Origin of the sequence: Bizionia argentinensis JUB59 (assembly GCF_000224335.1) — a bacterium.
Classification (GTDB): domain Bacteria; phylum Bacteroidota; class Bacteroidia; order Flavobacteriales; family Flavobacteriaceae; genus Algorimicrobium; species Algorimicrobium argentinense.
In genome coordinates, this window is the sequence record NZ_AFXZ01000003.1 from 1 (window position 1) to 57,671 (window position 57,671).

A 57,671-nucleotide genomic window follows, 5' to 3' on the forward strand; every position below is an offset into this window, starting at 1 on the left:
TACAATAACATACACAGACGGTTCCACATTTACGACAGCAGATTTCACAGGGCCACAAGGAATTCAAGGACCAGCAGGCCCTCAAGGTCCAAACGGCGTTGTTACACCAAAAGACTTAACAGCGGGAGATACATCTATTACGGTAACCGATGGTACTGGCGCTACATTAGTTGACAGTAGTATTGAAGTTACAGATGGAGGAATTACAACTATAAAATTAGCTGACGATGCCGTAACAGGAATTAAGGTAAATGCCAATGTAGCTGGAGTGGGTCTGGTTAAAAATACAACGACAAATGCATTAGATGTTCAAGCTAATAATGGTTTGAATGTGGATACTTCAGCGGACGCCGTTCAATTAGGCGGTAATTTAATAAAACCAACTACCATTACAACTAGTGTAACAAATACCTTGGCTGTTGCAGGATTACAGTCGGGATCTGATAATGATAGGTTGGTAGTTGTGCAGTCAGATGGTACATTGAGACAAATGAAAGCTGCAATGCCTAAATTTTTCTATATGCCTTCAGTAATTGTTTATACCGCAGCTGATCAGGTGCCTTCAGGTGATACATTTGGAACTATTAATTTATATGCAAAATACCAACAGCAATTTGGTTCGCCAGTAGCAGTAAATCCAGGAGCTACAACAAGTCTTCCTGTTTTGCCAAGCAATGAATTAGATTATCACATAACTTTTTATGATGAAGCTGTTTTCGAAAACGTGACCGTTAGCAATACGGGTATTTTAACTTATTCCGTTAAAACAAACGCAGATGTGTCATTAGGATCATTTATGAATATTGTATTTTCAGTAAAACCTTAATTAGCTATGTATTATAAAACACAGTATAAAATATGGAGTATCGTGCTATTTATGCTAGTTGGCATAACAGGCGTACAAGCTCAATGTTATCCAGGTGAAGTAGTAACCGCCGCTTACGCAACAGGAGGAGTAAGTCCGTATATAAACGATGTGCTTTGGCTAACTTGGGGTGCTACTAATGCAAATCAAGGCACATATCCTTATGGAAGACATAATCAGCAATTAAATGTAGGAGATAAATCCCATGCTTCTATCGATTTGGGGGATGGTAAATATCTCTGTATTGAAGCTGAAATAACAAGTATTAGTGGTCCTATAAATTCTTATGCTCCTGGGGATTATACAGGAGATTATTTAGACGATTTATATAATATAGGCGGCACAGGAGGTAGCAATCAACTAGTTTCTGGTATCAGAAATAGGGCTAATGGCGCCCTTTCCAGAATAACGTTAGAGTGTCGTGCTACTTTAATGGGGACTCCTATTAGAATTCCAGGAGTGGTATTTGCAGATGCCGAATCATTGGCCCCAGCTGAATATATATACGCTACTGCCGATGGCGAATGGACTTTAGTTGAAGTAAAGAAGAATAATGGGCAAGGTGCGTATAACGTTAGAAAAGAAATTGTTTTTGAAAGTGGCATACCTAGCTCAAAACAAACCATGAAACTTTTACGTGGTAATGATAATAACACCATGGCGGTATCCTTTTTAAAATTTAATGAGTCTGCTTATGATCAAACTGCTACCAATCCAGATTTTTCAGTTTCTATAGATGTAGAATTTAAAGGAAATGGATTAACCGCAATAGCTTTAGGTTTATTAGCGCCAGAGGTTGATGGCGGAGACGCACCAATTTCTTATGGAAATCCCTTGCATTTAATTCAGAAATTAGATTTTACGCCTGATAATATCACTGCTGTAAATCAAGGAAGTACTAGTTCTACGAATATTAATGCAGGTGCTTATACACCAGGTGCTTTAGTTGAAAACACTAATTTAAGTCATTTAGGAAGCACAGCTCCCGATACCGAATCTGTTATTGTACATTCAAAAGATGCAAAAGGAGATGATAATTTTGGACCAGCTGGACCTGACGAAGAAGATGCTTGGCCAACCGAATACAAACGTTTTTCTTATAAGGCAAATTATATTCCTGGAAATACTATTTCTGCTACTATTCCTTATAGAAGTGATAGTGATGGCTATATCGCTGGATGGATAGATTTTAATTTAAATGGTGTTTTTGATCCGGATGAAAAACAAGTAGTTTTTGCTCCAACAACAGGAAATACCATGGGTAGTATTGTCCTGGAATGGGTAGTTCCAGGAACGAGAAAGCCATATAGTACGTTTGTTAGATTGAGGCTTTCTCAACTAGAAAATATAACTCCAGGCGAATTTGTAAATACAGGCGAAGTAGAAGATCATAAAATATATGTTTTAGGACCCGTAGTAACCAACCCGATGATTCATTCAAAAGGAAAGCCTACGAATTAGTTCTAATGAAATTCAATCTCTTACACCCATTTATGACAAACCTTATAACTTGTTAAATATTTAAAAACAAATGCAAAACATCTCATTATTTATTAGTCTTGTTTTACTCTTTGCTTTCAGTTTTATGAAAGCTCAAACAACTAATGAAGGCATGCTTTTCGTTGGTGAAGACACGCAATTTTCAACCGTAGAACGTTTTGATAATCTTACTACAGGATCGTTTTATAATGATGGAGACACCTATATATACAGTCATTTTAATAACGATGGTACTTTAGATTTTTATCAAAACACCGGATTAACGCGCTTTATAGGAACATCGTTCCAAGCCATTAGCGGTTCAGGGATAAGCTACCTCTATGATGTTTATTTCAATAACTCCAGTAATGTCGTTCCTTTTCAATTATCAGGAAATTTAAATGTTAGTGGGGAATCCGATTTTTATGAAGGCATTGTAGATAACGATAATTTCGGTGGAAAGATGACTTTCAATACCAATGCTTTTCATATTAATACTTCCGATTACAGCCATGTGGACGGCGCCGTAAATAAATTAGGTAATCAAGAATTCACATATCCTATTGGCGATGGGGGTTATTATCGTTTTGCTAGTATTTCAGTATTAGGGAATTCAGCACCAGGAAATTCAGCACCAGGAAATTCGGCAGCTTTGTTTGAAGGAAAATTCTATTTTGAAAATTCAAACAACTTGTATTCACATGAATTGAAAGCTGGTGTTATTGAAGAAATCGACAATCAAGAGTATTGGACCATTGAAAAAGTGAGTGCCAATACTGACGATGGATTAATTACACTTTCGTGGCGCGATGTTACTACGCCAGCCATTTTTATTCAAGCAGCAGAACAAGATGCTTTAACAATCGTTCGCTGGGATGTAGCTACAAATATTTGGGTAGACGAAGGCGGTGCTATTGATCTAGATAGTCAAACCGTTACAACGTCCGTTAGTGGTTATGGTGTATTTACATTTGGACGTGTAAAATCCGATCTTATTTTACCTTGTGGCGTAGTTGTTTATAACTCCGTAACACCAAATAACGATGGGAAAAACGACTTTTTCTTCATTGATACTTCTGCTGGCGACTGTGCTAGAAACTTAAAAGTAAAAATATTTAACCGTTGGGGTGTTAAGGTTTTTGAAACCAATAATTATGGCGTCAATGGGCATATTTTTGATGGCTACTCAACTGGTCGCTTAACAACCAAGGACTCTGAATTATTGCCTTCTGGTACCTATTATTATATTTTAGAATATGACTATGGTAATGAAGCCGATAATAACAGGCATAAACAAGCTGGGTTTTTATACTTAAGTGCTAACTAATATGAAACGAATTCTAATGACTTTTATAAAATCAAACATATTTGTACTTGTTCTTTTGGTGAGCCTGTTTTTTATGGCACCATCCATGCAAGCACAGCAGGACTCGCAATACACCCAATATATGTATAATACTACTACGGTAAATCCAGCTTATGCAGGTTCTCGTGGCTCTTTAAATATATTTGGGGTTTATAGAAACCAATGGGTAGGTTTAGATGGCGCTCCAGAAACATTAAATTTCTCGGCAAATTCACCTATTGGCGTTCAAGGTATCGGTGTAGGGCTTGGCTTTACTAGTGATAAAATTGGACCGTCTTCAGAAAGTATTCTAGCAGCAGATTTTTCATATACAATTAGTCTGACAAGCGATGTTAAGCTAGCCTTTGGAATGAAAGGTGGGGTATCCTTATGGAGTTTGGATCCTAATAAATTAAATATTTACGATCCTAATGATAACAGCTTAAGGCAAGAAAACAAGAGCTCACCAATAATAGGAGCCGGTTTATATGTGCATTCAGAAAAGTGGTATATAGGGGTTTCCACACCAAATGTTATAGAAACTGATCATTATGATGATGTACAAGTTTCTACAGCCACAGAAAAAGCACACGTATATTTAATTGGAGGTTACGTGTTTACTGTTAATCCAAACTTAAAATTAAAACCGGCCGTATTAGCTAAAGCTGTAACAGGATCGCCTCTCGCAATTGATGTTTCGGCAAATGCGTTGTTGTATGATACCGTAACTTTTGGTTTGGCGTATCGTTTAGATGCCACTGTAAGTGCTATGGCTGGTTTTCAAATATCAGATAATATAATGGTTGGCTATTCTTACGATTATGATACTACTGAATTAGGGAATTATAATAACGGATCTCACGAAATATTTTTACGTTTTGAATTAGGTACAAGGCTTAAAGGAAAAGTAAACCCGAGATTCTTCTAATAAAAATTAAATTTTTTTAAATGAAAAATAGATTAGTCATATATAGTTTCTTTTTTCTGTGTTTGTCAAATACAACTTTGATGTACGGGCAAGAAAACAAAGTAGCAAAAGCAACGGGGAATTACGAACAATTAGATTATGTCAATGCACAGAAAGTATATTTAGAAGTGGCAGAAAAGGGACATGAATCTGAAGAGCTTTTTACAAAACTAGCCAACAGTTATTATTTTAATGCGCAATATGACGAAGCTGTAAAGTGGTATGAAAAGTTGTTTAGTTTTACAACAGAGCCAGAACAGAGTAATATGTATTTGCGTTATTCTCAATCTTTAAAAGCAACTGGTCAAGAAGCTAAAGCTGCAGAATATTATGATGCCTTTTTGCAGAAAAATGGTTTTGAAACGAATCAGATAAACGCACAGGGATATCATGATTTAACCCTACAGAACTCTGGTAGGTATGAGTTGAAACCACTTGAAAGAGTGTACGATGAAAATAAAGTGTCTTTTGGATATTTCAAGTTAGGGGACACGCTATATTATGCGTCGACGAATAACACGAAAACGTTTTTAAATATTAGAAGTGCTTGGGATGGATTAAGCTTTTTATCACTTTATACCGTTCAAGTCGATTCATTAAACCAAGCTATTAGTAAACCTAAAAAACTTAAGGGATCATTTAAAAGTAAGTTTCACGAGTCGTCGCCTGTTTTTACAACCGATAATAATACCGTGTATTTTACTAGAAGTAACAATACCATTGTAGACAAAAAAGAAGATCAGCGATTAAAAATTTATAAAACTGAAAGAATAAATGGTAAATGGGAAGTGGCTAAAGAGTTATCTATAAATAGCGATTATTTCTCAAATGCACACCCAACTTTAAATCCAGACGAGACTAAACTTTATTTTTCGTCAGATAGACCAGGCGGTTATGGCGAATCGGATTTATACGTCTCTGAAATTGATGCGGAAGGTAATATAAGCGAGCCTATTAATTTAGGACCTGAAATTAATACAGCTGGAAAAGAAACTTTTCCGTTCGTATCTGCTAACAACGAATTATATTTTTCATCAGATGGTCATTTTGGACTCGGTGGATTAGATGTATTTTATGTAAAAATTAAGGAGGGTGGCTACGGCAACATATTAAATATTGGGGAACCAATAAATTCCTATGCAGACGATTTTTCCTTCGGAATAGATTCGGAATCAAATCGCGGATTTATAAGTTCTAATCGTACCGATACGGAAGGCGCTTTTATATATGATAACATATATTCATTTTTAGAAACTAAGCCTGTAATTGATGTGTATTTTGCGCAAATACAAGGTTATGTCACAGATATCCAAACAGAATTGCCAATAGAAGGTGCGCTTATAGTTTTAAGAGATTCTGAAGGAACGGTATACAAAAAACTAACAACCGATAACAAAGGCTTTTATAATGTTGAAACAAATAAGTTTAAACCTTATGTTATAAACGCGAGTAAAAAGCTCTATGGTACAGATGAAAACTTGTCGAAACCTAATTTTGAAAATCAGGAAATAAACTTTCAATTACAACAGAATGAATTTGTGTTAGTCGCAGGAACGGACTTGGCAAAAGTGCTTAATATTCCTATTATTTATTTCGATTTTGACAAATCTAATATTCGTAAAGATGCCCAAGTAGAATTAGAGAAGTTATTAGCTGTGCTTAATCAATATCCGAATTTAAAAATAGAAATTCGTTCGCATACAGATCGCCGTGGAAATGATGCATATAACAAAGCCCTTTCTCAACGTCGTGCTACTTCTACTTTAAACTATTTAGTTGAAAATGGTGTAGAAAGCTCTAGACTGAAAGCACTAGGCTTCGGGGAGTCGAAACTTGTAAATAACTGTAGTAATGGCGTTCCATGCTCGGAAGCAGACCATCAAAAGAATAGGCGATCAGAATTTATAGTAATCGACTAATAAGTTGGCTAGCCCTTTACATATTTACATCCTTTAAAAGCAAAAGCCAGAGAGAAATCTCTGGCTTTTATTTGTTTAATAGTCTAGCCGTTAATTTGATAGATGACATTTTTAGTCAATAAAATTGATAAATAGTTTTAAAGCGAAATGTCTTCAGAGCTTATAACTATTATGCGCCACGGTCGTCATTCTCATTAGCCCATTTTTTGTAATCTTTATATTGCGAATCAGTTAAAATGTCCTTTAAAATTTCATCCTCTTTTTTTATGCGTTCGTTGGCTGATAATTTATCATATGGATTCTCAACATCCGATCTCCAATCTTTTAACGCTTTTTCATAACGTTGAATTTGTTCTTCGGTCATTTTAAATGTTGTATATAAATCTTCTTGCCTCTCAGGATTATCCAAATTCCAGTTAACAACTAAACTGTCTTTTGTAGAACTTAATCTATAGTTGTCTTCTTTAAAATTTCCGCTTTCCTTATAGTTAGTGGTTTTCGTCAACTCCTCATTCATCGGATTAGGTGCCAGTTCTTCAGTTTTTGTAGCAGATTCATTTTTACATGAAATGACAAACGAAAAAATACCAATGGCTAAAATTTTGCTTATAGTTTTCATAGTCATATAGTTTTAAAACTTTAAACTAAACTAATGATCTTAATTGATTAATCTTTGCTCTAATGACATAATTGTTGACGCTATATTTTCATAAAATGACATTTAAGACTCGTGTAAGCCTCTGATTTTGAGATGTGAAGAGGGGTGTTTTGCGAATGGAGTCTTGGAGTAGCTTCAGAATTGGTATGTTTTCATAAACGCTATAAAAGGTTGTATATTTTAATAAAAAATGGTCGGTCAGTACCTGGTAGTAATTTTTACACGATACATTTGTAATATGTAAGAAGTAATGGGTCCTAAACAATACGTTTTGCCGCAACCCAAGCAGCTTCGTGGTTGTAGAGTTTTCAATTTGCCCCGAAAACTCATACTGAAAAAGGGGCTGGCACTCGCCCCGACCATTCCGCCTTTCGGCTTAATTTTTTAACTCTGTGAGCCAATTTATTTCTTGAATCTTACTGTCAATTTCTCTAAAAGCTCTTCCTGTTTGATCCATTTCTATTTGTAGCTTCTTTATACTAATAGTTGTTTTAAGATTTGACTCGCCACTATTATTAATTTGTGCGGCTTGCCTAATATATCTTAATCTTTCAGAAAGCATTTTCAAAGAATCGCGTTTAGCAAGCGCCTCCATTAGTGAGCCTTCACCTTCAACGTGAGTTTCATTATTAGTTTTGTTTATTCGAATTATTATCGATTCCAAAGCTTGTATGGCGTTTCGCAATTGAGCCATTAATTTTTCTGGATCTTCTTGAGGAAGCTTATCATCAGATACAATTAGCACCGGACGAATTCTATTTTGAAGATGTTCTATTTTCTTCATTAGATCTGCTCGCAACAAAAGGCCTTCTGCAAGCTTTGTTTTTTTATTATTTGTTTGCTCTGACATTTTATGTTTTTTAATTTGAATAGCACATAAGAGGAATCTTTAGAGGGATGCAGTTTTGTTTCAATTTTAATGGAGTATTGGCTATTCTACCGTTAAAATCAGATCATTTTGCATTACCATTGTACCTTCTTGTAAGGATACAGATTTTACTTTTCCTGCTTTAAAAGCCGTAACAGTGGTTTCCATTTTCATGGCTTCAATAATAAATAATGGATCGTTTTCTTTTATTTGTTGGCCTTTTTTCACCAACACTTTAGAAAGGGACCCTTGCAACGGCGCTCCTATATGGTTAGCATTTTCAGGATCCATTTTTATATGTTCTTCTTTCTTAATATTTAAAGATTTATCTAAAACTTCAACAAAACGGTTTTCACCATTCACACTAAAAAAGACTATCCGAACGCCATCTTCATTAGGGATTCCCACTGAAAGCAGTCTAACAATAATAGTTTTGCCAGGTTCTAGCTCTATTGATGTCTCTTCGCGTTGCTTCATGCCATAGAAGAAGTTTTTGGTAGGAACTAAAGCTAAATTACCATACATTTTATAGCTTTCATGCGCCTGTTCAAATACTTTTGGATATAAGGTATAGGATAGGAAATCTTCAATTTCAAGTGCTCTAGTAAAGCCTTTTTGAAATCTCTTTTTAAAATCTTCGTATTCTACATCAAAATCAATTGGTTCTAAATGTGCATTCGGTCTGTCGGTATATGGTTTCTGGTTTTTAAGAATAATTTCCTGTAATTCTTTAGGGAAACCACCTGTTGGTTGTCCTAAATCACCTCTAAAGAAACTAATAACTGATTCAGGAAACGATACTTCGTCACCGCGTTCCATAACATCTTTAGGTGTTAAGTTATTGGTTACCATAAAGATAGCCATGTCGCCAACCACTTTACTACTCGGTGTTACTTTAATTAGGTTTCCAAACATTTTATTCACCTCGGTATACATTTTTTTAACCTCATCAAAACGATCGCCTAGTCCTAAAGCTATAGCTTGAGGTCGTAAATTAGAATATTGCCCACCTGGTATTTCATGTTGATAAACTTCGGCTGTTCCAGCTTTTAATCCGGATTCAAAAGGGTAATACATTTCGCGTGTATCTTCCCAGAAATTTGAAAACTGATTCAGCGTATCTATATCAAAAGCATGAGCGCGTTTTTCATACTTCATCATTTCCACAATAGAATTGAAGTTTGGTTGAGATGTTAAACCAGACAAACCGCCCAGTGCCACATCCACAACATCCACACCGGCTTCAATAGCTTTTAAGTAGGTGGCCGATTGTAATGAGGAGGTGTCATGAGTATGTAAATGAATGGGTAAATTAACCGTGTCTTTCAATGCTGCAACCAGCTCGGTAGCCGCATAAGGTTTTAATAATCCAGCCATATCTTTTATGGCAATCATATGAGCTCCCGCATTTTCAAGGTCTTTTGCTAGTCGTGTGTAGTATTTTAAATCGTATTTTGTTTCTTTAATATCCAAAATATCACCCGTATAACTAATGGCTGCTTGCGCGATTCCACCTGTTCTATCTCTAACATAATTAATGCTCGGCTCCATGGCTTTTACCCAGTTAAGCGAATCGAAGATTCGGAAAACGTCAACGCCATTTTCCCATGATTTCTCTACAAACTTTTCAATGAGGTTGTCTGGATACGCTTTATAGCCAACACCATTACTACCGCGAAGTAGCATTTGAAAAAGTATGTTTGGAACGGCTTTTCGCAGTTCGCGTAAACGTGTCCAAGGACTTTCGTGTAAAAAACGTAAGCATACATCAAAAGTAGCACCGCCCCAAACTTCCATACTAAACGTGTTTGGATGGTTTTTGGCATAACTCTCTGCGACTTTCATCATATCGAAAGTTCGCATGCGCGTGGCCAATAACGATTGGTGCGCATCCCGCATGGTCGTATCTGTATAGTGGATTTTAGAATCGTTTTTAAGCCATTCACAGAATTTCTCTGGACCTAGTTCCGTCAGTAAGTTTTTGGTCCCTTTCGGATACGGATCGTTTATATTAAAAATCGGAACTTTCGGATTTCTAAAAACCTTGTTTTCATCTTTATACTTGACATCAGTATTACCGTTAACAATTACTTCACCTAAAAACTGCGTCACTTTAGAGGTTCTATCTTGTGGTAATTTAATATTGAAAAGCTCTGGTGTATTCTGAATAAAATTAACGGTTACTTTACCAGCTTTAAATGTGTCATGCTGAATAACATTACGCAAAAAGTGAATATTGGTGTTGACGCCCCGAATACGAAACTCTTTTAAAGCACGAACCATTTTCCGGATAGCACCATCTAAAGTTCTGCCATGTGCAGAGACTTTAACCAACATGGAATCGAAAAAAGGACTCACATTATAGCCTTGGTAAATACTTCCAGCATCCAAACGGATTCCCATTCCTGCTGCACTTCTGTATGTGGTAATGGTACCGTAATCTGGTGTGAAATTATTGGATGGATCTTCAGTTGTTAATCGACATTGTAAAGCAAAACCATAAGTTTTAATCGTGTCCTGCTCGTAAATTTTAATTTGCTGGTCAGATAATTTATAACCACCGGCAATAAATATTTGGGTTTTCACCAAATCAATGCCTGTTATCATTTCTGTAACCGTATGTTCTACTTGAATTCTTGGGTTGACTTCAATAAAATAAACGTTATCATCTTTATCTACTAAAAACTCAACGGTTCCAATATTATTATAGCTAACTTCTTTAGCAATACTAATGGCATATTTATAAAGTGACTGCTTAACATCTTCCGAAATATTGAAAGAAGGCGCTATTTCAACAACCTTTTGATGACGACGTTGAACCGAACAATCACGTTCAAATAAATGACGAATATTACCATGATTGTCAGCAACAATTTGGACTTCTATATGTTTTGGGTCTTCTACGTATTTCTCCAGAAACATGGTGTCATCGCCAAAAGCATTAAGTGCTTCATTTCTAGCTGAATCGAAATTCTGCTCTAAATCTTCAGCTTTACGAATAATTCTCATGCCGCGGCCACCACCACCAGAAGCTGCTTTTAACATTAAAGGATAACCAATGCTTTTTGCTTCGGAAATGGCTATTGCTAAAGATGTTAGTTTCTCTTTATTGCTTTCAATAATAGGAACGTTACATTTTACAGCTATTTTTTTAGCGGTAATTTTATCGCCTAAAGCATCCATAACTTTAGGGTCTGGACCAATAAAAATTATATCGTTTTCAGCACATTTTCTAGCAAATTCCGAATTTTCAGATAAAAAACCATAACCAGGATGAATGGCATCAACGTTTTTAGACTTGGCTAGTGCAATAATGTCGTCGCTGTTTAAATAGGGTTTTAACGGCTGATTATCTTCACCTATTTGATACGATTCATCGGCTTTATTTCGGTGCTGTGAATATCGATCTTCATAAGTATAAATAGCAACGGTATCCAAATTCAATTCGGTACAAGCGCGTAATATTCGTATAGCAATTTCTCCTCGATTGGCGATTAAAACCTTTTTGATTTTCATTTTTATCCGTTTTATTTGATGATGTATGGGTTTTCGTTTTTGTAATTTCTGACTATAAAATCGATAGCATATTCCAATAACTCACCCATGTTTTTGGCTTTCTTAAAGTTCACATCGCCAACAAGATCGAATAATCCGTTTTTGAGTTGATTTATTTTTTTAGGTGTGGAAATTTGGTCATTTTTCATGCAATGCAACAAATGTTTTAAACGTTTGTGCTCGCTAGTCGCACGTTTTGCAAGTAAGGAACGTTCTTCTTTTTCATATTGAACAATAGATCCGGGTGCTAAAACTTCAAGACATAACTTGACTAAAGCAATGTTCTCTTTTAAAAACTGTGGTTTATAAACTTTTGGGTTTCCTTCATAACTTTGTTGATCAAAATCGACTGCGCGTATTCGGTATTGAACACGATCAAAGTCTTGAGTAATTTCAATAACATAATTATAGGAACGCATATCGGCTAGAAGTCGACCAAAACACCGTTCGTTAAACTTCACAAATTCTTTGGCGAGTGCGCGTTTGTCTTGAATGGGTAAATCATCCAAATGTTCTTCAATAAAAGTATCGCCTGCAATACCAGATATATGTTCTTCAATCAACGTGTCTTTATGAATCAGAAAGTTAATGTGGTTTGGCGATAATAGATGTTCCAACTCCAGTCCATAAATTCGAGAAGCATCGGCCTTTTTGATATATAAAAAAATATAATTATCATTTAATATATTCCTAACCTTAACCCGAAATGGCTTGGTGTTCCCAAAGGTGCAAAAGTCAATACTGTCAATATTTAAATAGGGCAATACGCTGCTGTCTCCATCGGAATGTAAAATGGTATACATTTGTTTAAGACTGTCTTCTATTTCAACACGCTCATGTTCGGCAAAATACGTGCGTATCCAAAGGGTATCTTTATCATTTTGATCCAGAATTTCTATGGCGCCTTGAAAGCGTAGTAAATCATCATAAAAAATGGGAATCTTAATATTCCTTCCATGCGCAGTCAGATAATTTGAAAGCAATGGTGTGATAGGGTAAGCAGGTTTTTTTTTAGATATGAGTTTTTTGTCCACGGTACATTATAGCTATATCTTCGAAGGTAAATTTATTATTAATTAAAAACAATAATCTTAACTCAAAATAAGTTAGCAGTGGTTTGTAAAGTAAACTTTCACTTATTCTATTTCAACACCATCGGTTGTAAACGAAAAAGATTTATTGCCCAATCCACCAATCATAACCGCTTGAAAAATAGGATTTAGTTTATCGGTGCCATACCATTCTATAACGAAATTTGCTCCAGATCCGCCAGTTTCATCTTGTTCATCCACGACATATTCTAAAGTTTCAAATGTGTTTAAAAAAATAGGTGATTCAATATATTTCCGAAGAAATTTCCCTTCAGTATTGTAGTAATCAATACGATTTATAAATAAAGTATCAGTTTCACTAGTGTTATGAATACTTAACGTAGAGGTTAATGCTGTCTTTTCATTCCGTGTGCGTTGGTAAATGTTGGAATATACTGGAACGTAGACTTTTTTAGTTTTATAGACACTATCCGATTTTATAGATTTATTTTCTATTTGATGCTCGGAAGAAATTATATCTCTTTTTTCTTTAAGATTGGCATTGTTACATCCAAATAGTACAAGGGAAAAGATAGTAAGAATAGGGATAGTATGTTTCATGTTAATGACTATTTTTACAATATGGGTGAGGTCTACAGTTACGTAAATATAATACAATCTTAAAAAACACTCGTGTCAATAGTTTGTTTTTTTAAAGTTGAATTTACAGTTTTCAAACTCTTTTTTAAAGTTTTAAAGCTTATAATTTAGGTTGTGACGTTATAGTTCTTTTTGTTGATTCCAGTTATCTTCAATGATTTCTGTAATTATAGCTTTAATTAAATAATTTATAGATTGAAACGTTTATTAAACTTTGCTCAAAACATTTTTTCCAGTAATGGCTATGGAAGATAATGCGGCAGAAAATAAAGCGCCAGCAACTCCGGCTGTGGCAATATCTTGCCCTGTTAAATAAAAGTTTTTTATGGGTGTTCTTGGTTTTAAAAATGATTGTCTAAAACGAGCTGGACTATGGTCTAATCCGTAAATTTCACCTTTATGATAATTAACAAAATGTTGCGTTGTTAAGGGTGTAGATAATTCGTAGCAAGTTATTTTTCCTTCTACTTGCGGTAATTGTTTATATAGTATTTGGAGTAAGCGTTTAGAAATATCTTCTTTAATAGCTTCATAATCATCACCTCTTTTTTTCCATGAGGTATCGGTCCATTTTTCAAAAGTTTCATAGGGAACTAATGTTATAATATCTATGGAACTTTTACCAGGATATCGATTGGACCAGTCTGGGTCTTTAGCTGAAGGAAATGATATGTATGCAACTGGGAATGGTTGCGATAAATCTTCTAAATAATTTTTCACACACGTATCATGATCGCCTTCTGCTGGATAAATCCAATAATTGGTTTTGGGAATTTTAAGTTCTTCTGGCGAGCCTTCTAAACCGATATATAAGCTAACATGGGCTACGGAGGGATTTACTTTTTGTAAATTTTTAAGTAACTTATGTTTTTCAACAATAGCTGGAGGTAATAATTTATTATAAGTTGTGAAAACGCCAGCGCTGCTTACAATGTTTTTGGCTTTAAAAATTCGGCCATCCTTCATTTTTACGCCAATAGCTTGATTATTTTTTATGACAACTTCTTCAACTTCTGCGCTAATTAAAATTGTACCGCCAGCCGCGGCTATAACGGGATCGATGGTTTTAACAACTTGAGAAGAGCCACCAATAGGAAAACTTCCACCTTCAAAATAATGACTCGCCACAGATGCATGCATGGAAAAACTACTTTGTTTTGGCGGTAAGCCGTAATCGCCATATTGCCCGGTTAAGACTTTTATTAAGTCTTCATTATCGGTTATCGAGCGAAGAACTTCATAAGTGGTTCTGTCCGAAAATTTATGAAATGGGCGTTTTAAAAACCATCCGAATAGTGTATTCAAAAAAGGAGGAATGGCTTTAGTTAAGTAGAAATTCCTGCTGGTTTTAGCGGCCTTAAAAACCGTTTCAACATAGGTGTTAATGGCGTTTGCTTCTTCAGGGAAATAGCCAATCATTTTTTCTTTGAAGTTTTTAACTCCTTTTACAAAGTCATAATGTTTATCGCCAATAATAATACGGTCGTAAACATCTCCCATATCTGCCCACTTGAGTTCATCATTGCTTACATAAGCAAATAGCTTTTTTAATATACTTTTATCGGCTTGTACATTTCCTATATAATGAATTCCAACATCCCATTCAAAACCCTTACGTTTAAAAATATGGGTAAAACCACCAGCTGTGTAATGACGTTCTAAAACTAAAACTTTTTGGCCTTCTTTAGCCAAAATAGCAGCTGTGGCCAATCCGCTCATGCCAGATCCTATAATAATGGCGTCGTAAGTTTCTTGTAATTTTAGTTTTTGCTTATAGGATTGAATCATAGAATATATTTTCAAGCAAAATACCATAATTATGGAAACTTTTGTGATTTGGATGTGGTATTAATCTTATTAATTAAGAAGGCTTATTTTATGACCCCATTTTTATGGTAGATTCTGATTAGAGAGAAATTAGATAAAGGTTGTGGGATGTGATTAATTGTTTTTTTGAATGAAAGAGAAATGTTTTTCAATTAATTTATTATGTTCTTGTGTTAAATGCCCAGCCAAGCGTTAAAATCACTTGTTTTATTTTGACTTGTTTTTACTGTTTTACGTTGCGAATTTAAATAAACAGAAATGGTGTTTTTATTATACCTTTCAATCTTATCAATAAATTTTCGTTGTATATTTTCACTACGATTAATTCTAAAGAATTTTTTTGGGTCTAAAAATGCTTCTATTTCTTTTAAGGTGGCGTAAGGCATTATATGTCTTTTGTTCAATTGGTCAAAAGCAAATATAATTCCACCGTCTGCTTGAAAACAAACAATATCTTCTACTTTTAAAAAGTAGGTTTCTTTATTGGATTTTATGGCGAATTGTTCTTTATACCCTATATTATTTTCTTTATTACTTTTTAATAAATGACTAATAGTGCCAATTAACTCATTGTAATTTTGATTCGAATTTGCTTTTAACCTTATAAATTTATCCCAAGCATTGGAAAAGCGCTCAAAGGAATAGGGTTTTAAAAGATATTCTATTCCGTTGGCTTCAAAAGCGCTCATTAAAAACGCATTGTATGCCGTGGCAAAAATAATAGGACAATTTAAAGAAACCTCGTTATATAGTTCAAATATATTACCATCTCTTAACTCTATATCAGAAAAGATAATATCAAAATCCTGCGTTTGTGATAAAAGTAACTTCGCATCAGAAACAGTTTCTAATTCAGCCACGATTTTATAGGAATGACCTGTTTTATCTAAAAACCTCTTAAGTTTTTTTCTTGCAGGCGCTTCATCTTCAATTATAAGTATTTTATACATGGTGATTTTCTTTTATAAATGGCAGCGTGACTTTAAAATAGGTCTCATTTTCTTCAATTGTAATATCTTTATTACCTAATAAGACTAACTGTGTGGACAGGTTTTTAAGTGCTATGCCGCCAGTTGTTTTCTTATGTTTTTTTACAATTTTATTATTAGTTACTTGAATATTATCGTTGATAGAAATGATAATGTGAACCGGGTTTTCAATTAAACCTAAATTGTGCTCGATGGCATTTTCTACTAAAATCTGCAGGCAAAAGGGTGGAACAAATAGATTAGGTTTTATAGTGTCTTGGTTTATTTCTAAAGAATAATAACCTAAATACTTTTCTTCCATGAGTTTAAAGTAACTTTTTACAAACTGAATTTCGTCATTCAAAGGCACTATTTTTTTCTCTGAAGTATCCAGGGAATACCTATATAGCTCTGAAAAATGATGTAGAAAATTACTTGCCTTGTCTTTGTCTTCTTCAATAAGTTCATCCAGCGTATTCAAATTATTAAACAAAAAATGTGGATTTAGCTGCGCTTTGAGTTGTTTAATTTTACTGGATGCCAACGCTTTGTCATATTTATTAATTTCAATTCTGTAATTATTATTATCGTTTGAATATAAGTAAGCTAAATAAAGACTGGCAAATAATATGAATTCAACACTTCTGCCAATATTAGCAACTATTAAAGTTTGGTGATTAAAATTTTTGGAAACGGTATCGAATAGCGTTGCTATTATAATTCCAAATATATTTGATGCACAAATGTATAATATGAATGCGACGCCAAAATATATCAAGTAACCTTTAAGGTTTTTAAACTCTTGTGTAGCTTTCTTGCTCATATAGTTTATGACAACTTTTATGAGAATAAAAATAATGAAAGCCGCTAAAAACTGTGCAATTGGACCATCTGGTAAAAAAACTACATCCAATTTTTGGCCTGCACTAATTCTGTTATTAACGACAAGCACATAGCTGATAAGAAAAATAAACAATATAAAATATGTGTCTATCTGTAAGAAATTTAAAATTTTTTTCATGCGAAGACAAATTAAGAAACTTCCTTAAAACATTGCAACGTTGTTTTAAGGAAGTTTCATATTAAGGTAAAATTATTCTGGCCAGGAGTTGGTTACATGTCCTTCTTCGTTATACACTTCCAATTTAACGTTATTGTTTTTGTCAACATAAAACATGGCTTTTGGCTTGCCGTTATCTCCAAATAGAAATAATCCGTTATTTTCACTTCCTGTTTGTCCTAGCATAACTCTTGGTGTGCCGCCTATTAATCCTTGATCACTATATTCTTGATATTTTTGTCGCCATAATTTCCTGTCTTTAATGCTGTCTAGTTCGTTCATTATATTATGGACGCCTTGCTGGGTTTCATTGGCGGCGCGATCGTTAAAAGTTAAAGCGCTACTTACTCTTCTTTGGTCGCCTTTTCCTGTGTCAGTAGTTAAGAGTTGCATGACTTGATCACCGTCATATTGATCGTAGGTTAGCGAAAGTCCCGAGCTATGTCCGTTTTCATTTTTGGCGCCGTCATAAATAAATCCGCCACATTCCATACCATCTTCATTAAAAAATAGCATTCCCGAACGCTTTTTTCTATCTTTTGTAACGCTTCTATTATTAACTGTAGTTGTTCCATTAGGAAATTGTTCTACATTGGTAATTATCATTTTTACGGTGCCATTTGGTTCTATAATATTAATACGTTCAACATCAATAGTTCCGAACCTTTGATTTTTATCTGTTTTAAAAGCTAATGTTGATAGTAATATCATACCGCCTGCGGTACAGGCTGCAAATGCTCTTAAAAATACTAATTCCCGATTACGTTTTTTCATTGTTCCCATTTTTAATAGTTTAAATTATTTGAAACAATAGTAGTAGTATCTATAAAATCCAACAAGCGGGAAATAGTGAGTGTCGGAAAAAATCAAATGAAATAAGGAAAAAGAGTATTGGAAGTAGATGCCTTTATAATAAAAAAGAAGTTTTGGGTTATATATAAGTTCTTAAAATTGATTGAATATCCAAGCTATCTTTTTGAGGAATTAAAAAATTGTCTAAATCTTCATCTGAATTTATTTGTTCTGCGCTATCTATAAAACCATAACCTAAATACATGCCGTTTTTAATGAGTACAAAGGCTTCTTCATTAGCATCACGGCCATTTCTCTTTATAATCTGGCAGTCTTCAACTTTAGTTGTCGCTTCAATAGCATTGTTGACTCTCGCATTATAATCAGCTACTGCCTCATTGTTTATACAAATACCTTTACAGTTTTTTATACTATAGTGGCCGCATTGTGCGACACCTTCTTGTAAATGACAATATTTAGGACATAACTCAAATTTTAAACAGAGTTCTTCTAAAAATAATCTCGATTCTCTAATATTATGAAAAACCTTAATAGGATTTGGACACGATTTAAGGGGGTTGTATGCTAAATGTATAATGCCATTTCTGTCTTCGTAGCTAAATATGCCATAGCTTTTAGGGTTGCGTTTTGCCTGTTTATTAAACTTGGGAAAATGCTGTTTAATAGCGGCATTTTCCATTAAAAGGGCAATCAATTCGCTACCAGCCAACTCGAAATCGATATCTCGAGTTTCGCGACACATATCCAATGATTTTTGAGCTTTGCTATAAAAATGACTCAAAACACGCTTTTTTAAATCTATAGCTTTTCCTATATAAATTATTTCACCCAACTTGTTTTTAAAATAATAGACTCCCGCAGTATTTGGAATAGCATTAAATGCAGCCGTTGGTAAATGAGCTGGTAGCGTGGCTTCTTTTGATGTTTTGTTTAGAAAACTACTAAAAACTTCACCTGTTTCATCTTTTTTTAACAACATTTCAAATAAAATCACCGTTGCTTGAACATCGCCTCTTGCTCTATGTCTATCAGTGATTTCTATGTCTAAACTTTTACAAAGTTTGCCAAGACTGTATGACGGAAAACCTGGAAGTAATTTTCTGGATAGTCTTACTGTGCATAATTTTTTTCTGTTGAAATCTAAATCCAATAATTTGAACTCATTGCGAATTACATTATAATCGAAATTTACATTATGAGCCACAAAAGTACTGTCTTCAGTTATGTTAAGAATATCTTGTGCAATATCCTCAAAAGTTGGTGCGTTAGCAACCATGAGGTTGTCAATGCCGGTTAAAGTCGTTATATAAATGGGAATAGCGGTTTGCGGATTCACCAAGGACGTAAACTCATCTATTACTTGGTTTCCGTCGTATTTAAAAATGGCTATTTCGGTAATTCTATTCGTTTGTCCGGTCGTTTCGACATCTATAATGGTATATATCATTTTAAATGTTTTTCTAATAATTTCAGTTCTACGCCCAGATTATTAAACATGGTCATAATACTGCTGATTTTTAATTCTTCTTGATCGTATTCTTGGGTGTTTATGCTGCATGTAAATTCCCAAAGTTCCAACACTTCATCAATCGGTATGCTATAAGGTTGGTAAAGTGGATTATCGGAAACCAAAAGTAAGTTATTGGATTCTTTAATCTGATTAAAAACGCGTTTGTAAACCATGCCGTCATTCAATGTTAACAACACATAAGTTCTGTTGTTTGAAATATCATTTCGGTCTTCAACAAATTTCCCAACAATATAAGAACCTTCTTTTAGTGGTAACATGGAATCACCTTTAATAGGAAATGCTCGATGTTTTCCAGACGGTAAAAACGGCAGTTTAATTTTCTGCAATTGCTCAATATATTCAGGATCGTCATAACCTGATAAATAACCAGCAGATGCTTTTATGGGAACCACTTCAATGAGGTTTTCATTATCATCATCCACCGTTATAGGGAATAAAACACGGGTGTTGCCAATTTCAATAAAAGAGGTGTCTTTGGACTTGGTTAAATCATTTTTAATCAGAATATCCACCGGAATTTTAAAGTAATCCGATAATTGAATCAACATCTCGATAGTAGGCGTGGAGCGACCTTCCTCGTAAGAACTAATCCTAGAGCGCGTAACTTTTAAATCGTCTGCAAATACTTCTTGGGTTAAACCCTTGAGGTGCCGCAAGTGCCGAATGTTTTTAGTTATATTTTTCATAATGCTACAAATGTAAGCAATAAATGCTTAATAATGTAGCTAACTTTGCTGTATCAAATACAACTTGTAAAAAGTGTTTTCAATTAAAGAATATTTTAAACGATTTTATTTAATGCTTTAAGCCGATTGTATGTATTGAAGTTATAAGAGATTTAATTTTTTAGGGATCGTTTTTAGAGGTTGCCATTTCGGCCTATCGAAGATTTATCGTAAAATTTGAAATGAAGATGGCGTGAAATTTTAGGCTGTTTGAGCGCACAAAACCTTGAATTAAGGAAGGTGTTTAATGCGAGTTCCTAAAATTTAGCCATCAAATGATAAATTTAGATATAGGTTCGTAAGCCTAGACTTTTTTGTTTCTTTTTTGGGCGATGCAAAAAAGAAAAGACTAAAAATCCATTTAGGATAAGATTTTTTTCAATTAAGGAGAATATTTATTGTGAACGGTTTATAATAATAAAAAAATAATTACTAACCCCATGAAAAAGCAAATGTTACATCTGGATTTAGATACCTTTTTTGTGTCTTGCGAACGCTTAATTGATAGTCGCCTACAAAAGCGTCCACTATTAGTTGGCGGCATTGGAGATAGAGGCGTGGTGGCAGCTTGCAGTTATGAAACCAGGCATTTTGGTGTGCATTCTGGTATGCCTATGAAAGTCGCCAAACGTTTATGTCCGGAAGCAGTGGTTATTCGTGGCGATTCGTCTATTTACACCAAATATTCGCATATGGTTACCGAAATTATTAAGGAGCGTGTGCCAGTATTTGAAAAAGCGAGTATTGACGAATTTTATGCCGATTTAAGTGGGATGGATAAATTTTTTGGAAGTTATAAATATGCTTCAGAATTGCGTCAGAAAATTATAAGCGAAACAGGATTGCCCATTTCATTTGGGTTATCTGCCAACAAAATTGTCTCGAAAGTTGCTACAGGTGAAGCGAAACCCAATAACCAATTGCGGATTGATAGTGGATTTGAAAAATCATTTTTAGCGCCTTTATCTATTCGGAAAATTCCATCTGTTGGCGAAAAAACCTATCAGATTTTAAGAAACCTAGGTGTTGATAAAGTCAGTGTCGTGCAACAAATGCCATTGGAAATGATGATTAGTGTTTTGGGTGCTAATGGTAAAACTATTTGGAAACGCGCCAATGGCATTGATAATCCGCCATTAATTCCCTTTCATGAACGCAAATCTATTTCTACGGAGCGTACCTTTACTAAAGATACCATTGATGTTGTAAAACTCCGAACGACCATTTTTGCCATGGCCGAAAACTTGGCTTTTCAATTGCGTCGCGCTGATAAATTAACGGCTTGCATTGCCGTTAAAATTCGGTATTCAGATTTTAATACTTATACCAAACAAATTAAAATATCCTATACCAGCGCCGATCATGTGCTTGTTCCTGCTATTTTAGAACTGTTTGATAAACTGTATCAACGCCGATTACTTATTCGTTTGGTTGGCGTAAAATTCAGCCATATTGTTACAGGAAATTATCAAATTAATTTGTTTGATGATACCGAAGAGATGTTGAATTTATATAACGCCATGGATGCCATTCGCGGTAAATATGGCGAATCCAGCATTCAGCGCGCTGCGTCCATGGGTGCCAAAACCATTGGACGTTTTAAAAATCCATTTAATGGCGAGCCACCAGTAATTTTAGCACACCGAAAACACTAATGTATTTAAATTGTCACTCATATTATTCCTTGCGTTTTGGTACATTTTCAGAAGTTGATCTTTTGGAAATGGCTCAAGAATATGGGTTGCAACAAATTGCTTTAACGGATATTAATAATACATCAGCCTGTTTAAATTTTGTTAGAAAAGCGAAAGATTATAACATCAAACCCGTTATTGGAATTGACTTTAGACATGGTGCCAAACAAAAATTTGTAGGTATTGCAAAAAATAATGCAGGCTTTCAGGAACTGAACGATTTTTTATCGGAATATGCACATCAAAAAAAAGCACTTCCAGAAATAGCGCCACATTTTAAAAATGTTTTTGTGGTCTATTCTTTAGAACAAGTCATGCTTTTGGAGAAAACAGCATTTGAAGATTTTGAGTTTATTGGCATTAGTGTTAACGATCTAAAAAAACTGCCATTTACTTTATATAAAGATTATACAGATAAATTAGTCGTTCAACAGCAAGTAACTATTCGCAGCAAAAAAGATTTTAATGCACATCGCTTATTACGCGCTATTGATAATAATACCTTGTTGAGTAAATTATCGCAAACGGAAGAATGCAGCGAAAATGATAAAATGTATTCGCCAGATAAATTATCAGACTATTTTCAGTTGTTTCCGTTTATTATAGAAAACACCAATAAATTACTTAACGCTTGTAATGTCTCATTTGATTTTGATTCCGATAGAGTGTCGCAAAATCAAAGTGTGTATTTAGATTCGGAAACAGCCGATTTCGATTTATTAAGAGAACTCTGTGAAACTAAATTGCATAGGCGTTATGCCAATCCTTCAGGAAAAGTGCGTGAGCGACTAGAAACCGAGCTCAAAACGATTAAGGAAATGAATTTTGTATCCTATTTTCTTATAAATTACGATATTGTAAGCTATTCAAAAAGTCAAGGATATATTCACGTAGGAAGAGGAAGTGGCGCCAATAGTATTGTGGCTTATATTATAGGAATTACGGATGTGGATCCAATAGAATTAGACTTATATTTTGAACGGTTTATTAATCCGTTTCGAAAATCGCCTCCGGATTTTGATATCGATTTTTCCTGGAAAGAACGAACTGATATTACCGAATATATTTTTAAACGCTTTAAAAATGTCGCTTTACTAGCCGTTTATAACACCTTTAAATACCGCGCTGTGGTACGGGAATTGGGTAAAGTTTTCGGGATGCCCAAAGAAGAAATAGATAAAATTAGCACGGGCAGATATCAAACGCCAGAAATTGACGAAATAGGCGCATTGGTGATTAAATATGGCGAATTAATTCAAGGGTTCCCTAATTATGTCAGTGTGCATTCCTGTGGGATTTTAATTCTGGATAAACCCATTCATTATTATTCGGCAACTGATATGCCGCCAAAAGGTTTTCCAACCGTACAATTTGATATGATTATTGCTGAAGATGCGGGCATTTTTAAATTTGACATTTTAGGCCAACGCGGACTGGCCAAAATAAAAGACACGCTGGATATTATTAAATATAACCGACCCGAAGAACCAGAAATTGATATCACCGATGTCGAAAAATTTAAAATCGATCCCAAAGTCAATGCCTTATTAAAAAATGGAAAAGCAACGGGCGCGTATTATGTAGAATCGCCAGCCATGCGTGGTCTAATGTGCAAACTTCAAACACAGGATTATTTAGGTTTGGTGGCGGCAAGTTCCATTATTAGACCAGGCGTTTCAGGTTCTGGTATGAAACAGGAATTTATTAAACGCCACCGACGTCCAGAATATCGAAAAGACGCCAATCCGATGTTGCTGAAAATTATGCCTGAAACCTATGGTATTATGGTGTATCAAGAAGATGTGTTGAAAGTGGCCAACCAATTCGCCGGCTTAACATTAGGTGAAGCCGATGTATTGCGCCGTGGTATGAGCGGTAAATTTCGCTCTAGAGCCGAGTTTCAAGCGGTGGAAGATAAGTTTATAAATAATTGTAAAACTAAAGGTTATAGTGACGCCTTAACTTTTGAAGTTTGGAATCAGATAAAAAGTTTTGCAGGTTATGCGTTTGCAAAAGGGCATTCGGCGTCTTATGCGGTGGAAAGTTATCAGAGTTTGTATTTAAAATGTTATTACCCGTTGGAATTTATGGTGGCGGTTTTAAATAATGGCGGCGGATTTTATAGCACCGAACATTATATCCACGAAACCAAAATGTGCAACGGAATTGTAAAAGCACCATGCATTAATAGAAGCGATCACCCCAATAGGATAGAAGGCAGTACCATTTATCTCGGTTTTGGATATTTAAAAAATTTAGAAAGCTATACGGTTAAACGGCTTTTAACCGAGCGGCAGCTTTATGGACCCTTTAAATCCTTGGATAATTTTATTGATCGTGTCGTTATTAGTATTGAGCAGTTAACCATTTTAATACGGATTGGGTCTTTTGATTTTACAGGAATTGCAAAGGCAGAATTACTTTGGAACGCTATTTTTAAAGTGAATAGTAACAAATCTAAAACACCGCAAAAACAATTATTTAAGCCCAATCATAAAGCGTTTAATTTACCAAAACTCAATTCTAGTTGGCTAGAAGATGCCTATGACGAAATGGAATTATTAGGTTTCCCGTTGTGCGATTATTTTGATTTAATTAATGAGCCTATCAAATCGCATATAAAAGCAAAAAATATGTTGACTCATAGTGGTGAGAATGTTTTGCTATACGGTAAATTGGTAAATACCCGATTTCATAAAGGTGCCACAGGGAAACTCATGCGCTTTTGCACGTTTGTAGATGATGAAGGTTGCTATTTTGATACCGCTCATTTTCAAGATACGGTAGAAAAACATCCCATTAACGGGATTGGAATTTATGCTTGTTATGGTAAAATAACGGAAGAATATGGTTTTTGCAGTCTGTCTATTATTTGGACACAAAAAATGGCTTTAAAAACGGATCCACGATTAAATTAATTGGCACCGCCAAAGGGTATAATTCCCCGAGGCTTGCCTCGAAAATAAAATTTCATTTCCTACGAATGGCTCATGGTCTTGCCTCGAGGTAGTTTACTATGTTTAGTTATCATAGGAAATACCCATGATTTCAAAAACCCGGTCTTCTTTAGCGAGTTTTAAAATGGCTTGTTCGCCTACTTTTTTATCCGTTAATAAACGTGCGATAGGTGAAATAAAAGAAATCTTTCCTTTGGCAATATCGGCTTCATCCACACCAACAATTTGATATTGCTGTGATTTTTTAGCAGATTCAATTTTTAGAGTAATCAAAGCGCCAAATCGGACTTCATCTTGTGGCTGTTTGGTTAAATCGACAATTTTAGCTGTAGATATCCGGTTGTTCAGTAACTGTAATTTAGCATTTATATGATTCACGGCAATTCGCCGTTCCTTTTCATTTGTGGGATCTAAATTTTCTTTTTCATGAGCAAAGTCTTGTCTTTCGGCTAAAAGTTCGTCCATGCCATTTTGCGTTACGTAGTTTGTAACACCTTCTGGCAAATCTGCTCTTGGCGGTACGAAAGGAACTTCTTCTTGGTCGTCTTCTTTTACAAAACCTCTACTCATGATTTACATATCATTTATGTTATACATTTCTATCAACCAACATAATTTAAAGAAAAATTAATTAATATCCAAAATATAGACGTGTCAGGGGTTTGTTGATTTTAGTTTGAAAGGTAAGTTGTTAAATACGCAAACAGCATGACTCGAAATTGTTTAAGAAGCTTATTCAGTTTTAGATTAATAATAGGAAGGTACTTTTAAACCGAACAAAGAAAATATATTAGGGCAATGAATTAGCCTAAAACCATCGTGGATTAATTGGACTCTATGCAGCATTTTAAAATTAAAGAAGAAAAACAATGGTTGTATATGTTTTAAATGGTCTTTTAGTAACGATACTATTTAAAATTTTCTACCGTAAAATTAAGTTGGCTCTATTCAGAACCAGTTATTCTTCATTGACTAATTCATCAATAATTGACTTTATTCTACCATGTTTAATGGGTTTAATGATATAATCTGAAATCTCACTTATTTTTTTTGCTCTTTCAATGTCTGCTATATCAACAGAAGATGAGACCATATATATAATTATTTTTTTTCCTAATTTTGGTTTAATTTTTATGTATTCTTCCATAAACTGAAACCCATCCATAATAGGCATATTTATATCCAGTAAAATAATGTCTGGGAGTTCTGCATCTTTGTTCAGATTCTCAATCATATAGTTTAAAGCTTCTTCTCCATCAGAAAAAGCAATTATACTGTTTATTAGATTAAGAGATTTTATGGTCTTTTTTATAGTATATTGATATATCTCATCATCATCAACAATACAAAAATTAAAACTTTTAGTCATATCTTATACATTAAAATTAATACTGAAAGTGGAGCCTACATTAACTTCACTCTCTACGGATATTTTTCCTCCCATGGATTCCACTTGAGTTTTTGTCATAAATAAACCGACTCCTTTAGCATCAGGATGCCTATGGAATACCTTATTTAAGCCAAATATTTTATGACCATGTCTTTCTAAATTGATACCTAAACCATTATCTTTAAATTTGAGTTTTGGTACTCCATTTTCTATTATAGAGTGAATAAAAATTTCAGGTGTTCTATTTTTAGCTTTATATTTTATGGCATTGCTTACTAAATTAAGAAAAATACTTTCTAAATAAACTCTATTATATTTAATATTTGGATTTTTTGAAAAATCACTGATTATTTTTGTGTCTGTTTTTAAAATTTGACCAGAAAGAATTTCTTTTATTTTGTTCAGAATTTCGCTAAACGTAAGCATTTCTATATTTTTTGAGTCTTCATTTTTAGTTTTTAGGGCTTCAATTAGTGTGTTTAGTGTTTCAGTAAGATGATTTATAACCGTTTCAAATTTTTCGAATAAATCAATTCTTTCACTTTCTGATTCTGCCGCTTTATAAAAATCCAATAAGGCGTTTAAATTACTTACTGGAGCACGTAAATTATGTGAAGTAATGTGAGCGAAATCTGCCAACTGAATGTTTTGATCAGTCAGTTTATTGGCTAATATTTCTAAACTTGCTTTGGCTTCTAGTATTTTCTTTTCTGCCTTTTTTTGAACTGTTATATCTCTAATCGCTGCAGAAACTAATAACCCTTCTTCTGTTTGAAGTGGACTCAAGCTTATTTGGATAGGGATTTCTATTCCTGCCTTATTTATGCCAAATAATTCTTTTCCTATTCCCATGGTTCTAACTTTAGGATTAGAGAAAAAACCACCCTGATGTACCTTGTGATTACCTGTAAATCTTCCAGGAATGAGAATTTCAACGGGTTTACGAAATAATTCTTCAGCGGAATATCCAAATAATTTTTCAGATTGTTTGTTTATGAGTTGTATTTTACCTTCTTCATTCACAATAACCATGGCATCAGGTGCGGATTCTAACAAGCCTCTAAATTTATTTTCCGCCATTCTTTGCGTTGTTACATCTTGGCAAGTACCAATCATTTCAATAACATTACCTTTGTTATCTTTAAGAACTTCAGCCAAAAGTTGTATCGTTTTCACAGTTCCATTTGTTAGTGTGATACGATGCATTAAATCAATGATTTTTTTATTATGTATAGACTTCTCTACTTTATCCGTTACTTTTTCTTTATCTTCTGGATGGACAAAACTAAAGTAAGTATCATAGGTAATATCTGTGTTTTCTTTAACTCCGAAAATATTATAAAGGTTAGTTGACCATTTCACCTTATTGGTAAAGAGATCCCATTGCCAATTCCCCATCATTATTATTTTCTCTGCAAAATTTAATAATTGATTTTTACGTATTAAGTCATTCTGCACTCTTTTTCTATCAGAAATATCATTTGCCACAGCTAAAAAACCGAGTTTTTCACCTTGTTCATTTTTAATTGCTGTTAACGTTAGCTCTACAGGAAAAGTAGAACCATCTTTATTGCGGAAAGTCCATTCTCTTGTATCGAATGCATCGTTTTTAGCTAATTCTAAATAAGGACTAAAACCAGTAAGATCTTTGTCATATTTCTTTGCAATATCCTCTTTGAAATTTGACAACTCTTCCTCTAAATGATAAATTTCTGGCTGTTTTAATCCAATCATTTCTGAAGCTGAATATCCTAATAAATGTTCTGCTCCGCGATTAAAATTATTTATTACACCCTCATTATCAACTGATACGATTGCGAGTGGTCCAGAATTAAATATAGCCTTTAATTGGGTGAGGGCATCAAATAACTCTTTTTCAGCAACCTTCGTGGCAGTAATATCTTGGCATGTTCCAATCATTTCAACAACCTCGTTTTTATCATTGGTAATGACTTCACCAAGAAGCTGAATGTATTTCAATTTCCCATCACCAGCTATAATACGATGGGTAAACTTTTTAAGACGCTTCTCATTTCTTGTTTGATCAAAGTAATCCGTTACTATTTCCTTATCATCAGGATGAACAAAATTGAAATACGTATCAAAACTTATGCACTCTATTTCCCTATCTAATTTAAAAATATTAAAGAGGTTATCAGACCATTCAACTTTATCTTCAACCGTGTCCCATTGCCAATTACCCATCAAAGTTATTGCTTCTGCAAAATTCAATAACTTATTTTTTCGCAATAATTCATTCTGAGCAATTTTTTTTTCAGACGTATCTGTTGAGACGCCTAAATAACCAATAAGTTCACCCTGATCATCTTTAATTGAGGTTAAGGTTAGTTGAACAGGAATAAGTGAGCCATCTTTTTTGAGGTATGTCCATTCACGGGTGTCATAAGCATTATGTTTTGATAGTTCTAACAGGGCACTAAATCCTATTGGGTTTTTACTATATTGCTTTGCTATATCAATTCTAAATGCATCTAATTCTTCTTGTAAGTGATAAAACCTAGGTCTTTGCAATCCGATTATTTCAGATGCCGAATAACCTGTTAGAATTTCTGCACCATGATTAAATTGACTAATAATACCATTAATTTCAGTAGCTACAATACCTACAGCCCCAGAATTAAATATGGCTTTCAATTCAGTGTGCGCTTTATTTAGCGCTATTTGGGAGATTTTTATGTTATTTACATCCTGAAACACTCCAAAAAATCGGGCGCATTTACCATCAATAAATTCCACTTGTCCAATAGCACGCGTCCATATATTAGTTCCTTTTGCGGTTTCAATCTCTACCTCTACATCATAAGGTATACCGTTCTCTATTGCTTCTTTAACAACTCTTGCAATTGTATCTCTGCTTTTACCCTCCTTATAAAAATTAATACTTTTTTCTAAATCTGGTATGTAACCTTCAGGTACTTCATGAATTTCACAAACCATTTTACTCCAGAAAACTTTATTTTTTAGTAAATCAACCTCCCAAGTTCCTATTCGCGCAACCTCATTCGTTTTATCTAATATTTTTTCAATTCGGATTTTATCATCTTCATTTGCTTTTATACTAGTTATATCCTCTGTTTGCATTAATATGCCTCCTATATTACCAGCTGAATCGTACCAAGGTCGCACATCCCAATGAATCCATTGCAGAGATCCATCAGCACGAATAAAAGATGTTTCTTTATTTACATCAATGGCACCTTTAAGGCATCTTTGATGCATTTCCTTCCATTTTTCTCCTATTTCAGGAAAGAGATCGTAGTGAGAACGACCAATAAACTCTTTTCCTTCCATTTTGTAATCTGTAATCCAGCGCTGAGATACGGCTAAATAGCACATATTATTATCAACCATAGCAATAGCAATTGGCGCTTGCTCAATAAAAATTTTATTATACGCTTCTTTAGCTTCTAAATCTGTTTTGAGCCTTGTTAGCTCTGATATATTCTCTTTTATTTTTCTTTCAGATTTAGCCTGTTCATTATTAGCGTTTTTAAGTTTCTTATTTTGCTGTAGTAATTGCTTTACGACAGGTACTAAAATAAATAGGAATATTCCTATCAACATTAGTATAGTTGCCAGTGCAAGAAGGTAAACAGTGGTTTTTAAATTATTAAGACTTTCTTTTGCAGATTTTTGATATTCTCTTAATGCGGTTTGCATAGTCAAGAAGTAAGGTGATTCTGTTTCTGTAATAATTGTAATATCGCCTTCAATTAGCTTCATAACTGGATTAGCTATGATGTTTTTACTTGAGGTTACTATCGTTTTTAAATAGGAGTCACTCACCTTTAGTAAGGAGTCTAAAGTGCTATGATCTTCTTCATGTTTATTTAGAGAATAAAGATGATTTTGTGCGTTTTCAAAATCATCAGTAAGTGTTTTTAACGAATTTATTGAATCTGAACTTAAATTATTATTGAAATAGAAAACCAAGTTTGATATTCTCTTGTTTAATAAACATAGCTCTGATGTTTTATTAATTAATACAGCTATCTGCTTTTGATTATTGATATTATTTTGAATAACCATCATGGCTGCAATGATGATAATTACAATTGTCGATATAAATAATATATATCTTCTCTTAATTTTATTTTTAAGTGTATTCATAAATGATTTTCTATAATCAAATAGTTATGCGAATTCATGCCAGTTAATTTTCAACAAAATTATTTATTCTGTTGCGTATTACCTTTACAATATAAGGCACCTTAATTTACAAAGAGTCAAACCTAATTTATTTATAAAAGGTGTAAAATATTTTAAGGAAGGGGGTAACTATGATTTGAGTTAAATATAGGTTTTTAACAAATATGCGTAAAAAAGCAATATGTGAAAAGGAAAATTATATTTTTTCTTTTCATATGATATTTTTCGAAGAAAAATCTTACATATTATTTCTTATCATATTGTTAATCAATGATATGTTGTTTTTTTTTTTTCTAAAGCAATTTTGACTTAAATAATAATTATACAGCTTGTTTCTTTCTAATTTGTTGCGTTGTTAATTGCTTAAATTGACCCGAGTAGACGGTATTTAAAAATAGGAGACATGAGCAATCTATTTTGCGGTATAACTTAAAGATTGGGGGTTTATTCTGCCAAAATTCCATTTGAATTGGATTTTTGGTTTATTTAATTTCTACTTTTTTTTGTATTTGGTTAGGTTTATTAATGTGTTAGATTTTTAATGAGTCTTTGATTTACGATTAGAAAACTCTAGTAAATGTTACGGATTATCTATTTAAGGTTTTTGTTTATTGTTATATTATTCTTTATTTAAACTTAAAAATAAAAGCCAATAGAAGAATGGAAACAGGAGGTAGTGGTATTTCCCATTTAAGATTGTCAATATTCACAAACACCACTCCAAGGAATTTTACAAAAAGGATAACAACAATAACTTCGGCAAGCTCATTTTTTAAATGACCAATGTTTGGTGTTCTTATCCACTTTAAAACGTTTTTTATCATTATACTTTCTATTAGAACTAAAGATAGTATAAAGACGATGTGCAACTATGAAAAGTACGAGAGCAATTAAAAATGTATCTAAAGATTCAATAAGATATGTTGCTCCTATATCTGCTGTGTTTAAATGTGCTTGTTTTTTGGAATATAATTAAAGATGACTGCTCTAAAGGTATTAATGGTTTTTAAAGCACCAACAATAAAAAGTAGTAGCCGAGCCAAGTAGTGGACAAATAATGGCAATCTAGCTTATATATTGGAATAGATAGAAGGTTTTCTTCATAATTCTAAAGTATTGAAAGTTATTATTATTATTATTATTATTATTATTATTATTATTATTTATTATTATATAAGGTTATAAAAAATAAAACCCCAGAATAGTCTGGGGTTTTACTTAAAATTTAATTGCTTTTAATCAATTAAAAGAATCCAACTGGTTTCTTGTCATAAGAGATTAACATGTTTTTCACAACACGGTAATGATCTAAAGCCATTTTATGGTTTTCACGACCGAATCCTGATTCTTTAACACCACCAAACGGAGCGTGGGCTGGATAAGTATTGTATTGGTTAACCCAGACTCTACCTGCTTTAATAGCACGAGGCACTTGGAATAATTCGTGAGCATCACGAGACCAAACACCAGCACCTAGACCGTAAGGAGTGTCATTTGCGATAGTAATAGCTTCTTCAGTAGAACTGAATGTTGTTAAAGCTGCAACTGGACCAAAAATTTCTTCTTGAAATACACGCATCTTGTTATTTCCTTTCAATACTGTCGGTTGGATATAATATCCTTCAGAAATCTCACCTTCGTAATTTCCAGCGTCTCCACCAGACAATACGGTAGCTCCTTCTTCTTTCCCTATATTGATATATCCTAAAATCTTGTCGTATTGTGCTTTAGATACTTGAGAACCAATCATAGTTTCAGGATCTAATGGATTTCCTTTTTTAACTAACTCTAAACGTGCTTGCATCCTTTCGATAAAAAGATCCGCAATATCTTCGTGAACTAAAATACGTGATGGAGTCGTACAAATTTCCCCTTGATTCAATGCGAACATTAACGCGCCTTCAACAGCTTTGCTAAAGAATTCGTCATCATGATCTGCTACCGAAGGGAAGAAAATGTTTGGAGATTTCCCACCTAATTCCATAGTTACTGGAATAATGTTTTCTGCTGCATTATGCAATACTTTACGACCTGTTTCCGTAGAACCAGTAAATGAAAGTTTTGCAATACGTTTAGATGTTGCTAAAGCTTGCCCAGCTTCGGCACCAAAACCAGTTACAATATTTAATACACCTGCTGGTAAAATATCGCCAATTAGTTCCATTAATGCGATAACACTAGTAGGTGTTTGTTCTGCTGGTTTTACAACTGCAGTACAACCTGCTGCTAAAGCTGGTGCAATTTTCCAAGCTAACATTAACATTGGGAAATTCCAAGGGATAATTTCTCCAACAACACCAATAGGTTCATTTAAAACAATGCTTAATGTGTTTTTGTCATGTTCAGAGATACTTCCTTCATCTGCACGAATAACACCTGCGAAATAACGAAAGTGATCAATACAGTAAGGAATATCTGCTGCACGAGATTCACGAATTGGTTTCCCATTATCGATAGTCTCTAAAGTTGCCAAGTATTCTAAGTTATCTTCCATTACTTGTGCAATTTTCAACAACGCATTACTACGTTCTGTTGCTGAAGACGTACTCCAAGATGGGAATGCTTCGTGAGCTGCGTCAAGTGCAAGATCAATATCTTCTTGCGTTGAACGTGCAGCTTGCGTAAATACTTTACCATCTACTGGAGATACGTTATCGAAATACTGACCCTTTACAGGTGTTACGAATTTACCTCCAATAAAGTTCCCGTATCTTTCTTTGAATACAGGTTTTGTTACATTTGCCATAATTATTATTTTTAAATTTGATTTTTAAATAATGCTTGTCTATACAAGCGTGATTTAATTACAATGCAAATGTATGAAGAGAGCTGACTTGTGAAGTTATTGATACGGCTCAATAACTTATTAAAATAGGTCAATGTAGAGTTTTTAAAAAAACAGAAACGGGAATTCTGATATAATGCCCTGAAAAATAGATGTTTAAGAATATTATTTTTATTTCGAAATATCTGTTGGACTAATTCCAAACTTGTTTTTGAAAGCTACGCTAAAGTTAGATAGATTGTTGTAACCAATATCTAAATAGATATCTGACGCTTTTAAATCACCTCCTTGTAGTAGTTCTTTAGCTTTTTTTAGACGTTTGTCTTGCAGCCATTTTCCCGGTGGTTCCTTATATTCATTTGTAAAATGACGCTTAAAGGTTGATAAGCTCATATTGCATAGGAAGGCAATTTCCTCTAATTTTAAGTTAGAGTGTATATTGCTTTCTACTGTAATCTTAAAAGGTGAAACCTCTTTAGATATTAAAGAACGTAAATAGTACTCAAATTGATTACCATACTTATTAAGTAGATACAGCATGATTTCTTCAAATTTCAAAACTAATAAAGCGTCGCTATAGCTGTTATTTTCAAATGTATTTGATGATATAGAGTTTATAAATGAAGCCAGATAATCATCGTTTTCTATCACGAAATAGGGTACGTCTTCTTTATAAGGTTTTACATTATTAGTGTACTTACTTAAAAAATCGGTGAGTTTGTTTTCAGAAAAAAAGAAGAGCTTACAATAGTAGTTGGCTTCGGTATCCAATAACTCTGTCCACAGCCAATTGCCTTTTTTAAGTAATAAGGATTGATCTTTATTTACGGCAACAGATGTTCCTGCGAAATGTACTTGCTTTTTTCCAATCTGTAAAAAACTAAACATATTCATGCCCAAATTAACCTTGCTTTTTACAACGTCGTGAGGCATTTTAAAATCGTATACGAATAAATCTGGATTCTTGTTATTATCCGTAATATAGATTTCTGGTATGTTTTCTATTGGCATTTTGAGTTTTTCTACGGGCAAATAATGAGTTGCCATTATTTGCATGGTTTAGCGACTCAATTTAGTGAATATTTATGGAATTGTTTTAGGCTAAACGTAAAACCCATGTGAGTTTCGTGAAATTTATTAAATAATAATGCTCGGTTAATAATTTGCATATTACTAACCGAGCATTGCTTTTTATAGGTGTGTTTTCTAGCTGAAATTTTGCTAATTAACAGCAGCCACTTGTTGGCTCACAACAATCTGAAGCTTGTACTTCAGAAAGTTCAACCTTCGTTTTTTCTTGTTTTTCGCCTGCTTTTTCAGCATAAACGGTGATACTAAAAATGCCGGTTGCATCTGTATTGAACGTGATTATTTCTTCTTGAGAAAGATATTTAATAAGAATATCGTCGGGAATACTAATTGGTTTTTCCTTTTGAACTTTAATATTTTTAAATCCGTTATCCTCAATTAGTTTTAAATAATCAGTTTTTTGAATGGCACCTGCCACACAGCCCGCGTACATCTCCGCATCTTCTTTTAAAGCTTCGGGTAATTCGCCAACTAGCACAATATCCGAAATACTAAAGTGGCCACCTGGTTTTAAAACTCTATGGATTTCTGAAATTACTTTTTCCTTATTTGGAACTAAATTCAGTACGCAATTACTCACAATTACGTCTGCTGTATCATCGGTTACAGGCATAGCATCAATATCGCCTTCTCTAAATTCAACATTATTATAACCTAGCTTTTCAGCGTTAATTCGTGATTTCTTAATCATAATTGGTGTAAAGTCAATACCAATAACTTTTCCTTCGCTTCCGGTTTCATGTCTGGCAACGAAACAATCATTACCAGCGCCAGAACCTAAATCGATAACCGTATCGCCTTTTTTAATTTGTGCAAATTGGGTAGGAAGTCCGCAGCCTAAACCTAAATCGGCATCGGCAACATAGCCTGTTGTTTCAGAATAGTCATCCATCATAATATTATACACTTTATTGGAAGGCGTGGTTGCGCCACAACAAGAAGCCGCGTTATCAGCTTTTCCTTGTTCTGCTATTTTAGCATAACGTTCTTTCACAATGTCTTTTAATTCCTGTTCTTTTTTCATAATTATTATATTATTGTGATGATCTATTTGTTTTTATTTCAATGATTAGATGATACAATCTCTTCATTATCTTATTGATTGTAATATTACGATTAATCATTAAAACTGAAAAATTTTATGACTTAAAATTTAAGTTAATATTAAAGTCACCCTTAAAAAAAACGTTATTAATAAGGGAAAAACAAGAATCTTAACGTACTCCTTCGTAACAATGGGTGTATATTAGCGCTCTTAAAAATAACATATAAAAAGACATTTAAAGTCTTTTACTAAATAGCATATATAATGAAGCGTTTATTTTCAAACTTACTATTTAAGGTTTTTATAGCCATCGTTTTAGGAATTGTTTTCGGGCTTTATATGCCGGAATCGGTAAACAGAGTGTTTACGACCTTTAATGCATTTTTTGGACAGTTTTTAAACTTTTCCATTCCGTTAATTATTATGGGGTTAATCATGCCAGCCATTTCTGATTTGGGTAAAGGTGCTGGTAAATTATTATTACTCACGGCAGCTATTGCTTATGGTTCGACTTTGTTTTCTGGCTTTATGACGTATTTCACGGCATCAAACATTTTTCCGTTTCTTTTAGAATCGCACGTTAACGATGCCGCTCAAATTGCCGATTCGGGACCTGAATTACTACCGTATTTTAGTATTGTAATTCCGCCAGTATTGGATGTTATGTCGGCTTTAGTTTTAGCTTTTGTTATAGGTTTAGGATTATCATTTCAAGAAAAATCAACTTTAAAATTTGTTGTTAGAGACTTTCAAAAGATTATCATGCAACTGATAGAAAACGTAATTGTACCATTATTACCATTGTTTATTTTAGGCATATTTGCCAGCATGGCTTTCAGCGGGAAAGTGTTCTCAATTCTTTCAGTATTTATAAGTATTATTGGCGTTATTTTTGCCTTGCATATTTTGTTGCTATTGCTTCAATATACCATTGCGGGTGTGCTTACAAAAAAGAATCCTATAAAATTATTAGCAACCATGATGCCAGCGTATTTTACGGCATTAGGAACGCAGTCTTCAGCAGCAACTATTCCAGTAACATTGGAACAGACTTTAAAAAATGGCGTTTCAGAAAAAATTGCAGGTTTTGTTATTCCGTTATGTGCTACCATTCATCTTTCTGGAAGTATCATGAAAATTACCGCTTGCGCTATGGCATTAATGATTTTAGAAGGTATGCCGTTTAGTTTTACACTCTTTGCTGGCTTTATATTTACGTTGGGAATTGCTATGATTGCAGCTCCAGGAGTACCAGGAGGCGCCATTATGGCTGCGGTAGGAATCTTACAGTCTATGTTAGGTTTTAGTGAAGAAATGCTAGGGTTAATGATTGCGCTATATATTGCCATGGATAGTTTTGGAACGGCGTGTAATGTTACTGGAGATGGCGCTATTTCTTTAGTGGTAGACAAAATAACGAAGGAGGAATTGATCACTACTAGTTCCTATAAAACATCATTTTAATGTTTTATAAAACAAAAAATCAGTTAGAAATTTAATTTTCTTAACTGATTTTTTTGCTTCAATCTGAATCCTTCTTTAGCTATCAATTCAATTATAATAGCTTATTAGCGGTTTTTCACATCTTTATTTTCGCTTCATAATAATCCAACCAAGATTTTATGCGGCCTACAAACATATCTAAATAGTTTTCTGATAAAAATATATTGGACCAATCAAATCGTTGGGCTTGCATACCAAGATAAAACAAGAAAATAGAAGCGCCTGCTTCTGGTAATAACGCGTGTTCGTTTTCTGATAGTTTTCTTTCAGATTGGTAGCCGTTTAAAAAGCTAGACTTTTTTAATTCATACTCATTTTTATCCGATTCAATAAAGAATAACTGTTTGCAGAAATAGCCAATGTCTAAAATAAAAGGACCGTTTCCACAGTTATCAAAGTCGAAAACAGTAATTTTCGTATCATTCAAAACACTAAAATTATCATACCAAATATCTAAATGAACAATCCCTTTCTGACTTTCGGTCAATGAGTATTTGTCAAATTTCCCCGAAATAGTTTCACGCATCCTTTTAAATAATTTCATGGATTCTAAATCTTCACTAAAAAACGGTTTTAAATAGTTGTAAGATTTTTCTAAAAGAACCTCGTTCGTATATTGAACTCTATCAATTTTTTCATGAGTTGTAATATTATGCATTTTAGCCATTAGTTTACCGATAGTAAAGCATGTCTCATGATTCATAAATCGAACTTTCCTACCTTCTGCAAATGAAAATAGGGTCAAATACCGCGAGCCTTCAGGCGCACTAATTTTTTGAATATAATTTCCGTTTTTATCTGAAATAGGATAGGAAACCGAAATATTATGATCTTTAAGAAGGTTTAAAAGCTTCAGTTCTGCTTCAATTTCAGCACGCGTTCGCCAATTATGACAATATACACGAACCGCATATTTTGATGCAGTGTTTGAAATAAAATAGGTGTGATTTATGCCTGTTCGGAATAGTTTACATTCATAATCCTCTTGTAAGCCGTATGTTTCAATTATAAACTCACCTAACTCTTTTTCGGACAATGTGGATGCTGTTACTGGGAAGGATTTCATTTGCTCTAATTTCTGAATGGTTTTTAAATATAAAAAAATGCGTGTTTTTATCAGAGAATTTTCTTGATCAAAAAACACGCACCTTATTTCTATTAATAGGTTTCTTTAAAAATTTAAAGAAAAATAGCTGTTACGGATTCGTAGACCATAAAGCAGCACTTTTAAGCATGGCTCTTCTTGGTAGATTTAAACCAGCAACAATTAATTCGGCAAAATCTTCTGGTTGTAAAACGCTGTCTTCCGAATCTTTATCGGCAATACCAAGTTCAACAGACATATCCGAAGCAATGGTGCTTGGTGTTAGTGTGCAAACGCGAATGTTGTTTTTCCGAACTTCTTTCATCAAAGCTTCAGACATTCCAATAACAGCAAATTTAGATGTAGAATAAGCAGAAGTATTGGCATTTCCAGATAATCCCGCTGTGGATGATACATTAATAATATCTCCTGAATCCTGATTTATTAAATGCGGTAAAACTTCCTTGGTTACATAATACATGCCCATAACATTGGTCTGAATTATTTTGCTCCATTGGTCAACTTCCATATCATTAAAAGAACCAAAAGCAGCTATTCCAGCATTGTTAACCAAAATGTCGACGCCACCAAGAGTTTCTATAATGGTTTTAATTCCGCTTTTAACTTCTTCATAATTACCAACATCAAAAACACTGTAAATAGCTTTAATACCATATGTTTTTAGCTCGGTTACGGTTTCTTTTAAAGCGGCTTCATTTCTGCCAGTTACAGCAATGTCCATACCTTCTTTGGCAAATGCAATAGCGGTTGCTTTCCCTAAACCGCGACTTCCACCTGTAATTATGGCTTTTTTATTTTTTAAATTTTTCATTTATTTTATATCTTTAAAAATAATAGTTTCTATAAACTATTAGTAGTAATTATATTTAAAAACTATCATTTTATGAGTGTCAAATTTAATGAATCCTATTTGAATAGTAAATTCTGTTGCAATCAATTATAAAGTATGTGTCCGTTATTTTTCTACTAAAAAAGAAACCAATTTTAATTGAAAGCATGAACTTTCAGTTTAAAATGTTCTATTAGTTTAATAGAAGTGTTATTTTCACATGTTAAAAGTAGAAGTGAAGTTTTATGAAGATTCAAAATAATAAGCGTTCGATTACTATTTACGGCACTATGGCTGTATTATTAATTGCTATTAATTATTTGTTAGACTTGGAGTTTTTTGAAACTTGGGAACAGTATCTTCCGTTTATAAAAAAATTTATTTTAAGTTTATTTCTAATTTGCATAATTTTTCTAATTAGTAAAATCGTTGCTAAAATTATTACAGCAAAAGACTATTTAGAAGGTGATAGCTATAATTTATTAAGAATTGTAAGATTTCTTGCCATTGTTTTAAGTCTCATTGTAGTAGCTGCTTTTTTGCTTCAAAATTTAGTGGCGGCGGCAGTTAGTTTCGGGTTAATTTCTTTGGTATTAGGTTTTGCACTGCAAGCACCAATATCTTCGTTTATAGCATGGATTTATTTAATTTTCAGGCGTTCGTATTTAGTAGGAGATAGGATTCAAATAAAAGGGTTCCGTGGCGATGTAATTGAAATTAGCTATTTAGATACATCCATTCTGGAATGTAGCGGTGATTATTTGGTTAACGACCGAACAAGTGGTAGAGTCATTAGATTTCCAAATAGTTTAATATTAAGAGAAGAGATCATTAATTACTCTGGTTTTGAAGCACCTTTTATATGGAATGAAACTGCTCTTCAAGTGGCATATACCAGCGATTTGCAATTTATTGAAACTTGTTTATTGGAAGCTGCAAGCAGAGATTTTAAAGAGCAGTATCCCAAATTGGTATCCAAAAAGCATAAAAATTGGGAGCCTACGGTTTATTTTCGAATAAACACGTTTGCATGGATGGAAGCTGCTATTTCCTACCCTGTAGAGCCAAAAGATACGACAGATCGTAGAAATAGAATTTTAAGATACGCTTTGCCCTTATTGAATTCGGAACCGGATAAAGTTAAATTTCCTGAAGGCACGTTACGTTAAAAACTGTTGTTATTTATGGTCTTTAATCCGTGTTTTTTTAGTCAGCGGAAAACATAGGAAATAAAATCAAATCAAAAAAATCTATTAACGGTTTATACTATAATTCTAATTCTGAAACATTTTTGGCTTTTCTCGCACGCTTTTCACAGGTTTTACATAATTCTGAAATGCTTTTAGCTTCCCAAGACTCTTTAACGGTTCCATTGGCTACACCATCTCTACCTTTTATGTGCTGACAATCTTCGAAAATGTGATATTTATTTCCCGCTGTTGTGGTCCAATACACATTATCATTGTCAAAGTTTAAATCTTTTATTACGGAGGTTTGCTCATTGATTTCCTTGGTGTACTTTTCTATTGAAGGCGGATTAAAATCCACTCCAGAAATACCAGCAACCAACATAGCAACAACAGCTATAGAACCTGCAATACCTTTTGTTTTTCCATCAACATCTTTATTCATAAAAATAAGAATCACCAATGGCAAAAAAGCTAAAACACCCATAATGGCGCCTAACTGGTTTTGAACAAAAAATCGGGTCTTATCTTTTTCTGAAGCTGGATCTAGGCGGTTTGCTTTTTTCCAAAGCATGGATCCCGTAATAGATAACGCCAGAATTACTACAATAACCACAATTAACCAAATCATGGTGTCGTCGTGAATTAGCTTTAAAATGGCGAATATCTGTCCAGCTATAGCTAAAAACCAAGCTAGAAATGCGAAAAGTCGTAATTGCTTTGCTTTTCCTTTACTTTCGTCACTTGCTTGAAAAACTTTTTGTTCTGACATAATTGTGGGTTTAGTGGTATGTTATTCTTTGCACATAATTATGCGCGCAAATTTCGGGACTAATTTAGTAAATAAAAAGAAATTAGATAACAACTCCTAATAACGGATTATTAAAGTAATAAAAATTTGGGATTATTCATCAACTAATAAGTTTTCAGAAACGTAATTTATTTTTGAATTTTATTTAAAAATACGCCTACAACGCCTAAAAATAATGCAGAATTAATGTTCGAAGCGCCGTAAGGATTATAGGAGTCTATTCTGGAACCTTTAAATTTATTTTCAAACAAAAAATTAGAATTATGATAAATATACGCTTCATTGATCACCAAGTAGTTGTCATTCAGTTGAGTTGTTTTATTAATTGAGGAAAAGAGTAAGTTTTTTGTTGGAAGATTTATATTATTTAAATCTAAATCATAACTCGTGGAATTAATATTTGAATTCAAACTCACACTATTAAATACGTTATTTATTGTAATTAATGAATCTTTGGATTGTGCATAAACTGATGTGCCAAATGTAAGTAAGGTTATAATTAATTTTGTTTTTAGTTTTTTCATTCTACTTATATTTTATTGGCATTAGTTTTATCAATCAATTCTTTTAATATAAAAGTAGCAATTCCGCTTATAACTCCAGCAATCATATCTTTAACATCAAATGTTCCATAGATTTCTACATATCCAAAAACTCCCAAACAAAAGCATATATGATTGTCACTAAAATAATCTGTTTGTTTTTCTCAATATTCGAATAGTCTTTTAATCCCCAGATAAAAAAACAAAATCCAATTACAGAAACTAAACTTCCAATCGTATCAGCAAGCCCAAAATCATTAATTTCATTCTCATAAATATAGGGTCTGTACAACGCGTTCAAAATCATTGAAATTATGAGAATAGAAATAGAAGTTCTTAAATATATTTTTCCGTTTTTATCCTCTTTTTCATTAAACTCCTTTTAATCTGGTTGGAGATTGAAAATTACCATAAACTAATAACCACTAGTTAAGATTGGAAATATTGGTGATTTATATGTAATAATTCGACTAATAAATCTACTAATAAATCTAATAAAAATATTTAAACAACACTTTTAATTTTCATCTCCGTACTTATAATTTTATCAACTGCTTGTTTGTATTTTTTAGGATTTGTCGCCTTTTTTATGGCTTTGTACGTTTTCTGAGGATTGGAAGTGGTTTGCGAAAAGAATTCCCAAAAGCCCAACATTTTCATTTTTATAGGCGTTGGTCCAGACAAGTACTCATCGTATTGCTGATAAATAGTATTATGAAATTCAGAGAAAATAGCCCAGCGGTCTTCAGGATATTCTGTTGTGTTATTTTTTATCATGCTCGGTAAAAATGGATCTGCAATTAAACCACGTCCAATCATAAAATGATCTATTTGTGGAAACCGTTCTTGAATGGTTTTAAAAGCGGAAACGCTTGTAATGTCCCCATTATAATATAATTTGTGTTTGGTGCTACTAATACATTTTTCAAAAGCATCTAAATCTACAGAGCCTTTGTAGAGTTGCTTTCCAATTCTGGCGTGAATAGCAATATTTTTAAGTGGATATTGATCTAAAATAGGAAAAGCATCTAAAATTTCTTCTGCGTTTTCATAGCCCATTCGCATTTTCATAGAAACCAAAATATCAGTTTCGTTATGTGCTTTCTGTAACACTTCGTTAATTCTGCTCGGATTACAAATTAAGCCAGATCCCATTCCCGATTTCGTAACCATAGGATATGGGCAGCCTAAATTCCAGTTCAATTCTTTATAACCTAAACTTTGCACGTATTTAGCGACATACAGAAACTCGTCGGGATCGTTAGTAATTACTTGCGGGATTACTTCTAAAGTAGAATTGTTTTCTGGCAGTAAATCATTTTGATAGGATTGCTTAATTTTCAACTTTCCATTTAGTCTAATGTACGGCGCGTAGAAAGTGTCAATTCCACCAAAGAAATGATGAAAAGCATTGCGAAACCTGAAATCTGTAAAACCTTGTAAAGGTGATGAAAGTAGTGTGAAAGCCATCTTGTTATTTAGTTGGGCAAAGATAGAATAAATCGTCTATGGTTTTTATTTGTAATATGATTATTGCGCGCATAATTTAATCGAAAACATAGATTTCATATAAATTGAGCAAGTCTATTTTTCTTTTTTATAAATTGCGATCATGATAAATAATTTTGAAAATGAATTTTTTGGAATCGGAATTCAAAATGGTAAAACACCAGAAAATTTAGGCGTGCTTTGGCGTTCCGCACAAAATTTGGGAGCTAGTTTTATATTTACTATTGGAAATCGTTATGCCAAACAAGCTAGCGATACTCATAATGCTGTAAAATCAATGCCTTATTTTCATTACGAAACTTTTGACGATTTCTTCAAAAACCTTCCAAAAGGCGCCCGAATTGTAGGTGTTGAATTAACTGATGAAGCCGAAAATCTGGAGACATTTTACCACCCACGTCGCTGTGTGTATTTGTTAGGAGCTGAAGATCATGGATTGTCCAAACAAGCTATAGAGAAAAGTCATTTTTTAGTAAAATTTAAATCGGAATTAAGCTTAAACGTATCTGTGGCAGGAAGTATTGTTATGTATGATAGGGGAATAAATAAACCAAGGTTGTAACTTTGTGCTGATAAAATGTAACGAATATGAGTCATAAAGCCGGATTTGTAAATATAATTGGAAACCCAAATGTGGGTAAATCCACGCTTATGAATGCTTTTGTAGGTGAAAAACTATCTATTATAACATCTAAAGCGCAAACAACGCGACACCGTATTTTAGGTATTGTAAATGGTGAAGATTTCCAAATGGTGCTTTCTGATACACCTGGAATTATCAAGCCCGCTTATGAGTTGCAAGAGTCTATGATGGATTTCGTGAAATCTGCATTTGATGATGCTGACGTGCTTATTTACATGGTTGAAATTGGTGAAAAGGAATTGAAAGATGAAGCATTTTTTAATAGAATTACCAATTCTAAAATTCCTGTTTTATTACTTTTAAATAAAATTGACAAGTCAGATCAAGAACAGCTTGAAGAACAAGTTCAGTCTTGGGCTGTAAAAGTACCTAATGCTGAAATATTTGCTATTTCAGCTCTGGAAGGTTTTCAAGTAAAAGAAGTATTTGAGCGCATTGTAGAATTACTACCAGATTCGCCACCATTTTATCCAAAAGATCAGTTAACTGATAAGCCAGAACGGTTTTTTGTAAACGAGACTATTCGCGAGAAAATCCTTATTCACTACAAAAAAGAAATTCCTTACGCCGTTGAAATTGATACGGAAGAGTTTTTTGAAGAAGACGATATTATCCGAATGAGAGCGGTAATAATGGTAGAGCGCGAAACCCAGAAAGGTATTATTATTGGCCATAAAGGATCGGCTTTAAAACGGGTAGGAATGGAAGCTAGAAAAGATTTAGAAAAGTTTTTTGGCAAGCAAGTTCATTTGGAACTGTATGTTAAAGTAAATAAAAACTGGCGTAGTGATCAGCGACAATTAAAGCGTTTTGGTTATAACCAGTAAGTTTATGCTTTTATAATTTTATTCATAAAATCATGAAGCTCATGCATTTCTTCTTTGCTGGAGTCCCTACCTATACGGCCGGCAAAATATAAACCAAACCAAACTATAACGAGCAAGAACATGACACCGAGTTGGATGGCATATTCACTTTTTAATGCCCAATTGGAGTAAGCCCAAACACCAAAACCAATAAATAAACCTGCCACAATAAAGTGGAAGAACATAAACATAGTCCAAACTGTAGGGTTTGGGCCAAATAGCCCGTGAAGCATTGCCGTTTCATGGTTAACTTCATTAATTTCTAAATGCAACTGTGGCGACCAGAAATGTTGTTTGTTTTTGGGTAGTTTTAAAAAGATATGATCGTCAATTATGGATACAACATATTCCTTTTGCGTTCTTTTGGCTTCGGCAAATAATTGGATAACATCCGTGTTCGGCTGTGGTAATTCTATCTTAAATCGGGGGCGTAAAATTATATCCTCTGTGTGTAAACTCATTATTTTATGACTATTATGTGTTTTATTATTATGGATTCAGTATTTTATTTTCACTAAAACCGTTTTAAAGATGCACTAAATATAACGAAATCATCAGCTTATCGTTATATTTGCACCAAATTTTGTAAAAAGATGAGTAATATAGTAGCTATAGTTGGGCGCCCAAATGTTGGGAAATCAACCTTATTTAACCGTTTAATCCAACGTAGAGAGGCCATTGTGGACGCTGTGAGTGGTGTGACAAGAGACCGTCACTACGGAAAAAGTGATTGGAATGGTAAAGAATTTACGTTAATAGACACGGGAGGCTACATAAAAGGAAGCGACGATGTTTTTGAAGCTGAAATTGACAAACAAGTAGAAATAGCCATTGAAGAAGCAGATGCCATTCTTTTTATGGTAGACGTAGAAACAGGCGTAACAGGCATGGATGAGGATGTTGCCAGATTATTGCGCAAAGTGTCCAAGCCGGTTTTTTTAGTTGTAAATAAAGTAGATAATGGTAAACGTCATGAAAATGCCGTTGAATTCTATTCTCTAGGCTTAGGTGAATATTTTACAATAGCCAGTATTAATGGTAGTGGAACAGGTGATTTATTAGATGCTTTAGTTAAAGCCTTGCCGGAAACAGTAGAGGAAGAAGAGCACGAACTACCACGTTTTGCAGTCGTTGGTCGTCCTAATGCTGGAAAATCATCCTTTATAAACGCATTAATTGGCCAAGATCGTTATATAGTAACAGACATTGCAGGTACTACTCGTGATTCCATTGATACTAAATACAACCGTTTTGGATTCGAATTTAATTTAGTAGATACGGCTGGTATTCGTAGAAAAGCGAAAGTAAAAGAAGATTTAGAATTCTATTCTGTAATGCGAAGTGTGCGCGCCATTGAATATTCGGATGTATGTTTAATAGTTTTAGATGCCACACGTGGTTTTGACGGACAAGTACAGAATATCTTTTGGTTAGCACAACGAAACCGAAAAGGGATTGTTATTTTAGTGAACAAATGGGATTTGGTTGAAAAAGATACCAAAACAACTAAAGAATTCGAAACTGCTATTCGAAAAGAAATGGAACCGTTTACTGATGTGCCAATTGTATTTATATCAGTATTGAATAAGCAACGTATTTATAAAGCTATAGAAACGGCGGTTGAAGTTTATAAAAACCGAACTAAAAAGATTAAAACAAGTAAGCTAAATGAGATTTTGTTACCGCTTATTGAAAATTATCCACCACCAGCTTATAAAGGTAAGTTTGTAAAAATAAAATATATTATGCAGTTGCCAACACCGCAACCGCAGTTTGCTTTTTTCTGTAATTTGCCGCAGTATGTTAGAGATCCCTATAAACGTTTCTTGGAAAATAAATTAAGAGAACATTTTGATTTTAGAGGTGTTCCGGTAAGCGTTTATATGCGTAAAAAGTAGAATATCACGATTAATATTTTATTATAAATAAAAATCCATTTACAATTGTAAATGGATTTTTTTGGGTTAAGTTCTTACATATAGCTGTTTGTAAATTAAGTTTTATACTTTAATTAAGAAAATTCATACGATTATCAGGTTATATTCGTTTTCTTAAAACCAATTAAAACCATCAATCAAAATCATGAAGAATCTTTTTTTTATAGTCGCATTTCTATGCATTTCTATTTCTTTTTCTCAATCGAAATCTATCGAAATTTCTGGTAAAATTATAGCGGCTGATGATCAATTGCCATTGGAATCGGCAACTGTCCACCTAGAAAGATTATCCGATAGTACGGTAATTAATTATACAATATCTGATAGAGAAGGGCGGTTTCTTTTAGAAGACCGTATTTCTGATAAGTCTGTGAAGATGTACGTTTCCTATATAGGTTACAAAACTTATGTAAAAACAATTTCTTTAAGCAACCCTATAATTAAATTGGAAAACATTAAAATGGAAGTGAGTAATGCCTTGGACGAGGTTTTAATTAAATCATCTGCGCCAATTACCATTAAAAAAGATACATTAGAATTTAATGTCAGTTCTTTTAAAACTAAAAAAGATGCGAGCGTTGAAGATTTACTAAAAGAATTGCCAGGGGTAGAAGTAGATGAAGATGGAAAAATAAAAATTAACGGAAAAGAAGTCAATAAAATTCTCGTTAATGGAAAACCATTTTTTGGCGACGACCCAACTATTACTACAAAAAACCTGACTAAAGAACTGATTGAAAAAGTTCAAATTGTTGATACAAAAACAAAAGCGGAAGCTTTTACTGGCGAAGATGTGGATGGCGAAAGTAAAACCATTAACCTAACTATTAAAGAGGAAAATAATAAAGGTGTTTTCGGTCGTGTAGCTGGTGGGGTTGGAACAAATGATCGTTATGAAGGCGCTGGAATGTTAAATTATTTCGATAACGACCGACGCATAAGTGTGTTGGCTGGTACTAATAATATTAATTCGCCAGGGTTTAGTTTTGGCGAGATCCGTAAAATGTTTGGTGGCGGTAGCAATATGTCCATGTCTAACAATGGATCCTTTAGTATTGATGGCCGCTCTTTTGGCGGTGGACAAGGTATTACCAAATCTCGAAATGCTGGCCTTAATTTTGCTGATAAAATTGGAGAAAAGACAGATGTCGCTGCCGATTATTTTTACTCGGGAAGTACATCGGAAAATGAGACAGCATCTCAGCGTGAAAATATTTTACCAGACTCTAGATATTTTACCAATTCGACTTCAAAAAGTTATAATGATACCAATAGCCATTCTGCTAATATGGGTTTTGATATTGAAATCGATTCGACATTTTTAATTAATATCGATCCATCATTTCGCTATGTTAAAAGTACCAATACCTATGATTCGGATGAAGAATCTTTAAACGACCAAAATGTTTTAACTAACAACTCTAATGCAAATTCATATATAGAGGATATTGGTAAAAACTTTCGTAATAATATTAATATAACTAAAAAATTTGGAGATAAAGGTGCGTTTGTAAGAGTGAATGTGACTAATGAAATTAATACACGCGAATCTGAAGATTACTTAACGTCATTAACAAATGTTTATGGTAAAGATGTAAATGATCCGAATAATCCCGAATATGTGTTACTAGATCAAACTGAACGCGATCAATTAACAAACGGTGAAGGGGATGTTAATACGTTCCGCTCTAGTATAAATTATAGACTACCATTAATTGCAGAAGCGCTATTTTTAGATTTCGATTATAATTATGATCGTGAGAAAAGTATGGATACTAAAAGTACCTATGATAAAGATGGTCAGGGTGATTACTCCATGTTTAACGAAGATTTAAGTACCGATTTCGAGTATTTAGATGAAAGTATGACACCGGGTGTTAGCATAAGTTATAGTAACAAAATTTGGTCTGCTAATTTTGGTTTTAATTATGTTTTTAGAACATTGGGTAACACGGATTTATTACGTTCGGAACTGACCATTAAGAAGCGTTTTGAATCTCCAGAGTTAAAAGGTTATCTACGTTATAAATTTAGTCCAAAAGTTTCTTTTTGGTCTAGTTACAGTATGAGGAGTAGTCCTCCGAGATTATCGCAATTACAGGCATTTCAAAATGTATCCAATCCGTTAAATACCATTGTTGGTAATCCTGATTTATCGCCTTCTAATGATCATCGAATTAGTTTAGGTTTTAATGCTTTCGACTGGCAAAAACGAACAGGTTTTTACGCTTATATTGGTGGTGATTTAAATGAGAATCAAGTAGTAAATAAAACTACGGTAGATGATGATTTCGTTAGTACTACAACGTATGCTAACGTAGACGGGAATTATAATGCATATGCGAGTTTAAATTATAGTAAGGATTTTAAATTAGATAGTATACGAACCATTAAGGCTAGCATTGGAATGACCACAGGTCAACGCAGAAATATTAACTTTAATAATGATGTGCAATACGCTAGCAAAAGGCAATCGCTTTCCCCAAAAGCCGAACTGCGTTTTATATGGAAAAATGTTATGGAATTCAGACCACGTTATTCTATTTCATTCACTAAAAACAAATATGATTTACCGGAATTTGAAGATCGTAATTTCTTATATCTTGACTTAAGTTTAAGTACGGCTTTATTCCTTCCGAAGAAATTTGAATGGCGAAATGATGTCAATTTTAATTACAATCCTAATATTGGCCCAGGCTTTCAAAAAAGTGCGTGGTTTTGGAACTCTACTTTAGCATATTCTGTTTTGAAAGATGCCGGAACGGTTACGTTAAAAGTATATGATTTACTAAATCAGAATACAAATGCTAGACGAACAGCCACGCAAAACTACATTCAGGATTCTCAAAGTACCGTGTTAGAACAGTATTTTATGTTGAGCTTTAGTTGGAAATTTAATAGTTTAGGAAGTAAAGGTGAAACAAAAGGAAATGATGTTTTCTATTCTCATTAATTAGTACTCGTTTTTGGGGTGTAACAAAAATAAAAGCCATTTTAGTTTCTGCTAAAATGGCTTTTTAAGTTTTATATACTAATCTTAGTATAGGGTAGTATTTACCAACCTCCGGAAGCGCCACCGCCTCCAAAGCCACCGCCTCCGAAACCACCGCCAAATCCGCCGCCGCCGCCAAAACCGCCGCCAGAAGATCCACCGAAGCCACCGGATGAGTTGCCACGCCCCATGCTGCTTAAAATAATAGCGTCTAAAAAGCTAAAGCCACCCGACTTGTTACCCGAGCCGCCATCACCGCCACGACCTTTTTTTGTGGTAGAAATTAGTATAAAAATAAATATAATAACTAGGAAAAATAACGAACCAAGCGGAAAACCTTCTTCAGAATTATCTTGACGTGAACCTTGATATTCACCTGTTAAAACTTCAAAAATAGCATCCGCACCACGATCTAAACCCCCAGGATAGTCTTTGCGCTTAAAGAAGGGTGTAATGTCCAATTCTATAATCCGCTTACTCATGGCGTCCGTAAGTAAGTGTTCAACACCATAACCAGTATTAATAGCGATCCTCTTGTCATTAAGTGCCAAAATAATAAGCACGCCATTATCTTCTTTTGCTTGACCAATTCCCCATTTTTCACCCCATTGTGCGCCTAGGTAATTAATATTTTCACCATTAGTTGATGGAATAATAACAACTACAATTTGTGTAGAGGTTGTGTCAGAATACTTAATCAGCTTATTCTCTAAACTAGCTTTTTCCGCAGCAGATAAGAGTTCAGCATAATCATAGACACTGGTTTGCTCTTTCGGGACTTCTGGAATGGTAAATTGTCCTAAAACAGGCTGTAAACCTAAAAATAGCATAGCGCAAACAAGGCTGTACTGTTTAAAAGTGAAATTCCTAAAAAGAGAACTTATTAATTTGGGCATAATTGTTTTTATCCTTTTGAAATTGTGTTTGGTAATTCATCAATATCATCTTTTTTCCATGGAAAATATTTTGCCAAAGCCATGCCAGCTTTTTCAATACCATCAACCAAACCTTGCTTAAAGTTTCCTTGTTTAAATTGCAGTTGAATAGCATTTCGCGTGGTATCCCAAAAATCGTCAGAAACTACATCGTTAATACCTTTATCACCATAAATAACAAACGTTTTATCTTCTACAGCAACATAGATCAATACGCCATTTTGTAGCTTGGTATTGTCCATTTTTAAATTGTGGAAGACATCCATTGCGCGATCAAAAACATCAATTTCTGATGTTTTTTCTAAATGAACACGTATTTCGCCAGACGTGTTTTTTTCAGCATCGCGAATGGCATCTACGATTGCTTTCTCTTCTTCGGCTGTTAAAAACTCTTCTATTTTAGACATATTTCTTAAAAATCAAAATTAACATCTGGTGCGTTTTCGCTTCCTGCATCCGCTTTGTATCTAGGCATTTCTTCAAAACCGAAGATTCCAGCTAACAATGTTCCAGGGAATTTTCTAATGTGCTTGTCGTAGAAATTCACCTTTTCATTAAAACGATCTCTAGCTACATTAATACGATTTTCAGTGCCTTCTAACTGCGACTGTAATTCTAGGAAATTCTGATTAGCTTTAATGTCTGGGTAGCGTTCAACAGTTACTAATAAACGCGATAATGCACTACTTAAACCACTTTGAGCTTCTTGAAATTGCGCCATGTTTTCTGGCGTTAAATTATTAGCATCTATATTAGTTGCTGTAGCTTTAGATCGTGCTTCAATAACATCGGTTAAAGTTGTACGTTCAAAATCGGCAGCACCTTGTACGGTTTTTACCAAGTTCCCGATTAAATCATTTCGGCGTTGGTATGAGCTTTCTACATTTGCCCATTCTGTTTTAGCATCTGCTTCATATTCTATTGCGGTATTATTAAATCCTACAGCCCAAGAATAAAGTCCTATTGCAATTACAGCAATTACAATAACTGGAATTAACCATTTTTTCATAATAAATTGTTTTTAGTGTATAAGTGTAAAGTTACTTTTTATTAGTTGAATTTTTAAACGAAATGTTACAACTGTTCTTTAATTTTGACGAGTTTCGCTTTCACTTCCTTCAATTTTGATATTATTTGAAACATATTTAAGGTTTCTTGCTTTCCTTCTTTTAAATGCGTTTTTGCGCCTTCTAAAGTGAAACCACGTTCTTTAACCAAATGATAAATGAGTTTTAGATTCTGAATGTCTTCAGGTGTAAACTTTCTATTGCCTTTGGCATTTTTTTTAGGCTGTAGTACATCAAATTCTTTTTCCCAAAAACGTATTAATGAGGCGTTTACCCCAAAAGCCTTAGCGACTTCGCCAATACCATAATATCGTTTTTCGGGTAAGTTGATATGCATTAGTCTAAAGATTGGTTTTCAAGGGTTGCATGTTTTAAGAGCTCATCAAATTCTTCAGCAGAAAGATTGCCATAATAGAAATTTAACGGATTAATACGTTCATCATCTTTAAATATCTCATAATGTAAATGCGGCCCTTGAGATCGGCCCGTGTTTCCTACAAAGGCAATTAAATCCCCACGTTTAACTTTCTGATTCTTTTTAACATTGTATTTGTAAAGATGTGCATATAAGCTAACATATCCAAAACCGTGATCCACACGAATATGATTACCGTATCCAGAAGACTGATTGTCTGCACGAACTACTACACCATCTCCAGATGCGTAAACTGGCGTGCCTCGCGGCGCTGTGAAGTCCATGCCATAATGAAATTTTCTGGCTTTCGTAAATGGGTCCGTTCGGTAGCCATAACCAGATGCCATTCGTGTTAAATCTTCGTTGTTTACTGGTTGAATAGCGGGAATAGCTGCTAATAACTTCTCTTTCTCCTCGGCAAGCTTAACAATTTCATCAAGAGATCTCGATTGTACAACAATTTGTTTCTGAAGCATATCAATACGCTTATTGCTCTCTATAATTAGTTTAGAATTATCAAAACCTTCCAAGCTTTTATAGCGGTTTACACCACCAAAGCCGGCTCGGCGCTGTTCGTCCGGTATAGGGTTTGCTTCAAAATATAAACGATAAATATGATTATCCCTATTGGCAACATCCTCTAGGACGAGTTGCGCTTCTTCCATTTTTTTGTTCATTAATTGAAACTGCAACTGCATATTGGAAAGCTCACGCTTAAATGCTTTTTCTTTTGGAGATTCAATATACTGACTAGTAATAAACATAGTTAAGAAACCAAATAATCCAGCCGCTAAAATAAAGAGTCCAATGTACTTAAAAGTACGTCTTTTTCTACGCTCAATCTTCCTATATGCAAGCGTTTCAGAATCGTAATAATATTTTACCTTACTCATTGGCTAAATTTACTATTTTTGCAGTTAATTAGAATAGAATTATTAATTATTCTGCTTGACAAACAAACAAAACTACAAAATTAATGCAATAACATTTTTATTGTTGTTTTTGTGACTTACTAATACTCCAAATATCAGAGTGGTTTTTGGGGTAAAGATATAAATTGTTTGGCACTTTGTGGAATTTTAACATAAGCTTACAAAGCATTTTCATTTATGAAATCTCAAGACATACGCGCAAAATTTTTGCAATTTTTTAAAGACAAGAACCATAGCATTGTGCCGTCGGCACCCATGGTACTAAAAAACGACCCCACTTTAATGTTTGTCAACTCCGGTATGGCGCCATTTAAAGAATATTTTTTAGGAAATGCTGTTCCTAAAAACAACCGACTTACCGATTCACAAAAATGTTTACGTGTTTCTGGTAAGCATAACGATTTAGAAGAAGTTGGTTATGATACTTATCACCATACTCTTTTTGAAATGTTGGGTAACTGGAGTTTTGGTGATTATTTCAAAAAAGAGGCCATTGCTTGGGCTTGGGAGTTGCTAACCGAAGAGTTTGGTGTTGATAAAGATATTTTATATGTCACTGTTTTTGAGGGTGATGAAGGGGACGGTATTCCAATGGATCAAGAGGCTTATGATTTTTGGAAAGAATTAATTTCGGAAGATCGCATCCTTATGGGGAATAAAAAAGATAACTTCTGGGAAATGGGCGATCAAGGACCATGTGGACCATGTAGTGAAATTCATGTAGATATTCGTTCCGCAGAAGAAAAAGCAGAAGTTCCTGGGAAAGATTTGGTTAATTTAGACCATCCACAAGTTGTGGAAATTTGGAATTTAGTTTTTATGCAATACAACCGTAAAGCCAACGGATCATTAGAAGCATTACCAAATAAGCATATTGATACAGGTATGGGTTTTGAGCGTTTATGCATGGTTTTACAAAACGTAAAGTCCAATTACGACACAGATGTTTTTACGCCAATTATTCGTGAAATTGAAACGATCACCGATAAAGAATACATCCCCCTCGTAGGGACAAGTCGAGGCTTGTCCGAAAAAGAAACCGAACAAGAAAAAATAAACGTCGCCATTCGCGTCATTTCAGATCACGTTCGTGCCGTAGCATTTTCAATCGCTGATGGTCAATTACCAAGTAATACTGGAGCTGGTTATGTAATCCGAAGGATTTTACGTCGTGCTATTCGATACAGTTTTACATTTTTAGATCAGAAAGAACCGTTTATTTACCGTTTAGTTGATGTGTTGAGTAAGAAAATGGGTGATGCTTTTCCAGAATTAATTTCGCAAAAGCAACTGATTGAAAACGTGATTAAAGAGGAAGAAGCGTCTTTTTTAAGAACTTTAGATCAGGGTTTATTGCTTTTAGATGGTATTATAAAAAGTACGTCTGGAGATACTGTTTCAGGTGAAAAAGCATTCGAATTATACGATACTTACGGTTTTCCAATCGATTTAACGGCTTTAATTTTATCGGAACAAGAATTGAAGTTGGATGAAACAGGTTTTAAGGAACATTTAGAAAAACAGAAAAAACGTTCGCGTGCTGCTAGTGAAATGTCTACAGACGATTGGACAATTCTATTTGAAGATTCTGTTCAGGAATTTATAGGTTATGATACTTTGGAGGCTAATGTAAAAATAGCGCGCTACCGTAAAGTCACTTCTAAAAAAGATGGCGCTATGTATCAACTCGTTTTCAATTTAACACCTTTTTATGCAGAAGGTGGCGGACAAGTTGGTGATAAAGGTTATTTAGAAGATGCAAACGGCGATATTACTTATATCCTAGATACCAAGAAAGAGAATAACGTGGTGATGCACTTTGCAAAAGAATTACCAGAAAATATAACTGATACATTTTCGGCGACTGTCGATTCGAAGCAACGTTTTCGTACTGAATGTAATCATACGGCAACACACTTATTACACCAAGCATTGCGTGAAGTTTTAGGATCTCATGTGGAGCAAAAAGGAAGTGCGGTTCACTCTAAATATTTGCGTTTCGATTTTTCACATTTTTCTAAATTAACAGTAGAAGAATTACGCGATGTTGAACTTTTCGTAAATGCCCGTATTGCTGGAAAATTAGAATTACAAGAACAGCGAAATATGCCTATGGATAAAGCTATTGAAGCTGGCGCTATGGCATTATTTGGTGAGAAATATGGCGATACGGTTCGTATGGTTCGTTTTGGTCAATCTATAGAATTGTGTGGAGGAACACATGTGAAAAACACTGGTGATATTTGGTTTTTTAAAATTACTTCAGAAGGTGCTGTGGCGTCGGGAATTCGTAGAATTGAAGCTATTACAAACGATGCTTTAAAAGACTATTTTGTTGATGTTAATAGATCTTTTAATGATATGAGAGCGTTATTGAATAATAACGAACCTGTAAAAGCGCTTCAAAGTTTGCAAGACGAGAATAGCAGTTTGAAAAAACAAGTAGAAGGGTTATTAAAAGATAAAGCCAAAAACTTAAAAGGCGAACTTAAAAATGAAATTACCGAAATAAACGGGATTCATTTTCTAGCCAAGAAAGTAGATTTAGATGCTGGTGGAATTAAAGATTTATGTTTTGAATTAGGTAGTCAATATGATAACTTATTCTTGTTGTTTGGAGCAGAAAATGACGGGAAGGCTTTATTGTCTTGTTATGTTTCAAAAGAATTAGTTGAAAGAAAAGGGCTAAATGCAGGACAAATAGTTAGAGAACTCGGTAAGTTTATTCAAGGCGGTGGCGGCGGACAACCATTTTTTGCAACGGCTGGCGGTAAAAACCCTGCTGGTATTGCGGAGGCTTTAGAGGCTGCAAAGAAGTATTTGGTTTAGTAGTTTTCCGCAGATGGAAAAAGAGCAAAATCGCGGAGATTCACGGAGTATTTTTTTTAAATCTCTCTGTGAATCTCTGTGTAATAATAAAATTCTCGCGAAGACGCAAAGCCCAATATTATGAGTGGTTTTTAATATCGTGGTCTGTGAAGTGATAAATATTCAGAATTTCTTATTATTTTAAGGACTTACAAAAACATATACAATGAATGAAAACGATATATCTAGGGTAATAGTTGATGTTTGTTATCAGATTCATGTAGAACTTGGGCCTGGATTATTGGAGTCTGTTTATGAAGAAATATTGTTTCAAGAGTTGATAAATGCAGGAATGATTGTTGAAAGACAAAAATCACTTCCGGTAGTTTGGCGAGGTCAAGAATTAAATTTGACTTACAGAACAGATTTAATAGTCGAAAATAAAGTAATCATTGAGATTAAATCTGTTAAGGAAATTCATCCAGTGTATCCAAAGCAACTCTTAACTTATCTGAAATTATCAAATTTAAAACTAGGCTTATTGATTAATTTTAATAGTCCCTTAATTAAAACGGGAATTACAAGAATCGTCAATGGACTTTAAATAATTTTATGTGTTAATACATTGAATTCTTAATCTTAAGGGATGATACCTTTGCGTCTTTGCGTCTTCGCGAGAGATAAAGAGATAAAATAATAAAATCAAACATGAATCTTCAAACAAAAATCCCTCTAAAACCACAACAGCATAATCAAATTGAGTATAGCTCCGATGTGCTTTTATTGGGCTCTTGTTTTGTTGAAAACGTAGGTAAGAAGTTTGATTATTTTAAGTTTAAAAATAGCCAAAATCCTTTTGGAATTTTATTTCATCCCATAGCCATAGAAAACTTGGTAGCACATGCTATTCAAGAAAAGACATATTCAGAAGTTGATATCTTTTTTCAAAATGAGCAATGGCATTGTTTTGATGCACATTCTCTATTAAGTAATCCTAGTAAGGAAATACTTTTAGAATCACTCAATAGTCAAATTCAAATTACAGCGCAAAAAATAAAAAGTGCATCGCATATTATAATTACAGTTGGTACGGCTTGGGTTTACAAACTTATTGAAACAAATGCTGTAGTTGCCAATTGCCATAAAGTAGCACAGAATAATTTCTCAAAGGAATTGCTTTCTGTTGATGCCGTTTTAGAATCCTTAAAAACTACTGTTGCTTTAATTGAAAGCGTAAATACAAAAGCAAAAGTCATTTTTACAGTCTCGCCAGTTCGGCATGTTAAAGATGGATTTGTTGAGAATATGCAGAGCAAAGCCCATCTTATATCGGGGATACATGCGTTTTTAAATCAGAAATCATTAGGTGTTAATGGTCAGTCCCATTACTTCCCATCTTATGAAATCATGATGGACGAGTTACGAGACTATCGATTTTATGCGGAAGATATGATTCATCCAAACCCAACGGCTATCAATTATATCTGGAATGCTTTTAAAAGGGTTTGGATTTCGGAAAAAGCATCAAATACTATGGAAGTCGTTGAAGTTATTCAAAAAGGATTGCAGCACAAACCGTTTAACTCCAGTTCTGAAGCACATAAATTATTTTTAAAGAATCTGAATGAAAAGCAAGAAGTTCTTCAAAATCAGTTTGGGCATATCACATTTTAAAACAATCTATTTTCACACTTAATCTTTTTATAAAGCCATTTATCGAAAAATTAGTTGATGTTGTTCATTTAATCGTAAGTTTATCTTGCTATTAATTAATCATGATGAAAACATCAATTTTGTAAATGGAGTTAAATTCATTTCGAATTGATGTTTTTTTTATTCCTAAAAATAAAAACTCATCTGGCTCTAAGGTTGGTTCTAGACCTTTAAAACCATAACTATTTTTTGTACATTCGTGTATGAGAAAAATTCTATTGGGTGTCATTTTAACGTTAATCGTGCTCTTCACACTTAAATATTGTGACGACAAAAAAGAGGAGAAGGCTGTTCTTAAAGAAAGTTCAGCGCTTATTCAGGAGCAGATTAAAAACGTTGGAAAGCTTGTAGTAACCGAAGGGCATTTTAGTCAGGTACTTAATTATGACAACTCTAAAGAGATTTTTGGTAAATATTTTAGTTTTAAAAAGAAAGCACTTGTAATTGTTAATGCAGATGTGTTCATTTCATACGAT

Annotated in this window: 46 protein-coding genes and 1 pseudogene (1 of these 47 running past the window's edge); 17 read left to right on the forward strand and 30 right to left on the reverse strand. The window is 33.8% G+C overall.

Translation table 11 applies throughout. The annotated features are described in order from the left end of the window. The 5 genes and pseudogenes from BZARG_RS15730 to BZARG_RS01870 form a co-directional block, all read left to right on the forward strand. Positions 1-826 (forward strand): annotated as a pseudogene (locus BZARG_RS15730) (hypothetical protein); the annotation flags it as partial. A 6-nt stretch (positions 827-832) separates the two neighbouring features. Further along, positions 833-2,326, forward strand: coding sequence for a CshA/CshB family fibrillar adhesin-related protein (locus BZARG_RS01855; protein WP_008634876.1), 1,494 nt, complete (start codon positions 833-835; stop codon positions 2,324-2,326). A gap of 70 nt (positions 2,327-2,396) precedes the next feature. After that, a complete protein-coding gene (locus BZARG_RS01860; RefSeq protein ID WP_008634872.1) occupies positions 2,397-3,671 on the forward strand; it encodes a gliding motility-associated C-terminal domain-containing protein in 1,275 nt (424 codons plus the stop codon). 1 nt (position 3,672) lies between these two features. Then, positions 3,673-4,617, forward strand: coding sequence for a PorP/SprF family type IX secretion system membrane protein (locus BZARG_RS01865; protein WP_008634986.1), 945 nt, complete (start codon positions 3,673-3,675; stop codon positions 4,615-4,617). 80 nt (positions 4,618-4,697) lie between these two features. Continuing rightward, the gene (locus tag BZARG_RS01870) at positions 4,698-6,575 is read left to right on the forward strand and encodes an OmpA family protein (RefSeq protein ID WP_008634845.1); all 1,878 of its coding nucleotides are present in this window, start codon (positions 4,698-4,700) and stop codon (positions 6,573-6,575) included. 169 nt (positions 6,576-6,744) lie between these two features. Here the strand turns inward: BZARG_RS01870 and BZARG_RS01875 are convergent, their stop codons facing one another. The 11 genes from BZARG_RS01875 to BZARG_RS01925 form a co-directional block, all read right to left on the reverse strand. Beyond that, positions 6,745-7,194, reverse strand: a complete 450-nt coding sequence (locus tag BZARG_RS01875) for a hypothetical protein (protein ID WP_008634824.1) — start codon at positions 7,192-7,194, stop codon at positions 6,745-6,747. A gap of 415 nt (positions 7,195-7,609) precedes the next feature. Then, on the reverse strand, positions 7,610-8,083 hold the full coding sequence (locus tag BZARG_RS01880) for a DIP1984 family protein (protein ID WP_008634943.1): 474 nt from the start codon (positions 8,081-8,083) through the stop codon (positions 7,610-7,612). An 81-nt stretch (positions 8,084-8,164) separates the two neighbouring features. Then, complete coding sequence (locus BZARG_RS01885) at positions 8,165-11,617, reverse strand: pyruvate carboxylase (protein ID WP_008634922.1); 3,453 nt, start codon at positions 11,615-11,617, stop codon at positions 8,165-8,167. 11 nt (positions 11,618-11,628) lie between these two features. Beyond that, the gene (locus tag BZARG_RS01890) at positions 11,629-12,690 is read right to left on the reverse strand and encodes a hypothetical protein (RefSeq protein ID WP_008634898.1); all 1,062 of its coding nucleotides are present in this window, start codon (positions 12,688-12,690) and stop codon (positions 11,629-11,631) included. 102 nt (positions 12,691-12,792) lie between these two features. Next, entirely contained in the window at positions 12,793-13,308 is a 516-nt protein-coding gene (locus BZARG_RS01895) for a DUF3124 domain-containing protein (RefSeq protein WP_008634897.1), read from the reverse strand. A 246-nt stretch (positions 13,309-13,554) separates the two neighbouring features. Then, positions 13,555-15,135 carry a phytoene desaturase family protein gene (locus tag BZARG_RS01900; protein ID WP_008634934.1) on the reverse strand — a complete coding sequence of 527 codons (1,581 nt, stop codon included), beginning with the start codon at positions 15,133-15,135 and terminating at the stop codon, positions 13,555-13,557. Between the two features lie 212 nt (positions 15,136-15,347). Beyond that, entirely contained in the window at positions 15,348-16,124 is a 777-nt protein-coding gene (locus BZARG_RS01905; RefSeq protein ID WP_008634843.1) for a LytR/AlgR family response regulator transcription factor, read from the reverse strand. Next, entirely contained in the window at positions 16,117-17,163 is a 1,047-nt protein-coding gene (locus tag BZARG_RS01910) for a sensor histidine kinase (RefSeq protein WP_008635000.1), read from the reverse strand. Before BZARG_RS01910 ends, BZARG_RS01905 begins: the two co-directional genes overlap by 8 nt. 72 nt (positions 17,164-17,235) lie before the next feature. Beyond that, entirely contained in the window at positions 17,236-17,976 is a 741-nt protein-coding gene (locus BZARG_RS01915; protein WP_008634929.1) for a hypothetical protein, read from the reverse strand. A gap of 157 nt (positions 17,977-18,133) precedes the next feature. Continuing rightward, complete coding sequence (locus BZARG_RS01920; RefSeq protein ID WP_008634896.1) at positions 18,134-19,462, reverse strand: exonuclease domain-containing protein; 1,329 nt, start codon at positions 19,460-19,462, stop codon at positions 18,134-18,136. Then, positions 19,459-20,232 (reverse strand): XRE family transcriptional regulator, encoded by a 774-nt coding sequence (locus BZARG_RS01925; protein ID WP_040287910.1) that lies wholly within the window; start codon positions 20,230-20,232, stop codon positions 19,459-19,461. Before BZARG_RS01925 ends, BZARG_RS01920 begins: the two co-directional genes overlap by 4 nt. A 479-nt stretch (positions 20,233-20,711) precedes the next feature. Here BZARG_RS01925 and BZARG_RS01930 point away from each other — a divergent pair, with 479 nt between their 5' ends. Beyond that, on the forward strand, positions 20,712-21,926 hold the full coding sequence (locus tag BZARG_RS01930; protein WP_008634966.1) for a DNA polymerase Y family protein: 1,215 nt from the start codon (positions 20,712-20,714) through the stop codon (positions 21,924-21,926). Continuing rightward, positions 21,926-24,883, forward strand: a complete 2,958-nt coding sequence (locus BZARG_RS01935; protein ID WP_008634969.1) for a DNA polymerase III subunit alpha — start codon at positions 21,926-21,928, stop codon at positions 24,881-24,883. Before BZARG_RS01930 ends, BZARG_RS01935 begins: the two co-directional genes overlap by 1 nt. 102 nt (positions 24,884-24,985) lie before the next feature. Here the strand turns inward: BZARG_RS01935 and BZARG_RS01940 are convergent, their stop codons facing one another. The 7 genes from BZARG_RS01940 to BZARG_RS01970 form a co-directional block, all read right to left on the reverse strand. Beyond that, positions 24,986-25,492, reverse strand: coding sequence for a GreA/GreB family elongation factor (locus tag BZARG_RS01940; protein ID WP_008634973.1), 507 nt, complete (start codon positions 25,490-25,492; stop codon positions 24,986-24,988). Between the two features lie 388 nt (positions 25,493-25,880). Continuing rightward, on the reverse strand, positions 25,881-26,291 hold the full coding sequence (locus BZARG_RS01945; RefSeq protein ID WP_008634827.1) for a response regulator: 411 nt from the start codon (positions 26,289-26,291) through the stop codon (positions 25,881-25,883). Between the two features lie 3 nt (positions 26,292-26,294). Then, entirely contained in the window at positions 26,295-30,443 is a 4,149-nt protein-coding gene (locus BZARG_RS01950) for a PAS domain-containing sensor histidine kinase (RefSeq protein ID WP_008635010.1), read from the reverse strand. A gap of 665 nt (positions 30,444-31,108) precedes the next feature. Continuing rightward, positions 31,109-31,306, reverse strand: coding sequence for a YqhA family protein (locus BZARG_RS15910; RefSeq protein WP_008634840.1), 198 nt, complete (start codon positions 31,304-31,306; stop codon positions 31,109-31,111). 419 nt (positions 31,307-31,725) lie between these two features. Further along, positions 31,726-33,228, reverse strand: a complete 1,503-nt coding sequence (locus BZARG_RS01960; RefSeq protein ID WP_008635013.1) for an aldehyde dehydrogenase family protein — start codon at positions 33,226-33,228, stop codon at positions 31,726-31,728. 210 nt (positions 33,229-33,438) lie between these two features. Next, positions 33,439-34,278 carry a helix-turn-helix domain-containing protein gene (locus tag BZARG_RS01965; RefSeq protein ID WP_008635008.1) on the reverse strand — a complete coding sequence of 280 codons (840 nt, stop codon included), beginning with the start codon at positions 34,276-34,278 and terminating at the stop codon, positions 33,439-33,441. Between the two features lie 214 nt (positions 34,279-34,492). Further along, the gene (locus tag BZARG_RS01970; RefSeq protein ID WP_008634925.1) at positions 34,493-35,380 is read right to left on the reverse strand and encodes an arsenite methyltransferase; all 888 of its coding nucleotides are present in this window, start codon (positions 35,378-35,380) and stop codon (positions 34,493-34,495) included. A 285-nt stretch (positions 35,381-35,665) separates the two neighbouring features. On the opposite strand from BZARG_RS01970, the gene BZARG_RS01975 reads away from it, so the two are divergent. Next, positions 35,666-36,865: a dicarboxylate/amino acid:cation symporter gene (locus BZARG_RS01975; protein WP_008634998.1), complete on the forward strand. Its 1,200-nt coding sequence runs from the start codon at positions 35,666-35,668 to the stop codon at positions 36,863-36,865. A 115-nt stretch (positions 36,866-36,980) separates the two neighbouring features. Here the strand turns inward: BZARG_RS01975 and BZARG_RS01980 are convergent, their stop codons facing one another. Further along, on the reverse strand, positions 36,981-37,970 hold the full coding sequence (locus BZARG_RS01980) for a homoserine kinase (RefSeq protein ID WP_040287925.1): 990 nt from the start codon (positions 37,968-37,970) through the stop codon (positions 36,981-36,983). A 130-nt stretch (positions 37,971-38,100) separates the two neighbouring features. After that, on the reverse strand, positions 38,101-38,820 hold the full coding sequence (locus tag BZARG_RS01985; RefSeq protein ID WP_008634983.1) for a 3-ketoacyl-ACP reductase: 720 nt from the start codon (positions 38,818-38,820) through the stop codon (positions 38,101-38,103). A 263-nt stretch (positions 38,821-39,083) separates the two neighbouring features. Between BZARG_RS01985 and BZARG_RS01990 the strand changes: the two genes are divergently transcribed. After that, entirely contained in the window at positions 39,084-40,007 is a 924-nt protein-coding gene (locus BZARG_RS01990) for a mechanosensitive ion channel family protein (RefSeq protein WP_008634917.1), read from the forward strand. A gap of 97 nt (positions 40,008-40,104) precedes the next feature. Here the strand turns inward: BZARG_RS01990 and BZARG_RS01995 are convergent, their stop codons facing one another. The 4 genes from BZARG_RS01995 to BZARG_RS02010 form a co-directional block, all read right to left on the reverse strand. Further along, complete coding sequence (locus BZARG_RS01995; protein WP_008634894.1) at positions 40,105-40,797, reverse strand: hypothetical protein; 693 nt, start codon at positions 40,795-40,797, stop codon at positions 40,105-40,107. Between the two features lie 167 nt (positions 40,798-40,964). After that, positions 40,965-41,360 carry a hypothetical protein gene (locus BZARG_RS02000; RefSeq protein ID WP_008634939.1) on the reverse strand — a complete coding sequence of 132 codons (396 nt, stop codon included), beginning with the start codon at positions 41,358-41,360 and terminating at the stop codon, positions 40,965-40,967. Between the two features lie 5 nt (positions 41,361-41,365). Continuing rightward, positions 41,366-41,497 (reverse strand): hypothetical protein, encoded by a 132-nt coding sequence (locus BZARG_RS16110; RefSeq protein WP_008634829.1) that lies wholly within the window; start codon positions 41,495-41,497, stop codon positions 41,366-41,368. Between the two features lie 385 nt (positions 41,498-41,882). After that, a complete protein-coding gene (locus BZARG_RS02010) occupies positions 41,883-42,848 on the reverse strand; it encodes a tRNA dihydrouridine synthase (protein ID WP_008634904.1) in 966 nt (321 codons plus the stop codon). A 142-nt stretch (positions 42,849-42,990) separates the two neighbouring features. On the opposite strand from BZARG_RS02010, the gene BZARG_RS02015 reads away from it, so the two are divergent. Next, entirely contained in the window at positions 42,991-43,449 is a 459-nt protein-coding gene (locus tag BZARG_RS02015; protein WP_008634985.1) for an RNA methyltransferase, read from the forward strand. Between the two features lie 26 nt (positions 43,450-43,475). Continuing rightward, entirely contained in the window at positions 43,476-44,357 is an 882-nt protein-coding gene (era, locus tag BZARG_RS02020; RefSeq protein ID WP_008634858.1) for a GTPase Era, read from the forward strand. Positions 44,358-44,359: 2 nt separating this feature from the next. Here era and BZARG_RS02025 read toward each other — a convergent pair whose 3' ends face one another. Beyond that, the gene (locus tag BZARG_RS02025) at positions 44,360-44,857 is read right to left on the reverse strand and encodes a hypothetical protein (protein ID WP_008634982.1); all 498 of its coding nucleotides are present in this window, start codon (positions 44,855-44,857) and stop codon (positions 44,360-44,362) included. 132 nt (positions 44,858-44,989) lie between these two features. On the opposite strand from BZARG_RS02025, the gene der reads away from it, so the two are divergent. Together der and BZARG_RS02035 are read left to right on the forward strand one after the other, a co-directional pair. After that, on the forward strand, positions 44,990-46,294 hold the full coding sequence (der, locus tag BZARG_RS02030) for a ribosome biogenesis GTPase Der (protein ID WP_008635007.1): 1,305 nt from the start codon (positions 44,990-44,992) through the stop codon (positions 46,292-46,294). Between the two features lie 184 nt (positions 46,295-46,478). Further along, positions 46,479-49,286 (forward strand): outer membrane beta-barrel protein, encoded by a 2,808-nt coding sequence (locus BZARG_RS02035; RefSeq protein ID WP_040287912.1) that lies wholly within the window; start codon positions 46,479-46,481, stop codon positions 49,284-49,286. A gap of 101 nt (positions 49,287-49,387) precedes the next feature. On the opposite strand, the gene BZARG_RS02040 is transcribed toward BZARG_RS02035, so the two are convergent. The 5 genes from BZARG_RS02040 to BZARG_RS02060 form a co-directional block, all read right to left on the reverse strand. Next, positions 49,388-50,221, reverse strand: coding sequence for a TPM domain-containing protein (locus tag BZARG_RS02040; protein WP_008634930.1), 834 nt, complete (start codon positions 50,219-50,221; stop codon positions 49,388-49,390). An 8-nt stretch (positions 50,222-50,229) separates the two neighbouring features. Further along, positions 50,230-50,667: a TPM domain-containing protein gene (locus tag BZARG_RS02045; RefSeq protein WP_008634846.1), complete on the reverse strand. Its 438-nt coding sequence runs from the start codon at positions 50,665-50,667 to the stop codon at positions 50,230-50,232. A gap of 5 nt (positions 50,668-50,672) precedes the next feature. Then, positions 50,673-51,269, reverse strand: coding sequence for a LemA family protein (locus tag BZARG_RS02050; RefSeq protein ID WP_008634851.1), 597 nt, complete (start codon positions 51,267-51,269; stop codon positions 50,673-50,675). Between the two features lie 65 nt (positions 51,270-51,334). Beyond that, positions 51,335-51,664, reverse strand: coding sequence for a MerR family transcriptional regulator (locus BZARG_RS02055; RefSeq protein ID WP_008634818.1), 330 nt, complete (start codon positions 51,662-51,664; stop codon positions 51,335-51,337). Then, positions 51,664-52,635 carry a M23 family metallopeptidase gene (locus BZARG_RS02060; RefSeq protein ID WP_008634871.1) on the reverse strand — a complete coding sequence of 324 codons (972 nt, stop codon included), beginning with the start codon at positions 52,633-52,635 and terminating at the stop codon, positions 51,664-51,666. The genes BZARG_RS02055 and BZARG_RS02060 overlap by 1 nt, the downstream gene beginning before the upstream one ends. Positions 52,636-52,851: 216 nt before the next feature. Between BZARG_RS02060 and alaS the strand changes: the two genes are divergently transcribed. The 4 genes from alaS to BZARG_RS02080 form a co-directional block, all read left to right on the forward strand. Further along, positions 52,852-55,503 carry an alanine--tRNA ligase gene (gene alaS, locus BZARG_RS02065; RefSeq protein ID WP_008634899.1) on the forward strand — a complete coding sequence of 884 codons (2,652 nt, stop codon included), beginning with the start codon at positions 52,852-52,854 and terminating at the stop codon, positions 55,501-55,503. 205 nt (positions 55,504-55,708) lie between these two features. Further along, complete coding sequence (locus BZARG_RS02070; protein WP_008634849.1) at positions 55,709-56,086, forward strand: GxxExxY protein; 378 nt, start codon at positions 55,709-55,711, stop codon at positions 56,084-56,086. Between the two features lie 104 nt (positions 56,087-56,190). Further along, the gene (locus tag BZARG_RS02075; protein ID WP_008634981.1) at positions 56,191-57,156 is read left to right on the forward strand and encodes a GSCFA domain-containing protein; all 966 of its coding nucleotides are present in this window, start codon (positions 56,191-56,193) and stop codon (positions 57,154-57,156) included. Positions 57,157-57,398: 242 nt separating this feature from the next. After that, positions 57,399-57,671, forward strand: the beginning of a protein-coding gene (locus BZARG_RS02080; protein WP_040287914.1) for a DUF4230 domain-containing protein. The gene runs 342 nt beyond the window's last position; only the first 273 of its 615 coding nucleotides appear in the window; the start codon lies at positions 57,399-57,401; its stop codon lies beyond the right edge, outside the window.

What these genes read in the sequence shown, in the direction of transcription:
- BZARG_RS01880 (WP_008634943.1), bottom strand. Translation starts at nt 8,083, where the DNA reads ATGTCAGAGCAAACAAATAATAAAAAAACAAAGCTTGCAGAAGGCCTT.
- BZARG_RS01915 (WP_008634929.1), bottom strand. Translation starts at nt 17,976, where the DNA reads ATGAAAAAACGTAATCGGGAATTAGTATTTTTAAGAGCATTTGCAGCC.
- BZARG_RS02070 (WP_008634849.1), top strand. Translation starts at nt 55,709, where the DNA reads ATGAATGAAAACGATATATCTAGGGTAATAGTTGATGTTTGTTATCAG.
- BZARG_RS01920 (WP_008634896.1), bottom strand. Translation starts at nt 19,462, where the DNA reads ATGATATATACCATTATAGATGTCGAAACGACCGGACAAACGAATAGA.
- BZARG_RS01885 (WP_008634922.1), bottom strand. Translation starts at nt 11,617, where the DNA reads ATGAAAATCAAAAAGGTTTTAATCGCCAATCGAGGAGAAATTGCTATA.
- BZARG_RS15910 (WP_008634840.1), bottom strand. Translation starts at nt 31,306, where the DNA reads ATGATAAAAAACGTTTTAAAGTGGATAAGAACACCAAACATTGGTCAT.
- BZARG_RS01855 (WP_008634876.1), top strand. Translation starts at nt 833, where the DNA reads ATGTATTATAAAACACAGTATAAAATATGGAGTATCGTGCTATTTATG.
- BZARG_RS01960 (WP_008635013.1), bottom strand. Translation starts at nt 33,228, where the DNA reads ATGGCAAATGTAACAAAACCTGTATTCAAAGAAAGATACGGGAACTTT.
- BZARG_RS02060 (WP_008634871.1), bottom strand. Translation starts at nt 52,635, where the DNA reads ATGAGTAAGGTAAAATATTATTACGATTCTGAAACGCTTGCATATAGG.
- BZARG_RS01910 (WP_008635000.1), bottom strand. Translation starts at nt 17,163, where the DNA reads ATGAAAAAAATTTTAAATTTCTTACAGATAGACACATATTTTATATTG.
- BZARG_RS01935 (WP_008634969.1), top strand. Translation starts at nt 21,926, where the DNA reads ATGTATTTAAATTGTCACTCATATTATTCCTTGCGTTTTGGTACATTT.
- BZARG_RS02000 (WP_008634939.1), bottom strand. Translation starts at nt 41,360, where the DNA reads ATGAAAAAACTAAAAACAAAATTAATTATAACCTTACTTACATTTGGC.
- BZARG_RS01975 (WP_008634998.1), top strand. Translation starts at nt 35,666, where the DNA reads ATGAAGCGTTTATTTTCAAACTTACTATTTAAGGTTTTTATAGCCATC.
- BZARG_RS01860 (WP_008634872.1), top strand. Translation starts at nt 2,397, where the DNA reads ATGCAAAACATCTCATTATTTATTAGTCTTGTTTTACTCTTTGCTTTC.
- BZARG_RS01990 (WP_008634917.1), top strand. Translation starts at nt 39,084, where the DNA reads ATGAAGATTCAAAATAATAAGCGTTCGATTACTATTTACGGCACTATG.
- era (WP_008634858.1), top strand. Translation starts at nt 43,476, where the DNA reads ATGAGTCATAAAGCCGGATTTGTAAATATAATTGGAAACCCAAATGTG.
- BZARG_RS02035 (WP_040287912.1), top strand. Translation starts at nt 46,479, where the DNA reads ATGAAGAATCTTTTTTTTATAGTCGCATTTCTATGCATTTCTATTTCT.
- alaS (WP_008634899.1), top strand. Translation starts at nt 52,852, where the DNA reads ATGAAATCTCAAGACATACGCGCAAAATTTTTGCAATTTTTTAAAGAC.
- BZARG_RS01940 (WP_008634973.1), bottom strand. Translation starts at nt 25,492, where the DNA reads ATGAGTAGAGGTTTTGTAAAAGAAGACGACCAAGAAGAAGTTCCTTTC.
- BZARG_RS01970 (WP_008634925.1), bottom strand. Translation starts at nt 35,380, where the DNA reads ATGAAAAAAGAACAGGAATTAAAAGACATTGTGAAAGAACGTTATGCT.
- BZARG_RS02040 (WP_008634930.1), bottom strand. Translation starts at nt 50,221, where the DNA reads ATGCCCAAATTAATAAGTTCTCTTTTTAGGAATTTCACTTTTAAACAG.
- BZARG_RS02075 (WP_008634981.1), top strand. Translation starts at nt 56,191, where the DNA reads ATGAATCTTCAAACAAAAATCCCTCTAAAACCACAACAGCATAATCAA.
- BZARG_RS02050 (WP_008634851.1), bottom strand. Translation starts at nt 51,269, where the DNA reads ATGAAAAAATGGTTAATTCCAGTTATTGTAATTGCTGTAATTGCAATA.
- BZARG_RS01905 (WP_008634843.1), bottom strand. Translation starts at nt 16,124, where the DNA reads ATGTATAAAATACTTATAATTGAAGATGAAGCGCCTGCAAGAAAAAAA.
- BZARG_RS01930 (WP_008634966.1), top strand. Translation starts at nt 20,712, where the DNA reads ATGAAAAAGCAAATGTTACATCTGGATTTAGATACCTTTTTTGTGTCT.
- BZARG_RS01980 (WP_040287925.1), bottom strand. Translation starts at nt 37,970, where the DNA reads ATGAAATCCTTCCCAGTAACAGCATCCACATTGTCCGAAAAAGAGTTA.
- BZARG_RS01900 (WP_008634934.1), bottom strand. Translation starts at nt 15,135, where the DNA reads ATGATTCAATCCTATAAGCAAAAACTAAAATTACAAGAAACTTACGAC.
- BZARG_RS01945 (WP_008634827.1), bottom strand. Translation starts at nt 26,291, where the DNA reads ATGACTAAAAGTTTTAATTTTTGTATTGTTGATGATGATGAGATATAT.
- BZARG_RS02010 (WP_008634904.1), bottom strand. Translation starts at nt 42,848, where the DNA reads ATGGCTTTCACACTACTTTCATCACCTTTACAAGGTTTTACAGATTTC.
- BZARG_RS02025 (WP_008634982.1), bottom strand. Translation starts at nt 44,857, where the DNA reads ATGAGTTTACACACAGAGGATATAATTTTACGCCCCCGATTTAAGATA.
- BZARG_RS01950 (WP_008635010.1), bottom strand. Translation starts at nt 30,443, where the DNA reads ATGAATACACTTAAAAATAAAATTAAGAGAAGATATATATTATTTATA.
- der (WP_008635007.1), top strand. Translation starts at nt 44,990, where the DNA reads ATGAGTAATATAGTAGCTATAGTTGGGCGCCCAAATGTTGGGAAATCA.
- BZARG_RS02055 (WP_008634818.1), bottom strand. Translation starts at nt 51,664, where the DNA reads ATGCATATCAACTTACCCGAAAAACGATATTATGGTATTGGCGAAGTC.
- BZARG_RS01865 (WP_008634986.1), top strand. Translation starts at nt 3,673, where the DNA reads ATGAAACGAATTCTAATGACTTTTATAAAATCAAACATATTTGTACTT.
- BZARG_RS01870 (WP_008634845.1), top strand. Translation starts at nt 4,698, where the DNA reads ATGTACGGGCAAGAAAACAAAGTAGCAAAAGCAACGGGGAATTACGAA.
- BZARG_RS01995 (WP_008634894.1), bottom strand. Translation starts at nt 40,797, where the DNA reads ATGTCAGAACAAAAAGTTTTTCAAGCAAGTGACGAAAGTAAAGGAAAA.
- BZARG_RS01925 (WP_040287910.1), bottom strand. Translation starts at nt 20,232, where the DNA reads ATGAAAAATATAACTAAAAACATTCGGCACTTGCGGCACCTCAAGGGT.
- BZARG_RS01965 (WP_008635008.1), bottom strand. Translation starts at nt 34,278, where the DNA reads ATGCCAATAGAAAACATACCAGAAATCTATATTACGGATAATAACAAG.
- BZARG_RS02045 (WP_008634846.1), bottom strand. Translation starts at nt 50,667, where the DNA reads ATGTCTAAAATAGAAGAGTTTTTAACAGCCGAAGAAGAGAAAGCAATC.
- BZARG_RS01875 (WP_008634824.1), bottom strand. Translation starts at nt 7,194, where the DNA reads ATGAAAACTATAAGCAAAATTTTAGCCATTGGTATTTTTTCGTTTGTC.
- BZARG_RS02015 (WP_008634985.1), top strand. Translation starts at nt 42,991, where the DNA reads ATGATAAATAATTTTGAAAATGAATTTTTTGGAATCGGAATTCAAAAT.
- BZARG_RS01895 (WP_008634897.1), bottom strand. Translation starts at nt 13,308, where the DNA reads ATGAAACATACTATCCCTATTCTTACTATCTTTTCCCTTGTACTATTT.
- BZARG_RS01985 (WP_008634983.1), bottom strand. Translation starts at nt 38,820, where the DNA reads ATGAAAAATTTAAAAAATAAAAAAGCCATAATTACAGGTGGAAGTCGC.